Below are 52,421 nucleotides of genomic sequence, written 5' to 3'. Positions count from 1 at the left end.
ACGGCCACCGTGAGCAGCCCGGTGAGCCGGGACGGCACCAGGTTCAGCGCGTCGTCCAGCCGGGCCGCCGGGGTGCCGAAGCGGGCGTACCGGGGCGAGCGGTGGCCGACCATCGCGTCGAGCGTGTTCGCCGCCCGGTAGCCGAGCAGCCCGGGCAGGCCCGCGACCGCACCCCAGACCAGCGGGGCGACCACGGCGTCCGAGGTGTTCTCGGCGACCGATTCGACAGTGGCGCGGGCGAGTTCGGGCTCGTCGAGGGCGGACGGGTCGCGCCCGCACAGGTTGCCCAGGCGGGCCCGTGCGGCGGGCAGGTCGGCCCGGCCCAGCGCGCGTGCCATCACCCGGGACTCGTGCCGCAGCGTGCGCCCACCCAGCACCGTCCAGGTGCCGGCGGCCACCAGCGCGGCCCGGGCCACCGGATGGCGGCGGGTCGCCAGCGCGGCGGCGGTGCCGAGCAGGACCGGCGCGCCGACTGCGAGCGCCGTGAACGCGGTGCCGGCGGCCGGGTCGGGGCGGTAGACCCGCCGTTCCAGCGCACCGGCCGCCGTGCCGAAGCCGGCCACCGGATGCCACCGGCGGGGGTCGCCGAGCAGGGCGTCGAGCGCGTAGCCCGCCACCAGCCCGGTCGCGTTCGCCATGGCGGTCGCCTGTCGCACCCGTCACCACCTCCGGCCGGCCAGCCTAGTCGTACCGCGGGGTGGTGACGCCGACGTCACCACCCCGCGCCCCCGTCGACGAAGGGTCAGGCGGGCACCGGGGTACGCCGCCGGCCACGGCGCCCGGAGGTGGTCCCGGCGGCGCCGCCCGGACCCGTGCCGACCGGCTCGACCTCACCCGGTCCGCCGACACCCGGGGCCGTGACCTCACCCAGCTCGTCGTCCCCGACCGGGACCGGCTCGTCGCCCTCCTCGGGGGACAGCTCCTCGTCCTCGGCCGGCCGGCCCGGGCCGGCGCCGGACGGACCGTCCGCCCGCATGCCCGACGGGCCGCCCGACAGACCGGCGGACGGATCGCCGAACCGGGCGTCCCTGCCGGGAACGGGCTCGCCGGGCCGGGTGTCGAACGGGTCGGGCTCGCCCACCCGCTCGACGGTGCCGACCAGCCCGACCCGGCCGCCTCCGTACTCCGGCGGCGGGAAGTCGTCGTCGAAGGGCCGGTCGTCGAACGTGGCCGGGGCCTGCGCGTCGGGCACCGGCTCGGTCGCCTCGCCGTGCACCCGCTGCTCGGCCTCCGCGTCCTCGACCGTGCTGGTGGCCGCGCGGGGCTGGTTGCGCAGGAAGCGGGCCCGGCCCCGGGACAGGTCGTGCCCGACGGCGACCGCCTCCAGCTCGTAGAGCGTGCGGTGGGTGCCCGCCTCGTCGGTCCAGTCCCGGGTGTAGAGGCGCCCGGCGACGATCACCGGATCACCGACCGCCACCGAGGCGGCCACCCCCTCGGCGAGGCGGCGCCAGCAATTGACGCGTACCCGAAGGCTGTTGCCGTCGACCCAGCGACCGCTGTCGCGGTCGAGCCGGCGGGCGGTCGAGGCGACCTTGAAGTTGGCCACCAGCGTTCCGCTCTGTGTGGTCCGGCGCCACTCCGGCGCGGTCAGCACGTTGCCGACGATCGTCACGTACGTATCGAACATCGCCCCTCCCAGGGATCGACTTGTCCCGGTGAGCGTCGGCCGGTCGCCCCGCCCGGGCCACCCGCCGGCCCGGACCTGTGGATGACGAGCCGCCCTGTGGACAACCACCTGATCAAAGCCCCGATCTGCTAGGCCGACCGGCCCTACGTGCCTGACCTGCGTCGGCGCATGATCGAGACGAGCCGGCAAGCAGGCGTTCCGGAATCGCGCCGGTTGGGTAAGTACTTGATCAACCGAGAGAAAGGGAGCTCCCATGCTTCTCCGAGACGTCCGCGAGGCAGCGCGATGAGCGCCGTGGCGAACCCCGCGACCGTGGCCGAGTGCCTGCGGGTCGGCGCCGGGTTCTCCCAGGGGGACCGCAACTGGATCGCCGAGCAGTTCGCGACCCTGGACGCCCGGCTCGCCGGCTTCCACGCCGACGCCACCGAGCTGGAGGTGTCCGTCAAGGATCGCGAGGCCCGGGGCCAGAAGGTGACCCTGGAGTGCTGGATCGCCGGACGGCAGAAGATCGTCACCACCTCGGCCGAGGAGGATCTGCACGCCGCGCTCAACGACGTCCGGGACGACCTGCGCCGCAAGCTCAACGACGCGAAGACCCGGCAGGAGCCGCGCCACAACAAGCACCTGCGCGCCGTCGACCAGCCCGAGGGCGCCCCGTTGCAGGACGCCGAGCGCGAGGACGCCGAGACCGCCTGAAGTCCGGCACGGCCCGCCCGCACGGTGCAGGCGGGCGGGCCGTGCCGTTTGTTAACAAGGGGCCCTTCCTCTACCGGATGCGTTAACAAGGGCCCCCTCCTTACACCCCTACCGCCGGGTAGCAAGGCGGCGTACCGTCGCGGTCGTGGAACCGGACGTGCTGGGCGCCCCCTACGAGCGGCGGACGATCGACCTGGGTACCGACGACGAGGGGCCGGTGGTCGCGACCCTGGTGCGGCGGCGTGCCGATCGCCCCACCGGCCGCGCCGTGCTCTACGTGCACGGCTTCGTCGACTACTTCTTCCAGACCCACGTGGCCGACTTCTTCGCCGAACGGGGCTGGGACTTCTACGCGCTCGACCTGCGCAAGTACGGCCGCAGCCTGCTCCCGCACCAGACCCCGAACTTCTGCCGCGAGCTGGGTGACTACTTCCCCGAGCTGGACGCCGCCGCGGAGATCATCCGCGCCGAGGAGGGCCACGACACCCTGCTCGCCATGGGCCACTCGACCGGGGGCCTGATCATCTCGCTCTGGGCGCACGACCGCCGCGACGCCGGCCTGGTCGACGGCATCGTGCTCAACAGCCCCTTCTTCGACATCAACGCGCCCTGGATGGTGCGCCGGCCCCTCGCGGCCGCCGTCTCCCGCCTGGGCCGCAGGGCGCCGCAGCGTGTGCTGCCGTTCGGGCTGGGCACGGTGTACGGCGAGAGCCTGCACGCCGACCACCGGGGCGAGTGGCGGTACGACCTGGCCTGGAAGCCGCTCGCCGGGTTCCCGGTCCGGGCCGGCTGGATCAACGCGATCCGCGCCGGTCAGCGCCGACTGCGGGCCGGGCTGGACATCCCGGTGCCGGTGCTGCTCGCCTGCTCCACGCGCAGCTTCCGGGGCACGAAGTGGCACGACAGCGCCACCGGCGCCGACGCCGTGCTCGACGTCGAGCACATGGTGCGCTGGGCGCCCCGCCTCGGCCGGCACATCACGCTCGCCCGCTTCGACGGCGGGCTGCACGACCTCACGCTGTCCAGTCCCGGCGTACGCGAGAAGGTCTTCGCGGAGGTCGGACGGTGGGCGGAGGGATTCCTGCGCGCCGGGCCGACCGAGCCGGAGCCCACGACACCGCCGGCCCCGCGGCGGCCGGCCGACGCGGCCGCCGAGGGCTGAGGCCGGTCCGTCCCGCCGCCGGGACGCCCGGCCCAGTCGGCCGTCCCGCCGCCGGACGGCCGGTTCAGTCGGCGACGACCGCCGTGAGCGCGGCGCGGACCCGGTCGAAGGTGGCGATCGGATGGCCACCGGCCTGCGGCGGCAGCACCACGCCGAGGCAGCGCAACGCCGGTCCGCCGTCCGGCCCGGCCTCGACCGCGAACACCGGCGCGCCCACGTAGCCTGCGGGCAGCTCCGTGGTGACCCGCACCTCGCCGCCGTCCCGGGCGACCCGCTCGACGACCGCCTCCAACGGCCGCGCCCCGCCGTCGCCGACGCCCAGGGCCAGCACGAACGCCGACGCGGGCGCCGCGCCGATCCGGGCGACCGAGTCGGCCGGCGCGGCCACCGCCTCGGTGACATGCTGGGTACGCCAGCGCCAGCCCCGGTCGTCGGCCCAGCCGTGCAGACCGCCGGTCGGCATCGCGGCGAGCCCCAGTTCCGGCAGGTGCAGCCAGTGGTCGGCGAAACCGGGCAGGTCGATCGGCTCGTCCGCCCCTTCGGCCGGGTCGGTGACGCTCGGCCGCAACCCGATCTCGCCGTACGCGCGGTCGGTGAGCGCGTCGGCGGTGAGCAGCCACTCGTGCGCGACCTCGCCGTCGTCGGTGGCGCCGACCAGCTCGCTGTAGAAGAAGGCGGTGCCGAGGACGCCGGGCGGTGTGTCCGGGCCGTCCGAGCCGGTGAGGGGCAGGATGGCCCGTCCGAGGAGCTGACACAGCTCGAAGACGATCTCGTTCTCGGTTTCCTGGTCGAGCAGCATCCGACGAGGGTACGGATCGTGTCCCGCCCGGCCCGCGCCGGACCCGCCGCAACTGTGGTGCCGGTCCGGGCCCCGGCGTGGGACGCTGAGGGGCGGAACGGACGCGCCGACCCGTACCCCCGGACACGCGGGGAGCGGCGGTACCCTCTTGGCGCGACGACCGTCGGCGCGCGCCCGTAGCTCAGCGGATAGAGCAGGGGACTTCTAATCCCAAGGCCGCAGGTTCGAATCCTGCCGGGCGCACCTATATCTGCCAGGAGAAACACCTCTAACCGCTGATCTTCGACCCGCCCCGGACCCACCTCGGCCCCACCGAGTCACCCGTGGCCAGCCGCACGCCGAGCCGGCGTCGCCCGGCGCTGCAGGGTGGCCGGCACCCCGGCGGGGCGGCGATCTTGGCGCACGTTCGGGATGGCAGCCGACCGGGTCGGCCTACGGGGCGTGGGCGCGGGGCGCTGTATCTGTAGCCCGGCAGGCTGCACGAAGATCGAACGCCGGGCCACCGCGTCGCCCTTGGCGTCCAGTTGGTACACATCGAGCCAGCACCACCCGTCGTAAGTGATCCAGTCGAGCACCCGGATGACTCGGCACATGATCGGCTTGATGAACTGCACGCTGGCCGCGCGGGTCACGTGCACCAGCTCGCCGGCCTTCGGTAGCTGCGGGCTCATCGGGGATCACCGGCCAGCCGCCAAGCGAGCAGCCCGCCCCGCGCTGCCGCATAGCGCGGGCACCAGCCGTCCGGGCAACAGCGGTGACAGGGCTTCACGCGGTGGTCAGCGATCACGAACCAGGCCACCTCGACCAGGAACGGCACCTGGCGGCTCTCGATCACGGCTCACCGCCGGGCCAGTGCCCACGGTTGATCGGGATGCGGTGGCGGGCTCGGCAGGGCAGTTCCCCGCCGCAGCGGCACACCCTGCGCCAGCGCTTCCAACTCCAGACCGGTCGGTGCCGGCGGGCCAGCGTCAGCGCGGTGGCCAGCAGGTAGTCGTCATAGCGGATCCGGTTCATCAGCACTCCAGGCGGTCAGGCCACGGTGGACCGTCAGGGCGACGGGATCCACGCCGCCCTGACGGGGCTGACCTTCGTTTGCCGAACCAAGGGCAGCCACAGAGCAAGCTACGTCACTATCTGACGTAGGTAAAGCCACGGCGCGTGATTCTCTTGCATCACTTGCTGACGATGGTTAGGGCATGGTCAGATGGCAGGGCCGAACCAAGGGAACGAAGCCATGCCCTCTGCACCTGCTGAATATCGACGCATTGCCGACGAACTCACCACGAAGATCAAGAGCGGCGAGCTCACGCCGGGGACGAAGCTGCCCAGCACGAGTGAGCTTGCCGACCAGTTCAACGTCAGCCCAGCCACCGCGTACCGCGCCGTCTCGCTCCTGCACGACCGGGACTTGGTCGTGGGGCAGCCGGGACGCGGGGTCTATGTCGCAGGGGAGAAGTAGGCTCGCGTCCATGCGCCCTGCTGTCGCCATCGAGGAGCTCAAGAGGCTGAAAGAGGAAGCTTCCCAGGCCACCTTCTTCGCCCGTCGCGACGGATTCGAGTCATGGAAGGCTCAGACCAGGGCGGTCTTCGTCCGCTCTCTAGGGGCCGACAACCATCTGATCGAGCGCTTCGACAAGATCCGGTATGGACTGAGCGTCTACAGCTCAAGCACTCCCCGATCCTCCTTCGACCAAGCTCGGCAAGGAGGCGTCCGAAGGGGTTGTGAGCTGATTGACGCGGCCATCTGGGAGCTCGGCCTCGTGGGCGGCGACGAGCCGGTGGACGAGCATGCGTACGACCCTGACTTGTGGGCGCACGTGAAGACCCAGGTCGAAGATGGCGAGTGGGAGAAGGTTGCTAGTCAGACGGCCATCTTTGTGGAGAACCGGATCCGCGGCTGGACGGGGAGCCCCACCGACGTCAAGGGCAACAACCTGGTCGGCAAGCAGCTCTACTCGGAGGTGCTCGGGGACGCCAGCGACTACCGGCTCGGCCGGCAGGCCAGCGAGCGGGAGGGGTGGCGGGCGCACGGTGTCGGCTTCGCCCAAGCGCTCAGCAACGTTGACCGGCACCGCATCCAGACCCGGGATGACGCCAAGCGGTACGCCCTCGGCGTGCTCGGCCTCGGGAGCCTGCTGCTGACGCAACTCCGGTACGAGCACAGCGACATCCTCAAGACCGAGTAACCGGACAGAACTCGGGGCCATCTACCAGCAAGGTAGACGGCCCCGAGTCACATGCTCATCAGGCGAGGCGGATGAGCTCCCACGTCACGGCCTGACCGTTGCGCACCACCCTCCGCTCTGCTCGGCGGCTCGTCAGACCGATTCGGGGGCAGAGGGCCACACGGCTACTCAAGCATTGACCTGTAGCGTTCACCAGCGTCGCTGATCGGGCGGTAGTGCTCGTCGGCCGCAGCTGCATGCAGCGCGGCCAAGAGCTCGTCTGCGGGCGGCAGATCGAGTGCTTCCCGGAGGCGACCCCGTTCCATGTCGAGCTGCGGCCAGTCAGCGCGAAGGTCGTGGTCGGCCTGGACCAGCCAGTCCCGCAGCTGGCTGCCGTCATCACCGAACGGTTTCGCGGTCGCGTCGTGGAGGCTGGGCAGCCCGACGACGAGTGCCAGCGCGTCACGCATGGACATGGCGATCAGTCCGCCTTCGCCCTCCGACCCGACGTACACGACTGGTCGTCGACCACCTGAACCGGTCAGCATGAATGCTCCGCCGGAGGCGTCCCCCGCGATCATCTCAAGGAATTCACCGCCAGCTAGGTGAACCGGCTCGACCGGACCGGATGCCGCCCGGGCGACGTCGAAGTCGAACCGCGCCAACAGGGCGACGACCCATGGCGTAGTGCGGATTTGATCCAGCAGAGCGCGATCGGATTGCACGTCGGCGACGCTACCGCCCCGAGTCGACGGGGCAGTATCTCGTCCCGCCCACCATGGTCCGATTGCGAGGGCCCGGCAAGTGCCTCAGCGACAGGCCGTTTCCGTGCGGATCCGGCCGTGGATGCGGACGCAGGGACTACCCTGCCCAGATGGCCGTCTCGTCGTACGTCGCCCGGCTGCGGGCGGTGATCGGCCACGAGTTGATCCAGATGCCGTCGGTCTCGGTCATCGTCGTCGACGACCGCGCGCGGATCCTGCTGGTACGTCACGCCGAGGACGGAAACGGGTGGGCGGTGCCCGGCGGTGCGGTCGATGTCGGAGAATCCCCGGCCCAGGCGGCCGTGCGTGAGATCCGGGAGGAGATCGGCGTTCAGATCAGCCGGCCGCGGCTGCTGGACGTGCTCGGCGGCCCGGACTACGAGGTGGCCTACCCGAACGGCGACCGGGTCGCCTACGTCACCGCGGTCTACCAGGCAACCATCGCCGACGGAGAGCCGATCCCCGACCACGAGGAGATCAGCGAGCTGGACTGGTTCACCCCACCGCAGCTAGCCGATGCCGACCTCAACCGCTTCTCCCGGGCTCTGCTGCGGGCCACCGGCCACCTGGCCGGTTGACGGCGACCGCTCCTCGCCGGCCGCTCCGGCGCCGACGGCCGACGGGAAGGCAGCTTCCCGGTCAGTCCGGTCGGCGGTCGGCGTCCGCCCACTCCGCGTCGTTCCAGAGCGCGGGGACCGCGCCGACCTGCTGGAACCGGATCTGCGGGTCGTCGCTCTGCACGAGACACATGAGACGGCGGCCGATCAGGCTTGCGCGCCGGGAGTGACGCGCCATGGTGTCCAGCACGATCTGGGCGGACCTCGGGCAGTGCGTGGCGAACGTGTCGTAGCCGGTGAACACGAGGACGAGGCCGGCCGCCTCGGGCGACCACCCGTACTCCTGTCTCACGACGTCACGCATGCAGTCGTTCAGGGCATCGAGGTTGTGCCCGTAGTAGCCGGGGAACCCCAGCACGGCCGCCATGTCCCGGTGCATGGCCTCCTCGGTGGTCCAGCCCGAGGCGTCCAGCGGGGTGACCTGGTAGCCGTGGTCGCGCAGCCACCCGGTCGTCCGGTCCAGGATCGACGTGCGCCAGAAGAGGGTCACCGGCGTATTGCTCATGAGGCGGAAGGCCAGATCTCCACTGAGATCGGCCTCCGCGTCGAAGGCAGCCACGACCGGGACAGTACAGCCATCCAGATCTAGTCCTCTGCCGACTGGCGCCCGGCGAATCGGCTCCACCGCCGGGCCTCGGCCGACAACTGCGTGAAGACTGCCTCCTTCGCCGCGCCGTACTGGGCCCGGCTGTGGGGATGCAGCTCGGCTGCACGCCTCTTTGCCGCCTCGTAGCGACGGGCAGCGTCTGGAGTGGCCGCGATGTAGGCGCGAAAGAGCCGGTTCGCCTGCGGCACCAGCGACCTGGCGCCAAAGACGTGCAGGTGGTGACTTCGCTTCCCAGCCGTGTCCTTCGCGAAGAACAAGTGGTCATCGTCGTCGGGGAAGGCCATCGGACGATAGATGTATCCGAGCTGTTCGAGTGGCCGGAGGTCGGCGACGACCACATCTACCTCGGGTACGACCACCAGGATGTCGATGATGGGTTTGGCAGCCAGTCCGGGAACGCTGGTGGAACCGAAATGCTCGATGCTCAGCGCGTCGGGCAGCGCCTCCGACAACAGCCGTTGTTCGACCTTGAATCGCGCGGGCCAGGCCGGGTCGTAGGGCACCACCTCGACTACAGGCGCGTCGTCGCTCACGTCGGCCACCGTAGACCCGACCGTTCGCGAACGAGGGCCGCCGATGGTCTAGGGACGACCGGTCTCGCCGGAAGCGCGCAGTGCGCCGATGACCGCCAGCCCCACGCCGCCGAGAGCGACAGCCATCTCGACGGCCGAGGAAACCTCGAGAGCACTTGCCGCCGGAGCGCTGGTGCTCACCATGATCCCCGTTTGCAGGAAGGCGTCTTCGGCGGGCTCGACCAGGGTCCACCAGGTCGCCCACATGGAGGCGAGAGCCGAGCAGGCTCCCACGGCGACCAGCGTCAGCAGGATCATCCCGGTCGGGAGGAGCCCGCGTCGGTCGCTCCGCCATCCGGACAACGCGAGCACCCCGGCGGTGACGAGCACGGCGAGCAACCCCGGCCACACCGCGGCGAACAGGTCGAGCAGCGGCGGTTCGTCGGGCGTCGACGCCACGCTCAGCCCGCACCAGACGAGCGCGGCCAGCGCCAGGACCGTCGTCACCACACCATGCCGCCCGCCGCGTGCCGGCAGCGCCGACACGGCGACCGCGAGCAGGAGTACGCCGAGAACGAGACCCCACGCGATGAGCCGCTGCCGGTCCATGCCGTCCTGCCAGCGCTCCAGCAGGTACGCCCTCGCCGCCGCCTGGCCCCGTGCCGGCTCTCCCGCGTCCGTCCCCCATCCCCGATGCCAGAGCAGGTTCGCCGCCGCTAGCAGGGCGAGCAGCCCGGCACCGGCGGCGACGCTCCACCTCACCCGGGGCGCGCTGGAGGCCGTGAGCGCGTGGCCGCACAGTGCCGCCAGCGTGACCACGGCCCACAGAAGCGACGCCTCCCGCATGGCTAGCAGTGCGGCTCCGACCGACAGCAGGCCGGCCACGACCGCGGTGACTCGCAGACCCGACGACAAGCGCATGGCGGAGAGAGTGGCACAGCAATCCTGGCCGCGATGACCCGCCGGTTTCGTCGGTGGCCTCGGGCATGATCGCGTACGCCGCCGGGCGGTGGCGGCCGACGAGCGGGATCACCGGGAGGCAGCATGGGCGCATCGGGCTGGAACTACTTCACGGCATACCAGCCGGATGCCCAGGCCGCGTTGGACGAACTGCGCCGGCAGGTCTTCGAGGCCGGCGACTACTGGTGGGCGGTGCCGGGTGGGTTCGGCTCGTCCGCCGCCGACTTCCCGGACCGTCCCCGCAGCGAGGAGGAGCTGTGGGCGGACGAGCGGGTGCAGGAGTCCGGCACCCACTCCATCCTGGACATGACGTGGGTGCTGGCCGATGGCGAGGAGCCCGACTTCGGGACGCTTGCGCCGGTGACCGAGGCGGAGGCGCTCGCACGAGCGGGCGTCGCCAGGCCGACCCGCGCGCACGTCCAGGCGCTCGCACCGCTGGCGGAGCAGCGCTGGTTCGGCCGGTACGCCGTACTGCACGACGACGCGGGCGCCCCGAGTGAGCTCTACTTCTGGGGGTTCTCGGGGGACTGAGAATCAGCGTGCCGTGCCGGCCAGCAGCCACCGCCGGACGGGCACCTCCAGCAGCACCCGGTCCCCGTCCGGCGTGACCGGCTGCCGGATGTCCCATCCCCCGTACTTCTCCGCGAACGCCGCCACGATCGCGGGCGGGAAGTCGGCACGGTGCAGGCGGGCGACGCCCTCCGCGACGACCGGGTGGACGCCGTCCTCCAGGGCGAGCGAGACGCGGGGGTCGGCCGCCACGTTGCGGGCCTTGACGCTGCGCCCCTCGCAGCCGATCCACCAGACATCGTCGGCGTAGACGAACCACACCGGCGTGACGTGCGGGGAGCCGTCACGGCGCAGAGTGCAGAGCCAGACGTTGCGGTCGCGGGCGAGCCGGTCCTCGACGTCCGGCGGAAGCGGTGTGGCGGGAGATGAGGCCATGCGACAAGTGGATCAGGTACGCGCGGACGCGCGCTACCGGCTCACTCGCAGATCCGCCACTCGCCGTCTTCCTTGACCATCGGGAACGACTGCGTCACGTTCGTGCCGACCGCCGGCGTGAAGCGGATGGTCGTCGACCCGCTCACCCGCCCGTTGTTGTTCGACACGTTGAGCCCGATGACGTCGTAGCCGGTGAACTCCGGCTGGGAGGACTGCTGCCGGGTGAAGTCCGCCTCGCTGACCCGGTCGCGCACCGAGGAGCAGAACTGCCGGTACGCGGCGGGATAGTCGCGGCCGACGATCGCCTCGGCGTAGGTCTCCGCTGTGGACCGGGCCGGGCCGGTGACTTCCTGCACGGCCCGGAAGAGGAAGAAGCCGGCGAGCACACCGCCGGAGCAACAGATCGCCAGCACCACGCCGAGCACGATGAACAGCGTTCGCCTGGACTTCTTCGGCGGCACCATGGCCGGCTGGTATGCCATACCCCGCAGGGTAGGCAACGCCGGCAACCGTAAACCGGATGCTGCGGCTCCGCTTCTCGGCGACCATCGATCGATGCCCGCACACCGACCGGCCGAACCGGACGTCAGTCGCTACTACACCGAGGTCTACGCCGAGGCCGACCGGCTGGACGGGTCACCGCAGGGCCGGCTGGAGGCACGGCGTACCCGGGATCTGCTCGCCCGGCTGCTGCCCGCCGCACCTGCGGACGTGCTGGACGTCGGCGGTGGTCCCGGGGCGTACGCGGGTCCGCTCGCCGCGGCCGGCTACCGGGTGCACCTGGTCGACCTGGTGCCCGCGCACGTGGCGGCGGCGCGGTCCGCGTACCCGCTGGTCAACGCGTCGGTGGGGGACGCCCGCGCGTTGCCGTCGCCCGACGCGGCGGCGGACGCGACGCTGCTGCTCGGCCCGCTCTACCATCTGCCGCGGCAGGCCGACCGGGTGGCGGCGCTGCGCGAGGCCGCGCGGGTGACCCGGCCGGGCGGGACGATCGTGGCGGCGGCGATCAGCCGCCACGCCGCGCTGATCGACCTGAGCGTGCAGGGCCGGCTGGACGAGGACATCCGGCAGTCGTTGCGCGCCCAGTACGAGACCGGGGTGAACGATCCGCGCACCGGCTTCACCACCGCGTTCTTCCACCGGCCGGAGGAACTGGCCGCCGACTTCGTCGCGGCCGGACTGCCCACCCCGGAGGTGTACGGGGTGGAGGGTCCGCTGTGGCCGCTGCTGAACGCGCTCGGCACCGGGTCGCACGAGCGGTTGTTCGCCGACGCGGTGACCTGCGCCGAGACGTTCGAGCGGGACGCCGCGATCCTCGGCGCCAGCGCCCATCTGCTCGCCGCCGCGCGCCGCTGACCGCCGGGCCGGACCGCCGCCTGCTTTACGCCGGAGCGAAACACGTCAAGCACCAAGGGTGACCAGTTGCGACAAACCATGTTATTCTTCGGCGTCAATCTATGCCCGCGCGGACCCGGCCGGGTCGCTGCCGGAAGGACATCCCCCCGATGCCGGTCGCTGCCGCCATGCCCCTGTCACGGGCCCCGCTGGCCCGCCCGGCGGGCGACGCGCTCAGCCTGATCTTCACCACCCTGCCGGCGCTGCTGCGGCTCACCTGCGGCCTGGTCGGCGCGGTGGTCGCGCTGGCGGTGCGTACGCCGCCGGTGCGGGTGGCGCTGCTGATCCCCGCGGTCGTCGTGCTGACCGCCTGGTCGCTCTGGTACGCGTTCCGCGCGTTCCGGCACGGCATCGGCGGCGCGCTGGTCGCCGGTGACGTGGCGCTGACCACCGCCGCCGCGCTCGCCGTCCCGTGGCTCGTCGCGCCGGAGGTGCTGCCGGGCGAGGCGAGCTGGATCGCGGTGCTGGCCAGCTCGACTGTCATCAACGCGCAGGCCACCGCCCCGGCCCGCTGGTCCGTGCCGGCCGGCCTGCTGGTCACCGCCGCGTACGTCACCGGCACCACGCTGGCCGGCAACCCGGTCGAGGCCCGGGCGCACGCCGGGACGCTGCTGGTGCAGACCGGCAGCGCGGCGGTGATGACAGCGGTGATGCGCCGCCGGATCGCCCGCGCCGACGCCGCGTTCGCCGACTACCAGCGTCTGTCCCACGAGGCGGTGGTGGCGCGCGCCGCCCGCGAGGCGGAACGGCGGCAGAACCGCGACCTGCACGACACCGTCCTGGGCACACTCACCATGGTCGGCCTGGGCGCCGTACCCGACTCGGCGACGTTGCGCGAGCGGTGCGCGGACGATCTGCGTACCCTCACCGCCCTGGCGGGTGCGCGGACCGCGACCGCGGCCGGCGAGGCCGACCTGGACGAACGTCTGCGCGAGGTGCTGGCGGGGACGCCCGCGCCGGCGGTGACCGCCACGCTTGCGCCGTGCCGGCTGCCGGCGGAGGTCGCCACGGCGCTCGCCGACAGCGCCGCCGCCGCGCTGGCGAACGCGGCGCGGCACGCGCCGGGCGCGGCCACGTCGCTGCGCCTGGCCCGCGAGGGCGGCACCGTCGTGGTCGAGGTGGTCGACGACGGTCCCGGTTTCGACCCGTCCACGGTCCCGGCCCACCGGTACGGGCTGCGCGAGTCGATCCACGGGCGGATGAGCACTGTGGGCGGTCGGGCGTTGGTGACCTCCGCCCCTGGCGCCGGTACCCGGATTCGGCTGGAGTGGTCCGATGGCGAGTGAGTCGGGTACGGCCGTGGCGGCCGGCTCCGCGCTGCGCGCGCTGCCCCGGCCGCGGACGGCGACGCGCTCCGCGTCGGCCACAGCCCCGCCGCAGGCGCACGCGGTGGCCGACGCGTCCGACGGCGGCGCGCGGGTCGCCGCGATCGTCATCGCGGCGGCCTGGCACCTGGCGGTGGCGCTGCCGGCCGTGTGGCAGGCCGGGCCGGGGATGGCCGTCCCGGCCGTGGTGGCGGCGGGCTGGCTGGTGACCGCGCTGGTCGGGGTCGGTGCCGGGGTACGGCTGCTGCGCGGCGGACTGCCGGCGGCCGGACCGCTGGCCGCGGTGCTGCTGATCGTCGACGCGGCGGTGGTCGCCGGGGCCGGCGAGCGGTTCCTGTTCAGCACCGCCAACTGGGTGTGGGGCGGCCTGGCCTGGTTCTTCCTGCTGGTGCTCTGGCAGCGGCCGGTGCGCTGGCTGCTGGTCATGCTCGCCGCGCACGGCACGATCGCGCTGGCGGCGGTGGTGTCGTACGGGGCGACCGCGCCGGCCGACCTGAGCCGCGCCGCGATGTACGTCTACGGCACCTCCACCCTGCCCGTGGCGGTCTTCGTCGGCGCGGCGGCGCTCACCGCGCAGGCCCGGGACCGGGCGGCCACCGCCGCGGCGACGCTCGCCGTGGCGGCGGAGCAGGAGGCGGCCGAGCGGGCCCGCACCGAACGGCAGGCGCGGCTGGCGCTGGTCAGCGGCACCGCCGAGGAGGTGCTGGCCGAACTGGCGGCGGGCGACGCCGACCCGGCCGACCCGGCGGTACGGCGGAGCTCGGTGCTGGCGGCGGCCCGGCTGCGCCGGCTCATCGCCGAGTCGGACGACGTGCCGGACGCGCTGCTGCACGAACTGCGCGCGGCGGCCGACCTGGCCGAGCGCAACGGACTGCCGATCGACCTGGTGTCGGTCGGTACCCTACCGGAGCTGCCGGTGGAGATCCGGCGCGGGCTGGCCGACCCGCTCACCGCGGCGCTCGCCGCCGCCGAGGGCTGGGCGCGGCTCACAGTGGTGGCGGGCCCGGACGAGGTGGTGGTCAGCCTGGTGACACCGGATCACGACGGCCCGGACGAGCCGGCGACCGGCGGGGACGGGCCGGTGGAACACCTGCACGAGCGGGACGGGGAGATCAGATGGACGCAGACCCGCTGGCGGCGGACGTGAACGCCGGGACCCCGATCGGGGTGGCGATCGTGGACGACCATCCGGTGGTGATCGACGGGGTGCGCGCCTGGCTGGCCGGCGAACCGCGGTTGCGGGTGCTGGCCACCGGCGACGACCCGGACGAGGTGCTGCGGGCCGCGCCGGACGCCGAGGTGGTGCTGCTCGACCTGCGCCTGCACGGCCGGATGGTGCTGGACAAGCTGGCCGAGCTGAGCGCGGCCGGGCGCCGGGTGGTGGTCTACTCCGAGCACAGCGACCCGCAGACCATGCTCGCCGCGCTCGATGCCGGGGCGGTCGCGTTCCTGGCCAAGCACGAGGGGCGCGAGCACTGCGTGGCCACCGTGCTGGCGGCGGCGAGCGACCGGCCGTACGTGCCGCCGGCGCTGGCCGGCGCGATGGTCGGTGACGCCCGCCCGGATCGTCCGTCCCTGTCGGACAAGGAGCGCGAGGCGCTGCTGCTGTGGTTCCAGTCGATGTCGAAGGCGTCGGTGGCGCGCCGGATGCAGATCAGTGAGCACACCGTGAAGCAGTACGTCGACCGGGCGCGGATCAAGTACACCCGGGCGGGGCGTCCGGCCGCCACGAAGGCGGCACTGCTCGCCCGGGCGATCGAGGACGGACTCGTCCGACCGGAAGATATCGGCATCTACCGGTCGCAGGCGTCGGCCGACCGGCCGACCCCCTAACAGGTGTCATGACAGTCGCCCCAGGAATCGGGCAGGCTCACCGGTACCGCCAACCGTCATCGGGAGGTCGTACCGTGCCGGAGGACGCCACACCCTTCTTCGTCGGACCGCATCGGTTCGACGCCGACGACGACCCCACCCGTCCCGTGCTCGACCGGCGCTACGAGCTGGTACCCGAGCCCGGCGAACGTCTGCTCGGTCAGCACCGCCTGCGCGTCGCCGGTCACCTGCTCGGCCCGAGCGAGGACGTCCGCTGCTGGTCGCTGCCCGCTCCGGCGACGATCACCGTGACCGAGCGCCGCCTGGCGTACGTCTGCACCGGCTCCGAACTGTCGGTGGTGTCCGGGCGGGACGGCCGGGCGGGCGCCCGGCACCGGCGGCCGGTCCGGCTGTCCCGCCTGGTCAGCGGCCAGATCCGCTGGCAGTGGCCGTCCCGGCTGGAGCTGGCCGAGGTGGGCGACGGCATGGCCGAGCTGCGCATCGTCTGCGACGCGCTGCGCACCATCCGGCAGCCGGCGCTGGCGCTGACCGGCCCGGTCGGTCTGGTCGCCGGGCTGGCCCGGCAGGTACGCCGCTCGGTGGCCGGTTTCCGGCTCGCCAACGCCGAGCTGGTGGACCTGTCCCCGCCGGAACGGGACGCCCTCGCCGTCCGGGTGGCCGCCTCCCCCGGCCCGACGCTGGGCACCGTGACGCTGCCGGGCTCGCTGCCGGTGGAGTTCCTGTCCCGCGACGACTACTACCGTCCGCCGGAGGCCGAGGCGTCGCCGTGGGCGTGGTCCGGCTTCCCCGCCCACGACCAGCCCGGCTCCGCCTGCTGACGCTCCCCGTACGCAATCCGGTGGAGGGCGGGAGGGGCGAGCGTCAGGAGGCGCTGCGGGTGCGGCGCTCGGACCGGTCCAGCTCGACTGCCTCCTCCGGGGTCGGCGCGCTGCCGCCCAGGTGGACCGGCTGCCACCAGGTGTCGTCCGGGCCGGACGGCTTGTCCGGGTACTCGCGCTGGGCCCGGTCGACGAGCGCCGACAGGCGGGTACGCAGGTCGGCGGTCATGACGGTGGCGTCCGGGTAGGCGGACGGGTCCATCGGCTCGCCGACGATGATCGTGATCGGGGTGTGCCGGCGGGTCAGCGTGCGCGGGCGGCCCTTGGTCCACAGCCGCTGGGTGCCCCAGAGCGCGACCGGCAGCAGCGGCACGCCCGCCTCCTGCGACATCCGGGCCGCCCCGTTCTTCAGATCCTTCACGGTGAAGGAGCGGCTGATAGTCGCCTCCGGGAAGACGCCCACCACCTCGCCCCGGCGCAGCGCGCCGACAGCGGCGGCGTACGAGCCGGCGCCGGCGGCCCGGTTGACCGGGATGTGCTTCATGCCGCGCATCAGCGGACCGGAGACGCGGTGCCGGAAGACGCTGTCCTTCGCCATGAACCGGACCAGCCGCTTGGCCGGGTGCGCGCCGTAGCCGCAGAAGATGAAGTCGAGGTAGCTCACGTGGTTGGACGCGAGCACGGCGCCGCCGGCGTGGGGCACGTGCTCGCTGCCGGACACGTCCAGGCGCAGGTCGAGGAGCCGGAACATCGTCTTCGCGGCGGTGATCACAGGTGGGTACACGAGTTCCGACATACCGAAACTTTACCCCGAGTAGGTTACGCGACCGTAGGGCCGATCTGCCCTCGGCAGACCCGGGTTCGCACCGGCCTGGGCGCGGCGACGATGGCGTCATGACCGAACGCGCGGTGCTGCTCTGGATCCACGGCGGAGGCTGGCGTGCCCGCGCCGAGGAGGACGGGGCGGCGCTCGCGTCACTCGGGCTGCGCGTGGTCCCGGCCACGTACCGGTTCTCGCACCAGGCGCGCTGGCCGGCCCAGCTCGACGACGTCCGCGCCGCAGCCCGGGCCGCCCGGGCCGGGGCGGACGGCCTGCCGCTGCTGGTGGGCGGTGACTCGGCCGGCGGGATGCTGGCCCTTCAACTCGGCCTGCGCGGGGTGGACCGGCCCGGCGACGTGGCGGGGGTGCTCGCGTACTGGGCACCCGTCGACCCGCTCGACCCGGAGCAGCGGCGCCGGCGCGCCCCCGGCGACGACCCGTGGACCGACCTGCTGGGTCATCCGCCGGCCACGGGCGATCCGGCCACCACGGACGCGACCGTCGCCACCCACCTCGGCTCCGGCGTGCCGGTGCTGCTGGTGCAGGGGCGCGACGACGTCGCGGTGCCGGCCGCCCAGCCGATCGAGCTGACCGGCCGGCTGCTCGCCGCCGGGCACCCGGCGCATCTGTGGCTCACGCACGGCGGTCACGCGCTCGACCTGGCCCGGCCCGACCTGCTTGCGGCTGCCGCCGCGTTCCTGGACCGCGTCCTGCCCGCCGCCGCGGGCGACTAGGTTCGAGGCATGCCCGACCTCGCCGCGATCGTCATCCACTGCCGCGACCCCTACCTGCTGGCCCCGTTCTGGAGTGCGGTCACCGGGCTGCCGGTGGTCGAGGCGGACCGGGTGAAGCTCGCCGAGGGAACGCTCGCGCCGGCCGAGGCGGTGCTGCTGCGCGATCCGCACCGGCGGCGTCCGGACCTGTGGATCAGCCCCGCCGACATGCTGCCGGAACCCGGCCGGATCCACCTCGACCTGGTCGGCGACGCCGAGGAGCGGGCCGCGGTGCTGGAGGCGGGCGCGACAGTCGTCCGCGAGCTGCCGCGCTGGACCGTGCTGGCCGACCCGGAGGGCAACGAGTTCTGCCTGCTCCCGCCGAACGAGGCACACACCGCGCCGCCACCCGGGCACTGACCCGCCACCCGGGCGCCGGCCCGCTCAGCCGGCCGGTTCGTCGAGGTCGAGCCGGCCCCGGGCGAACGCGTCCACCCGGCCCCAGCGGCCCGGGATGTCCAGCACCTCGATCCGTCCCATGCCCACCGGCAGCCGCGGGTCGACCGCCAGGTGCTTCTCGTGCGGCTCCAGCCCGAGCATGGTGCGCAGCAGCAGCATCGGCGCCCCGGTCGACCAGGCCTGCGGGCTGCACGCGGTCGGGTACTCCACCGGGAACTTGGTCAGCTCGCGCCGGTAGCCGCCGAACGCCTCCGGCAGCCGGCCGTTGAAGTAGGTGGCCGCGTCGAGGATGCCGTTGGCCACCGTGGCGGCCTCCTCGGCGAAGCCGTACCGGCGCAGGCCCCAGGCGACGAACGAGTTGTCGAACGGCCAGATCGTGCCGTTGTGGTAGCCGATCGGGTTGTAGCGGACCTCGCCCTCGGCCAGCGTCCGCACCCCCCAGCCGGACCAGAGCCGGGGGCCGACCAGATGCTCGGCGATCTTCGGCGCCCGCTCGTCGTCCACGATCCCGCTCCACAGCAGGTGGCCGATGTTGGAGCTGAGCACGTCGCACTGGCGCCCGTCCGGGTCCAGCGCGAGCGCGTAGAAGCCGCGGTCGGCGACCCACCAGTCGTTGTTGAAGCGCCGCTTCAGCTCCGCCGCCTCGCGTTCCAGTTGATCGGCGTACGCGGGGTCGCCCCAGAACTCCCGGGCCATCCGGGCGGCCCGCATCTTCGCGTCGTACGCGTACCCCTGCACCTCGCACGTGGCACGCGGGAACGGCGGCAGCGTGCCGTCGGCGTACGAGATGGAGTCCCACGAGTCCTTCCAGCACTGGTTCTCCAGGCCGGTGTCGGTGTTGCGCCGCTCGTACCAGATGTAGCCGTTGCCGAGCAGGTCGGCGTAGTCGTCGATCCACTTCAGCGCGGCCCGGCACTCCAGTTCCATTTCCTTGACCAGCGCGCCGTCTCCGCTCCACCGCTCGTACTCGTCGAGCAGCACCACGAACAGCGGGGTCGCGTCCACCGAGCCGTAGTACGGCGAGTGCGGCTGCTCCTCGAACGCGGCGGTCTCGCCGTACCGCATCTCGTGCAGGATCCGGCCCGGATCCTCGTCCCGGAAGTCGTCGAACCGGGTGCCCTGGAGCGCGCCGAGGATGCGCAGCGTGGTCTTCGACATCTCCGGCGCGAACGGCAGCACCTGGAGGCAGGTGAGGATGCTGTCCCGGCCGAACATGGTCATGAACCAGGGCAGGCCGGCCGCGGGCAGCGTCTGCCCGCCGAGCGACAGCGGCGAGAAGCGCAGCGCCGCGAGGTCGACCAGGCTCCGCCGGTACGTCGCGGCGAGCTTCTCGTGCTCGCTGTTCAGCTTCGGGGCCCGGCTGATCCACTCCTCCAGGTCGTGCTGGAGCGCGAGCCGCTCGGTGCCGTGCGCGCGCAGTCCCATCCGCAGGTCCCGGCCGCCGGGGCCGATGGCGAACGTCTGCACGTCGATGACGGCGTCCCACTGCTCGTTGGGTTCCAGCCGGATGCTCCAGGCGAAGCCGCGCTGGTCGTAGCGGGCGGGCTGGTTGGCGGAGACGAGGGTCTCGCGCCGGAAGTTGCCGCGCCGGTAGCCCAGGCGCAGCCGGTCCGACTCGGCCTCGGCGTAGTGTTCGCCCTTCTTGTTCAGGATCTCGTCCTTGACCTGGAACAGGTCGGCGAAGTCGGACCCGGCGTCCATCCGGATCTCCAGGTCGACCGCCTTCTCGTCGTGGTTGAGAATGGTCAGCGTCTCCCGGAAGCTGCCGCCGACCGCCCGCTCCCGGATGATCGACAGCTTCGCGTCGATGTAGTGCGTGGCCATGCCGGGCACCAGGAAGAACCGGGCCTCGTAGTACTGGAGGTCGTCGAAGGACAACGCGTTGAGCCGCTCGCCGTTGACGGTGAGCACCCACTTCGACAGGTACCGCGTGTCGAGCGAGAACAGGCCGGTCGGCTCGCTCGGTGTGGCCTCGATGTCGCCGGTGTCCTCGCTGACCACGAACGTGTTGCCGTCCAGGATCCGGACGGTGTTGTTCCCGGGCATCAGGCACCCCTCCCGCCGAACGTGTGGTGCGGTCCGCGGGAGCCCGGCGGACCGGGGAAGACCCGCTCGACCTGCAACACGAGCCGCAGGTCGCCGACGACTGTCATGTCACCGCGCAGCAGCGCCGGGATGGTGTTCTCCTCACCGCTGACCAGCTCGGCGAACAGGCGCGGCTCGATGCCGACCACCGCGTCCGCCTCTCCGTCCTCCTGCCGGACCCGCAGCTTGCCGTGATCGATCTCCAGCAGCCAGTGCATGGTGTGCGGGCCCTCGTGCAGGTCGAAGCGGAGCGTTCCGGAGGTCTTGACCAGCAAGGGCTCGAACCCCCGCCGATCCAGGTCCTCGAAGAATCTCGTGGTCATGTCCACCATTTGGGCGACTCCTCCCGCGATCCGCGGTCTACCTGTCGACGCTCCGTGTCCCCACCCGATCCGGGGCCAACCTCGCCCGAACCGGGTGAGGGCGGCGGCACCGTCGCGGCGCGCGACGCCGGCCCCCGAACCGGAAGCCGGCGTCATCGCGGCGGACAGGTCTAGTTGTTGGGGTCGTCGGCGCTGATGTCCGCGAGCACCGACTGGGGTTCCCGCTCCACCGCCAGGTCACCCATGGAGATCAGGCCGACCAGACGGCCGTCGTCGACCACCGGGAGACGGCGGACCGCGTACGTGCGCATCAGGTCGGCTGCGGCCACGGCGTCGTCGTTCGGGTTGACGGTCACCACGTCCTTGCTGGTGATCTGGTTGAGCCGGGTGGCGGTGGGGTCCATGTTCTCGGCCACGCCCCGTACCGTGATGTCCCGGTCCGTCACGATGCCGACCACGTTGTCGCCGTCGGTCACCACCACGTCGCCGATGGCGCTGTCGCGCATCTCCTGTGCCGCGGCGATGAGCGTGTCGTTGCCGTCCATCGTCACCAACCGGGTCGTCATGAACTCTCCGACCGTTGTCATGGTGCTCCCCTCTCGGTGTCAGCACCGCGGTCTACCCGCCGCCGCAGGCGGGGTAACGCGGGCGTCACCGCCGGTGGCGCAGGCGTCGGCGCAGGTCGTAGAAGCCGTTGCTGGACAGCCCGTAGAAGACCGGCAGCAGCAGGAGCACCACGAGCGCCGCCGGCACGCTCAGCAGCACGCCCACCAGACCGGCGATCGCGTACGCGAGGACGCCGAACAGCGCCCGGACGCGTTCGGCCCCGAAGAACCGGGCGGGGACGTGCGGCTCCAGCAGTTCCCGGTGCCGGCTCAGGTAGTGGTAGAGCCAGAGCCAGGCGGACGACAGGAGCACGCCGACCAGCGCGTACGCGGACACCGCGACCTGCTCGTCGAAGACGTTGCCCTCCTCCACGGCGCGGGAGACGAGCGCGGTGACGAACGGCAGCAGCGCGACGCTGAACAGCACGCCGAGGTTCGCCCAGTGCAGTCCCCGGTCGGCGCAGTGGACCCGGTGGAACGTCCCCTTGTGGTTCAGCCAGTTGACCGCCACGTACAGGTAGGACGTGACGTAGGCGAGGTAGACCGGCCACTGGTCGAGCAGCGCGCGCAGCATCCCGCCCGGCTCCGTCTCGGGCACCCGCAGGTCGAGAACCAGCAGCGTGATGACGATGGCGAAGACCGCGTCGCTGAACCCGATCGCCCGGCCCGTGTCCGAACGCACCCCGGCGTCCCCGGTGTCCCCTTCGGCCGTCATGTCGGCACCCCCGCCCTGCCGGCGCGGGTCGGCCGGCGACCCGGCGGGCATACCCACTGTGCGGGCGTCCGTGCCGGGTGACCCGGCACGGACGCCTGCGGGGTCAGCGCTCGGCGGCGACCAGCTCGGCGAGTTGCACGGCGTTCAGCGCCGCGCCCTTGCGCAGGTTGTCGTTGGCGCAGAACAGCGCGAGCCCGTGCTCGACGGTCTCGTCGGCCCGGATCCGGCCCACGTACGTCGGATCCTGGCCGGCCGCCTCCAGCGGCGTCGGCACGTCGCGCAGCGCCACGCCGGGCGCGCCGTCGAGCAGCTCACGGGCCCGGGCCGGGTCGATCGGCCGGGCGAACCGGGCGTTGATCTGCAGCGAGTGACCGGTGAAGACCGGCACGCGCACGCACGTGCCGGAGACCTTCAGCCCGGGGATGTCCAGGATCTTGCGGCTCTCGTTGCGCAGCTTCTGCTCCTCGTCGGTCTCGTCGGAGCCGTCGTCGACGATCGAACCGGCCAGCGGGAGCGCGTTGAAGGCGATCGGGCGGGCGAACGAGCGCGGCGCCGGGAACTCCACCGCCCCGCCGTCGAAGGCGAGCCCGGCGGCGTCCTCGGCCACCTTGCGGACCTGCTCGTCCAGTTCCGCCACCCCGGCCAGGCCGGCGCCGGAGACCGCCTGGTAGGTGGCGACGACGAGGCTGACCAGTCCGGCCTCGTCGTGCAGCGGGCGCAGCACCGGCATGGCGGCCATCGTGGTGCAGTTCGGGTTGGCCACGATGCCCTTCGGGCGGTCCGCGATCGCGTGCGGGTTCACCTCGGCCACCACCAGCGGCACCTGCGGGTCCATCCGAAACGCCGAGGAGTTGTCGATCACCACGGCGCCGGCCTCGGCGACCCGGGGAGCCAGCTCCTTCGCGGTGCCCTTGCCCGCCGAGAAGAGCACGATGTCCAGGCCGCGGTAGTCCGCGGTGGCCGCGTCCTCCACGGTGACCTCGCCGTCGCGCCAGGGCAGCGTGCGCCCGGCCGACCGGGCCGAGGCGAACAGGCGCACCTGCTCCGCCGGGAACTCGCGCTCCGCCAGCACCTGCCGCATGACGCCACCGACCTGACCGGTGGCTCCCACAATGCCGATCCTCATGCCCGCGAGGCTACCCAGACGGGCGGTGCGGGTGGGAAACGTTTCCCACCGCGCGGATGCGGGGCGACGGGAATCACAGACCCGCCGCCCCGCCCGGTCACGTGTGGTCGACCACCTCGCCGAGACCGCTGGCGACCAGCTCGTCCCGGATGACCGCCGCGTCCCCCTCGATCACCATCGTCAGCGACTCGGGGTGCAGGTAGGTCGCGGCCGCCGCGGAGACGTCCTCGACGGTCGCCGCGAGCAGTTGCTCCCGCAGCCGTGCGTGGTAGTCGTCCGGCAGGTCGTGCACGACCAGCGTGCTCAGCGCCGCGGCGATGGCCCGTGGGCTCTGCAACTCGACCGAGAGCTGCCCGGCCCGCCAGGAACGCGCCACCTCCAGCTCGTCCTCGGTGACGCCGGTCAGCTGGGTACGGGAGATCTCGCCCACCGACTCGACGAGCGCCGGCGCGGTCACCGCGGTCTGCACGCCGGAGCTGACCGCGAACCGGCCGAACCGCCGGGACGAGGCGAAGTCCCCCCGGATCCCGTACGTGTAGCCGCGTACCTCCCGGATCAGGTGGTTGAGCCGGGACGTGAACGCGCCGCCGAGCACGGTGCCGGCGAGCGTCATCGGCACGTGGTCGGGGTGGGCGCGGTGCGGGGACGGGTGCCCGAGCCGCAGCGTGGACTGCACCGAGCCGGGCCGGTCGACCAGGATGATCCGCCGCTGCCCGGCCAGCGGCACGTCGATCGGGCCGCCGCGTTCCACCGGGCCCCCGCCGGCACCGGCGAACGCGGTCGCGGCGAGCGCGTCCAGGTCGATCCGCTCCAGGTCACCGGCGACGACGAGCGTGCCGGGGCGGATGAACCACTCCGAGTGGAAGACGGTGACGTCGTCGACCTCCAGCGCGGCCACGCTGTCCGGGTCGCCGTAGAGCGGGCGGCCCCACCGGTGCTGCGCGCCGAACAGCTCGGCCCGCAGCACCGCGTCGGCGCGCGGGCCGGGGTTGGCCCAGTCCATCCGCAGCGCGGTCGCCTCGTCGTCGCGTACGCGCAGCACGTCGGCCGGGTCGAGCCGGGGCGTACGGACCGCCTCGGCCAGCAGTTCCACGGCGGCGGTCAGCCGGTCCACCGGCACCTGCACGCTCACCTGGAACGAGTCCCAGTCGAGCCCGGTCGCCAGTTCGGTGCCGAGCGCCTCGATGGCCAGCGCGTACGCGGTGGCGTCCCGCTGCGCGGTGCCCTCCTCCAGCGCCTTGGCCAGCACCGCGCCGAGCCCCTCCTTGCCGACCGGCTCCCGGCCCGCGCCGCCGTCCAGCAGCAGCACCGCGACGGCGAGGTTCTGCCCGGGCAGGTGCGCGGCGACCACCTGGCCGCCGGCCGCCGTCCGCCGGACCACCTGCGGGAACCGGTAGGCGCGGGCGGCGCCGGGGCCGGGACGGGTGGCGATCAGCGACATCACTTCTCCTCGGGCAGGTAGGTCAGGATCACCCGGTCGCCGGCGCCGAGCAGCTCGGCGGCCTGCTCGGCGATCTGCTCCGCGGTCACCGCGAGCCAGGCCGGCAGCCGGTCGGCGGCGCGGGCCGGGTCGCCGAACTGGGTGGCGTACCGGCCGAGCGTGTCCGCCCGCCCGTCCACCGTGGACATCTGCCGCCACCACATGGTGCTCAGCAGCGCCTTGGCGCGGTCCAGCTCGGCCGCGGTCACCGGCACTGTGGCCAGCTCGTCGACCACGTCGGCCAGCCCGTCGCGCAGCCGCTCGGCGCTCACCCCGGGGCGGGCCGTGGCGGTGGCGATCAGCGGAGCGGGCGCGTGCGCCAGATCCACCCCGTACGCGCCGACCAGGTCCGGCTGGGCGATCCGCTCACCGTCGGCGAGCCGCTGGTAGAGGCGGCTGCCCCGGCCGCTGCCGAGCACGGTGGCCAGCACCGTGGTCACGTCGTACCCCGGGGTGCCGAACGGGTGGGTGCGGTGCGCGACGTAGACGCGGGGGGCGGGCACGTCGGCGGTGACCGTCTCCACCGCCGGGCGGCCGGTGGCCGGCACCGCGCGGCCGTCCGGCGCGGCCGGGATGTCGGCGCGCGCGGCGAGGCCGCCGAAGTACTTGTCGGCGAGCGCGAACACCTCCGCCGCTTCTGTGTCGCCGACCACCGTGAGGACCGCGTTGTTCGGCGCGTAGTAGGTGCTGTGGAACTCCTGGAAGGTGGCCAGGTCGGCGGCGTTCAGGTCGGCCATCGACCCGATCGTCGCGTGGTGGTACGGGTGGCCGGGCGGGTAGAGCAGCGGCAGCAGCCGCAGCCACGCGTCGCCGTACGGCACGTTCTCGTAGCGCTGCCGGCGCTCGTTCTTCACCACCTCGCGCTGGTTGTCCAGCGTCTCCTGGGTCAGCGCCGGCACCAGACCGCCCATCCGGTCGGCCTCCAGCCAGAGCGCCAGTTCCAGGTGCTCGGCCGGGACCGTCTCGAAGTAGTTGGTCCGGTCCGGGTTGGTGGTCGCGTTGAGCGAGCCGCCCGCGCCCTGGATCAGCTTCATGTGCTCGGTCTTCGCCACGTTCACCGAACCCTCGAACATGAGGTGCTCGAAGAGATGGGCGAAGCCGGTCTGTCCCGCCGGCTCGTGGCGTGAGCCCACGTCGTACCAGAGGTTGACCGCCACGGCCGGGGCGGTGCGGTCCTCGCTCACCACCACGCGCAGGCCGTTGTCCAGTCGGGTCGTCTCGATCGGCCAGGGGAAACCGCTGTCGGGCATGAGACGACGCTATCCGATCTCGGAGGCGGAAAGGTGACACGCGCGCCCGAGCATCGTCGGTGCGCGCCGGGGTACCCGTGCGGGCATGGCCGCCACCACACCCTCCGCCGTCGAGCGCGCCGCCGCCGCGCTGGCCCGGATCCGGCACGCCCGGCTGCTGCATCCGGCCGGGCGGACGTTCGCCGGCGAGGCCCGGATCTGGGGTACGCCGGGACCGCCGACCGGCGTTCCGCTGCTCGACCTGCCGGCCCGGTGGCCCGCCACGATCCGCCTGTCCAAGGGCGTGCCGACGCCGGGCGGCTGGCCGGACGTGCTGGGCGTGGCGGTACGGCTGCACCGTGACCCGGAGCCGCCGGTGGACCTGCTGTGGAGTTCCAGCGGCGCCGCGCCGGTGCTGCGGAACCTGCCGCTGCCCCGGCGGCGCTTCACCGGGACGTACACGTCGATCATGCCGTTCCGGGCCGGCGGGCGGCGGCTGTTCCTGGCCGTGCTGGCCGACCCGGAGTCGCCCGACCTGGGTCGCGGCCTGGCCGAGGCGGTCGCGGCGGTCGCGGCCGACGAGCCCCGGCTGGTGCTGGCGGTGGCCTCGGCGGTGGGCCGGTGGCGGCCGTTCGGCGAGGTACGCCTCGACGACGAGCGCGGCGCCGCCGAGGACGCCGCGCTCGCCTTCGACCCGATCGGCAACGTGCCGCCGGGGTTGCGCCTGACCGGCCCGCTGGCCCGGCTGCGGGACGACGGTTACCGGGGTTCCCGCCGGGCCCGGGGCGCCGCGCTCAGTCGGGCGGCTCGACGGGGGTGACGGTCTGCTCGGAGGTGCGGTGCTCCAGCACGGTGTCGGGGGCGGCGTTCTGGTCCGCCTCGCGGATGTCGGACTCGGTGAGGATCGCGTCGGCCTGCGCCTGGGCGTCGTCGCTGCCCGCCGCCGCCTCCTCCGGCAGCAGATGCGCTCGGGATTCGATCCGTTCCTGGTCACTCGGGTCGTGGCTCGTGGTCATGGCGATCACATACCCCGCGTTCCGCACTTCGGAACGACAGCGGGACTTCCGGCGCGCGTCGGGTACGCTGGCCGACGTGACGCGGTCGTATCGATGGTTTAGGCAGCCGGCTGGAGGAGCCGGTGACTCGACCATGAGCTGACGTCACCACCTCTTCGAGCCGGCCGGGCAGGGATTGTTTCCCTGCCCTTTCGTATGCGAGCAGCCGGCTCGATCCCCCGGACCCGGCACGGGGGCACGGTCGGCGGAAGGAATCCCCACCGTGACCACGTCCCAGGACGCCCATCGGGTCATCGACCAGCGCATCGACCGTGTGGTGCCGCTGACCACCCCGGCCCTGCTGCACCACCACCTGCCGCTCGACACCCCGCTGGCCGAGGCCGTCGTGGCGGGCCGGCGTGCCGTCGGCCGGGTGCTGGACCGCGCCGACGACCGGTTGCTCGTCGTCGTCGGCCCCTGCTCCGTGCACGACCCGGCCGCCGCCCTGGAGTACGCGGGCCGGCTGCGCGAGGCCGCCGCCCGGGTCGCCGACGACCTGCTCGTGGTGATGCGTGTCTACTTCGAGAAGCCGCGCTCGACGGTGGGCTGGAAGGGCCTGATCAACGACCCGGCGCTGGACGGCTCCGGCGACGTGAACACGGGCCTGCGTACCGCGCGGGCGCTCCTGCTCGACGTGCTGCGCCTGGGCCTGCCGGTGGGCTGCGAGTTCCTCGACCCGATCACCCCGCAGTACATCGCGGACACGGTGGCCTGGGGCGCGATCGGCGCGCGGACGGTGGAGAGCCAGGTGCACCGGCAGCTCGCCTCCGGGCTGTCCATGCCGATCGGCATGAAGAACCGGCCCGACGGCAGCATCGCCACCGCCGTGGACGCGATCCGGGCGGCCGGGGTGCCGCACGTCTTCCCCGGCATCGACGTCTCCGGCACCCCGGCGATCATGCACACCCGGGGCAACGCGGACGGGCACCTGGTGTTGCGCGGCGGGGGCGGCCGGCCGAACTACGACGCGGAGTCGGTGGCCGGGGCGCTGGAGCTGCTGCGGGCCGCGGGCCTGCCGGAGCGGGTGGTGCTCGACGCCAGCCACGCCAACAGCGGCAAGGACCACCGCAACCAGCCGCTGGTCGCCGCCGACGTGGCCGCGCAGCTCGCCGCCGGCCAGCGCGGGATCGTCGGCATCATGCTGGAGAGCTTCCTGGTGCCGGGCCGGCAGGACCTGGACCCGACCCGGGAGCTGGCGTACGGCCAGTCGGTCACCGACGCCTGCATCGGCTGGGACACCACCGCCGAGGTGCTGGAGCAGCTGGCCCAGGCCGTCCGGGCCCGCCGGGCCACGCTCCCGGCACCGGCCTGAGCGGGATTGGGGCGAGTTTGACCGGTTCGGTGCCGGGTAGGTGGTCGGCGTGACCGATGACGCGCCCGTGACCGAGCAGCCCGACACCAGGCTGCTCGACGACCTGCTCGACGACATCTACCACGGCCAGGAGCGGGTCACCCAGGCGGACATCTACCGCCGCGCGGTGGCCGCCGAACTCCCCGCGGAGCTGCTCACCCGGATCGCCGCGCTCCCCCAGGGCGAGTACGCGGTGGACGAGGCGGCCGATCTGCTGGGCGGCACGGTCGCCTGAGCCCCCGGACGACCGAGAGGACGCGACATGACCGACCGCAACCCCGACCACGAGCACCTGACGGCGCTCGGCCAGCCCCCGGAGGGCGTCGACAGGCTGCCGGAGCCGGACTTCGCCAACGAGCACGACCGCACCGCCGTGGACCGGGACGTCGTCACCGGGGAGGACGAGGACGAGCGGGAGCCGGAGGCGTCGCGCGGCTGGGCCGGCGAGGACCACGGCACCACCCCCACCTGACGGTGGGCGACACGGGAAAGGGGGGCCGGCGCGCGCCGGCCCCCTTTCGTGTCCACGGGGTCAGGACTCGTGGCGACCGCCCTCGGCCGCCTGCTGGGCGACCGCGTACCCCATCTGGAGGAAGTCGGAGGCGGCCACCGCGGTCAGCGCCGTGGCGACCAGCCGGGTCAGCCGGGGTGCCAGCACCAGGCCGCCGGTGAGCCCGGTGGCGACCCAGACCGCCAGGCAGAAGGGGCAGCTCACCAGCTCGCCGAGCGCGTGCCGGGTCGGGCTGCCCTCGTCGCGGACCTGCTCCATCACCTCGCCACTGCCGATCGGGTGGTCGTAGCGGGTGAACGGCGCCCGCAGCGGGCTGGTGATCGCGTCCTTGGACAGCAGCCGGCTGAGCTTGTGCGTGGCGATCGAGAGCAGCACCACGTCCGCGGGCGAGGGCCGCTCGGGCACCGGCCGGCCGGTCGCCCGGACCAGGCCGACGAGCGCGGCTGTCACACCGGCGTACGTGCCCATCGCCTTCAGGTAGCCCTCCAGCGGCCGATGCTCGTGCGGCGCGTACGCCTGGCGCAGGCGCGCCACCTTCTGCTTCAGGCCACTCCCGGTCAACCCGGCCTCCTCGTGCTCGTCGTGCGGGCCGGGCTCAACCGGCGGTCAGGTTGTCGGCCACCTCGCGGTCGAGGTTGGCCAGGATCTCGTCGGCCAGGTCGTGGTCCGGCCCGGCCAGGTCGAGCCGCACCCGGGCGCCGCCCGCGCCGGTCGGCTCCACGTCGATCTCGGCGGACCAGTCCACGGCGCACCACCGGGCCCGCATGGCGTCGGCGTCGACGACCTCCACCCGGCAGGCGCCGGAGCCGCGCAGTCGCTCGGGCAGCCAGGCCGAGGAGCGGTCCGGATCGGTCGCGGTGTTGAACACCACCTCCGGCGGCGCGGACATGCCGCGCTCGGCGTGGCCGGCCATCAGGCGTCCCGCAGCCGGCTCGGGTCGACCTCCCGGCCGGGGTGCCGGGCCAGGTACTCCGTCTCCAGTTCGGCGGTGCGCCGCAGGTGGTTGGCGAGCGCCGATTCGGTGGCGTGCCGCAGCGTGTCCAGCCGGGTGCGGTGCAGGCTCTGCATCTCCCGGACCAGGTCCTCGTCGCCCAGCTCCGCCGGGTCCACCCCGAGCTGCTCGCCGTCCGCGTCGACGGTGCGGGCGTGGTCGCCGTCCCATTCCGCGACCCGCTGTTCCGGGCTCGCGTCCCGGCGTACCGATTCGGTCATCGTCGCCCCCTCGTCTCGTTCGGGTTGCACCTGTTCGGATGCCCAGCGGGCGTGCCACCAAACCCCGCCCGGACTACGACGCCGTGTCGGAGAAGCCCGGCGGCCCCGGTACTCTCGTGGGCATGGAACGGCTCTGGACACCGGCGTGGATCGTCCGCCACGTGGCCATGGTCGTGCTGGCGGCGGGTTGCCTCGGGATGGGCTGGTGGCAGGTCACCCGCGCCGCCGGGGGAAACGCGATCAGCTTCGGTTACGCGATCGAGTGGCCGGTCTTCGCCGGTTTCGTGATCTTCGTCTGGTGGCGTGAGGTCCGCCAGACGCTGCGCGCAACCGGCCCGGCGGCGTCGGCCGACCCGGACGAGTCGGGGCCGCCGGCCGATCCCGCGCCGTCGGTGACCACCGGCGCCGCGCCGGTCGCCGCCACCCCGGTGGTACGCCGGCCGGTGCGCGTCGTGCGGGTGCCGGCCGCACCGGCCGACGGGGCGGACGACGCCGAGCTGGCCGCGTACAACCGCTACCTATCCTGGTTGAACGCCAATCCGGGCGCCCGGCCCGGCGACTATCCCGGCTGAGGCCGGTACGGAAGGACGGACGACGGTGGGCGGAGCCCTTACCCGGTACCGCGTGATCGCCTGGATCGTGGGCGTGGCGCTGGTGGTGCTGGTCCTGATCGGCATGCCGCTGAAGTACGGCTTCGACAACCCGAGCGTGGTGGCCGTGGTCGGCGTGGCGCACGGCTGGCTGTACATGCTCTATCTGGCGCTCTCCTTCGACCTGTCCCGCCGGGCGAACTGGCCGCTGAAGCGGATGCTGCTGGTGATGCTCGCCGGCACCGTGCCGTTCGTCTCGTTCTACGCCGAGCGGCGGGTGAGCCACTGGGTGGCCGCCGAGAGCCGCCCGCGTACGCCGGAGCCGGTCGCGGGCTGACCGCCGCTCACCGGGCCGGCCGCCACGGCTCGGCCGCCGGCGGATCGGCCCAGCCGCCCAGGCGCGCCGCCTCCCGGGCCCGCGCCAGTGCGCGGGCGACCTGGCCGAACTGCCGCTCGTCGTCGCTGCTGAACAGCAGCACCTCGGTGCCCCGCACCCGTCCCCACAGCTCGTGCGCCGGGGGCCGCACCCGGTCGCCGATCAGCACGAGCAGCAGCGGCACCAGCCCGACCGCGCCGAGCATGAGGTACGCCCCGGCGGTGAGCCGGTGCAGGCCGCCGGTGAAGCCGAGCAGCAGGCCGACCGCGGCGATCATCGCGGCGGACACGGCGACGGCCCGGATCGCGAGCCGGTCGTGCGGCCCGCGGTCGGTCCGGAGCTGGGTGATCTCGGCCACCGGCCAGCTGTTACGGCCGACGGTGAAGCGCTCGGCGGTGACGACGATGCCGGGCCGGGCGTAGAGCAGCCTGGGTGCGGCCGGTCGCGGCGAGCGGGGCGGCTGGGTGGCGGAGCGGTCGGTCTGCACGGCGGCCTCCCGGGAGCAGGGATCCCGTGGTGGGATTTCCCGTCCGGGCTTCATTGTGTTGGCCTCGCGCCACCTGACCTCGGGGTTTCGGCGGTCGCGGGGGTCACCGGCCCGGCCGCGCCCGCCGGAAACAGAGAACGATTTCCGCCTTTGTCGTGACTTTGCCTGGCGTTGCCTGGCGACATCCGCCCAGAACGACGAATCGGGCTAATCGCCTCATCCACCCACCGGCTCCCCCTCATCACTTTCCGCCACTTTGCCAACTTTCGACCCTGCTTGAACTCCCGGCTACTGCGATCACGGGTTAGGTTGTCCAGGTCGGCCCGGTCGACAGCCATCCACCCGGATGGCCCCGGGCCGGTGTCGCCGGGTCGCTGATGCGCCCGGCGACCGGTGGGAGAGGAGCTTTCCGCTCTTGTCGTCCTTACGGATGCTGCTCCGCTCGCTGGCGGTGGCCGGCCTCTCGGCCGCGCTGCTCGCCCCGGCGCAGGTGGCCCGGGCCGAGCCCACCCCCGCCGAGCTGACGAAGCAGATCGAGAAGTCCTCGACTGAGCTGGAGCGAATCGTCGAGTCCTACAACAAGCTCAACGAGGACATCAAGGCCAACAAGGCCACCGCGGCCAAGTTGGAGGCCCGGATCGGGCCGTTGCAGGAACAGGCCGAACGCAGCCGCGCCGACGTGGGCGTGCTGGCCGCGACGGCGTACAAGACCGGTGGCATGCGTACCGCGGCGGCCCTGCTGGACCCGGGCGGCCAGGCCACGCTGCCGGAGCGGCTGGGCACGCTCGACCAGCTCACCCGCCAGCGGCAGCGCACCATCAACAGCTTCACGGCCGACCAGCAGCGGCTGATCGACCAGAAGACCCGGCTGGACGTCACGCTCGCCCGGGAGGCGGCGCAGGCCAAGCAGCTCAAGTCCGCGAAGACGCGGATCGAGGCGGACCTGTCCGACCTCTACGAGATGCGGCGCAAGGCGTACGGGCGGGCCAACGAGGCGCCCGGCAACCCCAGTTCGGCGGGCAAGCCGCCGGCCGTCTCCGGTGACGCCGGCACTGTGGTGCGGTTCGCCTACGGCGCCGTCGGCAAGCCCTACGGCTACGGCCAGGACGGCCCCGGCAGCTACGACTGCTCCGGCCTGACGCTTGCGGCGTGGCGGACGGTCGGCAAGTCGCTGCCGCACAGCGCGGCCCGGCAGTGGAGCGCCACCACCCGGATCAGCCGTAGCGAGCTGCAACCCGGTGACCTGGTGTTCTACTCCGGGCTCGGGCACGTGGCGCTCTACGTCGGCAACGGCCAGATCATCGACGCGCCCAGCGCCGGGCGCAACGTCAGCAAGCGCGGCATGAACATCATGTCGATCGCCGGCTACGGCCGGGTCTGAGCACCGCGAAGACGGCGAACGGCCGGCGTCCCCCTGTCGGACGCCGGCCGTTCGCCGTTCATTGTTACCAGGTCAGGCCGCCTGGAGCCCTTCCGCGCGAGCCAGCTCACGCAGCCGGCCCAGTGCCTGGATCTCCAGCTGCCGGATGCGCTCGCGGGACAGCGAGAACCGCGACGCGACCTCGGTCAGCGAGTGCTCCCGCCCGTCCTCCAGGCCGTACCGGGCCCGCATGATGCCGGCGGAACGGTCGTCGAGGTGGTTGAGCAGACCCTCGATCCGCTGCCGCTCCAGGCCGGTGAGCACGATCTCCTCCGGCGACGGCGCGTCGCTGTCGGCGACCAGGTCGCCGAGGTTGGTGTCGCCGTCGTCGCCCACCGGGGTGTCCAGCGAGACGGTGTCCTGCGACCAGCGGACCAGTTCGTTGACCCGCTCGACGGTCACGCCGAGCGCGGTCGCGATCTGCTCCGGCTCCGGGTCGCCGCCCAGCTCACGGGTGAGCTGCCGGGCCACGTTGCGCATCCGGTTGACGTCCTCGACCAGGTGCACGGGCAGCCGTACGGTCCGCTCCTGCTGGGCGATCGCCCGGCTGATGGCCTGGCGGATCCACCAGGTCGCGTAGGTGGAGAACTTGAAGCCCCGCTCGTAGTCGAACTTCTCGACCGCCCGGACCAGGCCGGTGTTGCCCTCCTGGATCAGGTCCAGCATGGGCATGCCGGAGCGCACGTAGCGCCGGGCGATCGACACGACCAGTCGCAGGTTCGCGCGGATGAACAGGTCCTTCGCGCGCTCACCCTCGACGACCAGCCGCTCCAGGTCCTCCCGGTCGACGCCGTCGGGGATCCGATCCACGTCGAGCAGGTGCTCGGCGTAGAGACCCGCCTCGATCGCCTTGGAGAGGTCGACCTCCCGGGCGGCGTCGAGCAGCGGCGTCCGGGAGATCTCGTGCAGGTAGACGCCGACCAGGTCCCGCTCCTCGGCGACCTCGTCGGTACGCATGCCGATGTTCTTGTCCACGATTGCCACGGTCCCCTCGCTCGCGCCGGTTGCCCGGTTCCTTGCCATCCCCACGTTCACCAGCCCTCCCCGTAACCTCCGCCGTGCCCGTAGGTGCTGACACCTACACAACAGATGTGACGCGTCGGGGATTCCATGTCGTGAGTCGAAACTGTCACGAATGCCTGAGTAGTAGCTGAGAGCCCGGTCCATGTTTCCTGTTACCGGCCCGGTTCGGGCGGCTCGCGGGCGCCGTTTTCGGCACACACCGGAGCTGCGAAATCGCCGTTCGCCCATGGAATGGCACCATTGCCTGTTCCATGAACGCAGCGAGCCGCGTCACCGAGTCGTTGCGATCCTGGTCACTGCGAGATACGCGTCTGCGGACCGGTCGGTTCAGCCATGCTCAAGGATTACCCTCCGCCTCGTTGAACAATCCGTGCGGGAGGAGTCGTCCCCTCCCCGCACGTGATACGCGTCGCACCCGCCGGGCGGATGCGCCGGGCGGGTGGATCGGGCGGGACGGGCCGGCCCGCGGCGGGGGCCGGAACGCTCAGGAGGCGAGCAGTTCGAGCGCGCCGCGTACCTGATGGGCGGACCGGGCCAGCGCGGCCCGCGCGGCCGGCACCTCGGCGCCGGAGACGAGCGCGACGAGCGCGGTCTTGAGGTCGCCGTCGGCCTCCCGCAGGGCGACCCGGCACACCTCCTCGGCGCAGCCGGTGGCCTCCATGAGAATCGAGATCATGCGGCCGCGCAGTTTGGCGTTGGTGGCCACCATGTCGATCATCAGGTTCGAGTAGACCCGGCCCAGACGCACCATCACGGCCGTGGAGAACGTGTTGAGCACCAGCTTCTGCGCCGTGCCGGCCTTCATCCGGGTGGACCCGGTGACCACCTCCGGTCCGGTGTCCACCCCGATGAAGACGTCCACCGACGCGGCGGCCTCGGCCTCCGGATTCGCGCAGAGCAGCACCGTACCGGCCCCCTGCGCCCGGGACGCGGCGAGCGCCCCGAGGACGTACGGGGTGCGCCCGCTGGCCGCCAGGCCCACCACGAGGTCGCCGGGGCGTACACACTCGGCGGCCTCGGCGGCGCCGCCGCGCTCGTCGTCCTCGGCGTCCTCGACGGCGCGCCACATGGCGTCCGGGCCGCCCGCCAGGTGCGAGCAGAACCAGTGCCGGGGCGAGTTGAACGTGGGCGCCAGCTCGGCCGCGTCCAGCACGCCGAGGCGACCGGAGGTGCCGGCGCCGAAGTAGTGCACCCGGTGCCCGTCGCGCAGCGCGGCCACGGCCAGGTCGACCGTCTCGGCGATCTCGTCCAGCACGGCGGCGACCGCGGCCGGCACCCGCCGGTCCGCCTCGTTGATGACGGTGAGCACGTCCCGGGTGGACATCAGGTCGAGGTCGACGCTGTGCGGGTTGCGCCGCTCGGTCGGCGCACCGACGCGCACCACCGGTCGCACCGCCGCCACGCCGTCCCGCTCCACCCGACCCGCCGTCATCCCCGCCTCCGCCCGGGGCCGACCCGGTGCGACTGGACCGCCTCGGCGGTGGCCTCCAGGGCCTTCTTGGTCCGGGCCCGGCTGCGGGCGGCAACCCCGACGAAGAGGCAGTCGACCACTGTGAGCTGGGCCAGCCGGCTGGCGGTCGCGCCGGAGCGGTACGTCGTCTCCCGGGCGGCAGTGGTGAGCACGTGGTCCGCGACCTCGGTGATCGGCGAGCGCGGGAAGTTGGTCAGCGCCACCGTGGTGGCGCCACGCGCCCGCGCCTGCTCCAGCACCTCGATGACGTCGGACGTGGTGCCGGTGTGCGAGATGCCGACCGCCACGTCGCCCCGGCCCAGCAGGGCGGCGGAGGTGAGCGCGGTGTGCACGTCCGGGAAGTAGAACGCGATGCGGCCGATGCGGTGCAGCTTCTGCTGGAAGTCGGAGGCGACGAAGCCGCTGGCGCCCGCGCCGTAGACGTCGATCCGGCCGGCCGCGCCGATCGCCTCGACCACCTGCTCGCAGACCGCCGGGTCGAGCTGCTCGGCGGTCTCCTCCACGGCCCGGGCGTCGTTGAACGCGATCGTGGCGATGATCTGGGCGAGGTCCGCGCCCGGCGGGATGTCACCGCCGACCACCCGCGCGTCCGGCGGCTCGACCCGGCGGGCGGCCTCGGCGGCGAGCCGGATCCGCAACTGGGGGTAGCCGTCCATGCCGACCGAGCGGCAGAAGCGGATCACTGTCGCCTCGGACGTCTCGGCGGCGGTGGCGAGGTCGGTGATCGTACGCCGGGCCGCGTCCGCCGGATCGGCGACGACCAGCCGGGCCACCCGCTGTTCGGCCGGGGACAGCGAGGGCAGCAGGCCGCTGATGTGGACGATCAGTCCACCGGGCTCGTGACTCGCAGAAATCTTCGAACTCTTCGCCACGGATGAAACTTACTTTCACGAGGCGTGAGCGTCAACCATGACACCGCGTATCGGGAAATTTACCGTCTTCCGTGCCCGCCCCCGGGGCCAAGGATCCCATTGTCGCAGCCCCACCGCCTCATCCGCTCCGGTCGAGTCACTCCTGCCGCCCGACGTGCCGGTCCGCCGTCGCGCGGCAGGGCCTGCCTGGTCGGCCTCGACCGGACGGGCCGGACGGCCCGTCCGGGTCACCGGTCGGTCGGCCAGACGGTTGGCTAGCGTGTGTCCATGACGGAACGCACGGTGCTGGTGACCGGAGGCACGGGTGGACTCGGCGGCGCGGTCACCGCCGCCTTCCTCGACGCCGGCTGGCGGGTGGTCGTACCCCAGCGGCAGCCCGGGACGGACGACGGCCCGGTCCGGGTCGTGGCCGACCTGCTGACGCCCGAGGGGGCCGCGCGGGCGGTCGAGGCGGCGACCGCCGAGCCGGCCGCGCCGCTGCGCGCGGTGGTCAACCTCGTCGGCGGGTACGCGGCGGACGGTCTGGTGCACGAGACCCCGGTCGAGGAGTTCGAGCGGATGCTGTGGCTCAACCTGCGCCCGACGTACCTGGTCACCCACGCGGCGCTGCCGCACCTCATGGCGTCCGGCGACGGCGCGGTGGTCTGCGTCTCCGCCCGGGCGGCGGTCTCGCCGTTCCCCGGCGCCTCCGGCTACGCCGCCGCCAAGGCCGCGGTACGGGCGTTCGCCGAGACGGTGGCGGTCGAGTACCGGCAGCGTGGCGTGCGGTGCAACACGGTGCTGCCGAGCGTCATCGACACGCCGGCCAACCGCGCCGCCCAGCCCGACGCCGACCACGGGCGCTGGGTGCCGCCGGCCGAGATCGCCGAGGTGATCCGTTTCCTGGCCTCCCCCGAGTCCGCGCCCACCAGCGGCGCGAGCATCCCGGTCTACGGGCGGGCCTGAACCGGCACCGGCCCGTCCCGCCCGGCACCACCGGCCGGGCGGCGCGGGCCGGCCGGAGCCGGGCCGGGACCGGCGGACGGGTCGTCGGGCAGCCACTCGCTCAGGTGCGCCCGGATCCGGCGGGCCACCTCCTCCGGCGGGCCGTTGCCGTCCACCACCACGAAGCTGCCGTACTCCGGCAGCCCCCGGTAGGCGGCGGCCGCGGCGGTCAGCCACTCCATCGTCTCGTGGTCGGTGCCGCGCCGCTCGATCCGGCGGTACGCCTCGGCGGGGTCGACGGTGAGCAGGAACGTCACCCGGGGCGCCGGGAAGATCCGGTACCCGGCCCGGGCCAGCCGCTCCCACCGCTGCCCGCCGTGCGCCCGGATGCTGGCGTACTGGCAGGCGGACCACCTGTCCATCACCGCCGTGCGGCCGGTCACCAGGCAGCTGATCAGCGCGAGCGCGATCGCCAGCCACCGCAGCACCGACTCGACCACCAGCAGGCCGTCGCGCCCGACGAGCCGTTGCGCGTCCGGACGGCCGACCCGCTGGGCGATGCGGCCGAGCCAGCGGCGTCCACCGGCGTTGCGGTGGTACGTGGCGGGACGGCCGGCGGCGGTGAGCGCCTCGGCGAGCCGGTGGGCCTGGGTGGTCTTACCTGAGCCGTCGATCCCGATCAGGGCGACGGCGCGCAGTCGGGCCCTGCCCCGCCGCGTCCGCAGTGAGCTGGCCACCCTCCCGAGGTTATCCGACCGGTGCTCACACGAGCCCGTATGTCGCTTTCCTGCCCTGACGGGGCGATCGCGCCGCAACAGGTGTGACCGGAGCGCCCGCCGGGTACGCATCGTGATCCCACCACCCACATCACGACGAGGGAGCCGCAGATGGCCGAGCGCGGGGACGAGACCCTGGTGCACACACTGAAGAAGGTCGCCGCCGTGCTCAAACAGTCCGAGATCCCGTTCGCGCTCGGTGGCAGCTTCGCGGTGTACGCGCACGGCGGCCACTCCAGCGACCACGATGTGGACTTCCTGCTCCGCGAGGCGGACGTCGACCGGGCGCTGGAGGCGCTCGTCGAGGCCGGCTTCACCGCCGAGCGCCCGCCGGAGGACTGGCTGGTCAAGGTCTACGACGAGGACCGGATGGTGGACCTGATCCACCGGCCGGTGGAGACGCCGGTCAGCGAGGAGACGTTCACCGACACGATCGTGCGCCCGGTCGACGCGATCCACATGCCGGTGCTCTCGGCCAGCCAGCTCATGGTGCACAAGCTGCTCAGCTTCTCCCAGCACTACTGCGACTTCGCCCGCGCCCTGCCGCTGGCCCGTTCACTGCGGGAACAGATCGACTGGGAACGGGTACGGAAGGAGACGCAGCACTCGCCGTACGCGGAGGCGTTCCTGGTGCTGCTCGAACGGCTGGACGTGCTGCCCGGCGGCGCGCCCGGCGGAAGGGAGACCCGGTGACCGGACTGTCCGGCGACGTTCCCCCCGACGAGTACGTCGAGGCGGAGATCCAGAGCATGCTGGCCGAGGACCCGACCGTGGCCGAGCAGGGCATCACCGTGGTGCGGCGGGAGAACGGGCTGGTGCTCTACGGCGAGGTGGAGAGCCCGCACCGGCGGGAGGAGATCCTGCGGCGGGTGGCCGAGCGCTTCCCGGACACGCCCGTGACCAGCGACATCGGGGTGATCCGTACGCAGGCGCCCACCCAGGTCGAGGAGTTGCCGTGAGGGAGGTTCGATGGTGATCCGGATCGCCGCCGTGGGCGACGTGCATCTGGACGAGGACGTGGTGGGCCGGTTCCGCCCGGCGCTGGAGGAGCTGCCCGGCTGCGCCGACGCGCTGCTGCTCGCCGGTGACCTGACCCGGCACGGCACCGAGGCCGAGGCGCGGTGCGTCGCCCGGGAGTTCGGCGACCTCGGTGTACCGGTGATCACCGTGCTCGGCAACCACGACCACCAGTGCGACGAGGTGCCGCAGGTGGTGAAGGTGCTGGAGGACGCCGGGATCACGGTGCTGGAGGGCACCGGCACCGTGGTGGACACCCCCGGCGGACGGCTCGGGGTGGCCGGCGTGAAGGGGTTCGGCGGCGGGTTCGCCGGGCGGTGCGCCAGCGACTTCGGCGAGCCGGAGATGAAGGCGTTCGTGCGGACCACCCGGGAGAGCGCCGACGCGCTCGCCGGCGCGCTGCTCTCGCTCGAGTGCGACGCGCTCGTCGCACTCACCCACTACTCCCCCGTGCCGGACACGCTCGCCGGCGAGCCGCTGGAGATCTACCCGTTCCTCGGCTGCTACCAGCTCGGCCAGGCGATCGACTCCGCACCCACCGTGCTGGCGCTGCACGGGCACGCCCACCACGGCACCGAGCGCGGCACCACACCGGGCGGGGTACGGGTCCGCAACGTGGCCCACCCGGTGATCAAACAGGCGTACAGCGTCTTCCACCTGGGCGGTGATCAGCTCGACTGACCGGGAGGTTTCCGGTACGGGGTGCCCGGGTATTCAGCCGGCATGGAGCTGATTCTCTGGATTCTCGCAGTCGTACTGGTGGTCGCCGGAATTCTCGCCCTGTTCCGCCGGCAGATCCTCTGGGGCATCGTCCTCATCGTCGTCGGCCTGCTGGTCGGCCCGGGTGGCGTCAGCATCTTCAACACGTAACCGCGGTTCTCGTATCCGCCGGGGTCGCCGGGCCCGGGCGTTCCGTCCTGCCGGACCGGAACGCCCGGGCCGGGTGACCCCGGCTTCTCCGCGTCCGGGCGTTTGCTTCTCCGCGTCCGGGCGTTTGCCGGGCCGGTCGAGCGGAAACATCCCGCCCATGGAGACGTCGCAGAGTGTCACCCGGCGCACCACCGGCGCTCGCACGTGGTGGGCGCTGCTCGGCTTCGGCGCCGCCACCTTCGCCGCCGCCGCGATCGGCGGGCTGGGCGTCCAGGGCACCTCCGCCGAGTACCAGAGCCTGGAGCAGCCCGCCTGGGCGCCGCCGTCGTGGCTGTTCGGCCCGGTCTGGACCGTGCTCTACGCGCTCATCGCGGTCGCCGGCTGGCTGGTCTGGCGCCGGGCCGGTTTCGGTCCTGCGGTCTGGGCCTGGGTGGTCCAGCTCGTGCTCAACGCGATCTGGACCCCGCTGTTCTTCGGCGCCGGGGCGTACGGGCTGGCGTTCGCCGAGATCGTGCTGATGTGGCTGGCGATCGGTGTGACGGTGGCCCTGTTCCGGCGCGTCTCCCGGCCGGCCACGCTGCTGATGCTGCCGTACTGGGCCTGGGTGACGTTCGCGTCCGCGCTGAACTTCGCGGTGTGGCGGCTGAACTCCTGACCGGTACGGGCGCGGGGGCCGCTCACCCCCGCGCCCGCCGGGTTCAGCAGCGGGGTACGCCCGGGATGTAGCCGTCGTACCCGGTGTAGACGTAGGCGTCGGAGATGAACCGACCGGAGCCGATCCGGTCCCAGATCGAGCTGGTGCCGTACGTGCCGCTGACGCTGGTGCCGCTGGTCTGGCACTGGATGGTCACCTTCGCCCCGTCGGCCACCGTGCCGACCGAGCTGTACCCGGTGCCGGGGCCGGAGCGGACCGTCAGCGGGGAGCCGGCCGTGTTGACGGTGCCCTCGCCGGTGTTCGTCCCGCCGCAGCCGTTGTCGCTGGTGTAGGTCTTGGTGCCCCAGTAGAGCGCCTGGACCCCGTTGAACTTGATCTTCACGGAGCTGCCGTCGATGCGCTGCTCGTAGTGCAGGTGCGGGCCGGTGGAGCCGCCGGTCGTGCCGACGTAGCCGATCACCCGGCCGTAGCCGACGGTCTGACCGACGGAGACGTTGAAGGCGTTCAGGTGGGCGTAGTAGGTGGTGTGACCGCCACCGTGGTTGATCCGGACGTACTTGCCGTAGCTGGTGTCGCCGAGGTTGGTCACCACGTCGACGGTGCCGGGCGCGCTGGCCACCACCGGGTCGCCCAGGTCGTCGGTGCGGTTGAAGTCGATCGCGTTGGCCGGGCTGTGGTTGGTCCGGGTCTGACCGGACCAGGACTGGTTGCACGGGAACGGGACCTTGAAGGTCGGCGCGGCCATCGCCGGCGCGGCCGGCACGAGGGTCGCCGCCAGGACCGCCGCGCTCGCCCCGAGGGCGAGCCATCGCTTACGCATCCACTGCCTCCAATGTTGAAAGTCTTCAATGTGATGCGGACATCCTGACAGAAAGTTCCGTTCCCCGGAAGATTCGTGGGAGCGCACCCAGAACCGGTGGTCAGGGTTTCGGGATTGTTACCGGGCCGTGTCCGGCCAGGGGTGGACCCGACACGATGCAAGCGCTTACATGTGAGGACGACCATCGGACCGGCGCGGGTTCGATCCCCCCCACGCGCCGGCAAGGAAGGAGATCGGCATGGCGTTTGCCAGATCGCGCCAGGCGCTCGCGGTCGCCGGCGTCCTGGGGCTGGCGCTCGGCGTCGCCGCCTGCGGCACCGGCAACGACAAGAAGAGCAGCAACGCGGGCTCGGCCGAGTGCGGCGCATATGAGAAGTACGAGGGTCACGACGGCAAGAAGGTGACCATCTACTCCTCGATCCGTGACATCGAGGACGAGCGCCTCCAGCAGTCCTGGAAGGAGTTCGAGGACTGCACCGGCATCGAGATCGACCACGAGGGCTCCGGCGAGTTCGAGGCCCAGCTCCCGGTCCGGGTCGACGGCGGCAACGCCCCCGACCTCGCCTTCATCCCGCAGCCCGGCCTGCTGAAGCGGTTCGTCGACTCGGGCAAGCTCAAGCCGGTCGGCGCCGACACCAAGGCGATGGCCGAGCAGAACTACTCCGCCGACTGGCTGAAGTACAGCACCGTCAACGGCCAGCTCTACGGCGCCCCGCTCGGCTCGAACGTGAAGTCCTTCGTGTGGTACTCGCCGAAGACCTTCAAGGAGAAGGGCTGGACCGTCCCCACCACGTGGGACGAGCTGATCAAGCTCTCCGACCAGATCGCGGCCAGCGGCACCAAGCCGTGGTGCGCCGGCATCGAGTCCGGTGACGCCACCGGCTGGCCGGCCACCGACTGGATCGAGGACGTGCTGCTGCGTACCGGCGGCCCGGACGTCTACGACAAGTGGACCACCCACGAGATCCCGTTCAACGACCCGCAGGTGGCCGACGCGCTCAACCGGGCCGGCACCATCCTGAAGAACGAGAAGTACGTCAACGGCGGCTTCGGCGGCGTGAAGAGCATCGCCACCACCTCGTTCCAGGAGGGCGGCACGCCCATCACCGCCGGCAAGTGCGCGCTGCACCGCCAGGCGTCCTTCTACGCCAACCAGTGGCCCGAGGGCACCAAGGTGGCCGAGGACGGCGACGTCTTCGCGTTCTACTTCCCGGCCATCGACCCGTCGAAGGGCAAGCCGGTTCTGGGTGGCGGCGAGTTCGTCGCTGCGTTCGCCGACCGTCCCGAGGTCCAGGCGGTGCAGACCTACCTGGCCTCCGGCGAGTACGCCAACAGCCGCGCCAAGATCGGTGACTGGGTCTCCGCGAACAAGAAGCTGGACCTGAACAACGTCCCGAACCCGGTGGACAAGCTCTCCGTGGGCATCCTCCAGGACGAGAAGACGGTCTTCCGCTTCGACGGCTCGGACCTGATGCCGGCCGCGGTCGGCGCCGGCACCTTCTGGAAGGGCATGGTGGCCTGGATCAACGGCAAGGACACCAACGCCGTCCTGACCGACATCGAGGGCAGCTGGAAGTGATCTAGCAGGTGGCCCGGTCCGGTTTCCCGGACCGGGCCACCTCTGCTAGCCGAACCCTTGAGGGAGGGTCGATGGAGTTCGACTTCGCGGCGGAGCAGCCGAAGTTCCTCATGCTGATGTACGGGCTGATCGCCTTCGTCGCGGTGGTGGGCGGGCTGCTCCTGCTCCTCGACGTGGTGCCGTCGTTCTTCGCCCGGCGCCGGGAGGCGCAGCTGGTCGCGGCCTCGGCCAGCGGCGCGCCGCTGCCCCGCCGGCGCAAGCAGCGCGAGGGCGTTTTCGCGTTCTTCTTCCTGTTGCCGACGCTGCTGCTGCTCGCCGTCGGGCTGGTGGTCCCGGCCGTCCGCACCACGCTGCTCTCCTTCATGGACTCCGGCAGCAGCGGCTGGGTGGGCCTGGACAACTACCGCTGGATGTTCGCCGAGGACTCGATCGTCCGGGTTTTGATCAACACGCTGATCTGGGTGCTCCTGGTGCCGCTGGTGGCCACCGGGTTCGGCCTGCTCTACGCGGTCCTGGTGGACAAGGCCCGGTTCGAGGCCGTCGCCAAGTCCCTGATCTTCCTGCCGATGGCGATCTCGTTCGTCGGCGCCTCCATCATCTGGAAGTTCGTCTACGCCTACCGGGGCGAGGGCGACCAGATCGGCCTGCTCAACCAGATCGTGGTGAGCCTGGGCGGCGAGCCGAGGCAGTGGCTGCTGGACTCGCCGCTGAACACGTTCCTGCTCATCGTGATCATGGTGTGGATCCAGGCCGGCTTCGCGATGGTGGTGCTCTCCGCCGCGATCAAGGCCATTCCGGCCGACATCGTCGAGGCGGCCCGGCTGGACGGCACCACCCCGTGGCAGATGTTCTGGCGGATCACCATGCCGAGCATCCGGCCGGCGCTGATCGTCGTGGTGGTGACGCTGTCCATCGCGACGCTCAAGGTCTTCGACATCGTCCGGACCGCCACGAACGGCAACTACGACACGAACGTGATCGCGACCGAGATGTACAACCAGGCGTTCCGCTACCAGGAGAACGGGCAGGGCTCGGCGCTGGCGGTGTTCCTGTTCGTCCTGGTGATCCCGATCGTGATCTACCAGATCCGCAACCTGCGCAAGCAGCGGGAGGGCTGAGATGACCACCGCAACGCCCACCGTCGGAGTCGGCGCCCAGGCCGGCGGGCCGACCACCCGGGGCGCCCGGGTGCGCAAGCGCCTGAACAGCCGCACCGCCACGCTCGTGTCGATCGTGATCGCGGTGCTCTGGACGATCCCGACCTTCGGCCTGTTCATCTCCTCGCTCCGGCCGGAGAACGAGATCAAGACCACCGGGTGGTGGACGTTCTTCACCAACCCGCAGATCACGCTGGAGAACTACCAGGAGGTGCTGTTCAGCCGCGGCTCGTCCGGGCAGCTGGCCAGCTACTTCATCAACTCACTGGCGATCACCATCCCCTCGGTGCTCTTCCCCCTGGCCTTCGCGTCGCTCGCCGCGTACGCGCTGGCGTGGATGAACTTCAAGGGGCGGGACTGGGTCTACATCGGGATCTTCGCGCTCCAGATCGTGCCGTTGCAGATGGCCCTGGTGCCGCTGCTGCGGTTCTTCTCCACCGGCGTGACCATCGCCGGGGTGCAGATCCTTCCGGCATGGGATCTGGTCGACGAGCAGAAGTTCGCCCAGGTGTGGTTCGCGCACACCTGCTTCGCGCTTCCGTTCGCCGTGTTCCTGCTGCACAACTTCATCTCGCAGCTCCCCGGCGACCTGATGGAGGCGGCCCGGGTCGACGGGGCCACCCACCCGAAGATCTTCCGCACCATCGTGCTGCCGCTGATCATGCCCGCGCTGGCGGCGTTCGGCATCTTCCAGTTCCTCTGGGTCTGGAACGACCTCCTGGTCGCGCTGATCTTCGCCGGTGGCGGCGACGAGACCGCCCCGATGACCGTCCGGCTCGCGGAGCTGGCCGGCACAAGGGGCAACGAGTGGCAGCGGCTGACGGCCGGCGCGTTCGTGTCGATCGTCGTACCGCTGATCGTGTTCCTGTCCCTCCAGCGCTTCTTCGTGCGAGGTCTGCTCGCCGGCAGCGTCAAGGGTTGATCCGGCGCCCCGCCGCCGGCACGGCCGGCGGCGGGGCCCGGGTCACAACGGGGAGCTCACGATGACCAAGATTGACGACGTCGCCCGTCTGGCCGGGGTCTCCACGGCCACCGTCTCCCGGGCGCTGCGGGGCCTGCCGACGGTCTCGGCCGCGACCCGCCGCCGGGTGCTCGCCGCTGCCGAACAACTCCAGTACGCGGTGTCGCCCAGCGCGAGCCGGCTGGCCGGCGGCCGGACCGGCACGGTGGCGGTGGTGGTGCCCCGGATCACCAGGTGGTTCTTCGGCACCGTGGTCGAGGCGGTCGAGGAGTTCCTCCAGGACAGCGGCTACGACCTGCTGCTCTACAACCTCGGTGGCCGGGAGCGGACCAGGCAGCGGGTGCTGCGCACGGCGAGCCTGCACAAGCGCGTGGACGCGATCATCCTGGTCGCCACCCCGCTGCGCGCGGCCGACGTGCACGCGCTGACGAAGCTGGATCTGCCGGGCGTGACGATCAGCTCCGGCAGCGAGGTGCCCGGGTGGCCCTGCGTCCGGATCGACGACGTGGCCGCCGCCCGGACCGCCACCCGCCACCTGCTCGACCTCGGCCACACCCGGATCGCGCACATCTCCGGCGACCCGGACGACGAACTGGCCTTCACCACCCACCTGGACCGGCGGCGCGGCTACCAGGAGGCGCTGCGGGCCGCCGGGCTGCGGCCCGACCCGAGCCTCGACGTCGAGTCGCGGTTCACCATCGACGGGGGCACCCGGGCCACGGCCGAGCTGCTGGCCCGGGGCGAGCCGCCGACCGCCATCTTCGCCGCCTGCGACGAGATGGCGATGGGCGCGATCACCGCGCTGCGCGACGCCGGGCTGCGGGTGCCGCAGGACGTGAGCGTGATGGGCATCGACGACCACGACCTGGCCGGCGTGCTCGGGCTTTCGACAATCGCCCAGCCCGCCGCCGACCAGGGGCTGCTCGCCGCCCGCATCCTGCTCGACCCGCTCGGCGTACGGGCCACCGAGCCGTACCCCGGCCTGGTGCCGGCGCCGCGCGGCGCCGGCACCGGCGACGGGACACCACCCCCGGTGATCCTGCCCACTCGCCTGGTGGTGCGCGAATCGACCGCGCCGCCCCGGGCACACTGAACGAACTCGCTCGTCACCGCACCACCCAGACAGGAGTAAGGCGCTGAACACCGACGCGACGCAGCAGGCCCCGGGCACCGGCTGGTGGACCGAGGCGGTCATCTACCAGGTCTACCCGCGCTCGTTCGCCGACTCCGACGGCGACGGGATCGGCGACCTGCCGGGCATCACGTCCCGGCTGGACCACCTCGCCGAGCTGGGAGTCGACGCGGTCTGGCTGTCCCCGTTCTACCCGTCCCCGCAGGCCGACGCCGGGTACGACGTGTCCGACTACCGCGACGTCGACCCGCTGTTCGGCACGCTCGCCGACGCCGACAAGCTGATCGCCGAGGCGAAGGCCCGCGGGCTGCGGGTGATCGTCGACCTGGTGCCCAACCACACGTCGTCCGCGCACCGCTGGTTCGAAGCGGCGGTGGCGGCCGCGCCGGGCAGCCCGGAGCGGCAGCGCTACGTCATCCGCGACGGCAAGGGACCGGACGGCGCCGAGCCGCCGAACGACTGGGTGAGCGTGTTCGGCGGCCCCGCCTGGACCCGGCTGCCCGACGGGCAGTGGTACCTGCACCTGTTCGACTCCGGCCAGCCGGACCTCAACTGGGACAACCCGGAGGTACGCGAGGAGTTCCTCGACGTGCTGCGCTTCTGGCTGGACCGGGGCGTGGACGGCTTCCGGGTGGACGTGGCGCACGGCCTGATCAAGCAGGCCGACCTCGCCGACTGGCAGGAGCCGCAGGAGATCCTCTCCGGCAGCGAGGTGGACAAGCCGCGCCCGCCGATGTGGGACCAGGACGGCGTGCACGAGATCTACCGGGAGTGGCGGCGGGTGCTCGACTCGTACCCCGGTGAGCGGATCCTCGTCGCCGAGGCGTGGGTGGAGCCGGCCGAGCGGCTGGCCAGGTACGTGCGCCCGGACGAGATGCACCAGGCGTTCAACTTCGAGTACCTGCTGGCCGCGTGGACCGCGCCGGCCCAGTATGCGGTGATCACCCGCTCGCTGGAGGCCACCGACTCCGTCGGCGCGCCCACCACCTGGGTGCTGTCCAACCACGACGTGGTCCGGCACGCCTCCCGGCTCGGGCTCGGCACCGGCGGCGGCCGGGCCAACGGCGTCGGCGTGGACGACCCGCAGCCGGACGCCGCGCTGGGGCTGCGCCGGGCCCGGGCGGCGAGCCTGCTGATGCTCGCGCTGCCCGGCTCCGCCTACCTCTACCAGGGTGAGGAACTGGGGCTGCCGGAGCACACCACGCTGCCCGACGAGGCCCGGCAGGACCCGACCTGGAAGCGCAGCGGCCACACCGAGCGCGGCCGGGACGGCTGCCGGGTGCCGATCCCGTGGGAGGCCGACGCCCCGTCGTACGGCTTCGGGCCGACCGACGCGAGCTGGCTGCCCCAGCCGCCGGTGTGGGCCGAGTACGCGCTGGACCGGCAGCGCGGCGTGCCCGGCTCGACGTACGAGCTGTACCGGACCGCGCTGCGGCTGCGCCGCGAGCACGCGCTGGCCCGGGGCCCGCTGCGGTTCCTGACCTCCGGCGACGAGGTGCTCACGTTCACCAACGGCGGCCTCACCGTGCTGACCAACTTCGGCGCCGGCCCGGTGCCGCTGCCGGCCGGCGCCCAGGTGCTGGTGTCGAGCGCGCCGCTGGACGGCGACGCCGTACCGGCCGACGCCACGGTCTGGTTCCGGGTGTAAGGAAGGGCCCCTTATTAACGCCTCCGGTAGAGGAAGGGCCCCTTCTTAACACTCACTGTTAAGAAGGGGCCCCTCCTTCCAGGCGGTCGGCCCGGGCGTGCAGCAGGTCGTGCACCTGCGCGATGTCCCGGGGCGAGGTACGGGCGGCCAGCCAGTACATGATCCCGGTCGGGATGAAGAAGAGCTGGAACGCCGCCAGCCCGACCGCGTAGTTCAGCGGCGGCGGGAAGGCCGCCCGCAGCCCGGCGAAGGCCACTCCGACCAGCCCGTTGCCCGCCGCCCGGCCCACGCCGTTGACCAGGTTGCCGAGGCTGTAGACGGTGCCCCGGTGCTCGGGCGGGTTGACGTCGGCGATCAGGGCGAACCAGTTCGGCGAGTTCGCCGACGTCAGCGCCAGCGCCACCACGGCGGTGAGCAGGCTCAGCCCCACCGACGGCTCGGTCAGCACGCTGGACAGCACGGCCGTCACCACCGCGCCGGAGCCGGCGCCGTCGGGCACGTCGATGCGGATCGGCACGAAGAACAGGACCAGGTAGAACGGCAGCGCCGCGAGGATGCCGACGGCCGCGACCATGGCCCGGCCGCTGGGCGTACGCCGCTGCAGCGCGTCGCCCACCAGACCGCCCACGATGGACAGCACACCGCCGAGCTGGAACAGGGTGGCGAAGACGCTGCCCACCACCACGGCCGTGGCGGGTGAGTAGCCCTGCGCCTCGGCCCGCTGGCTGAACAGCACCGGCAGCCAGACCAGCGAGCCGAACGCGGCCTGGGCGGTGAGCCCCTGCAGGATCAGCCAGCGGTTGGTCCGGCGGGCCAGGATCCGGGGCAGGTCGGCGCGGCTGATCCGGTAGTCGTACTCGTTCCCGGCGTCGATCGCCCCGGCCAGCTCCGGTTCGCTCTGCCCGCGCCGGATGTCGTAGGTGAACAGGTACGCCACTGTGGCGGCCAGGCCCACGCCGGTCAGCAGCAGGAACGGCCGCCGCCAGTCGGTCGCGCCGAGCACGCCGCCGAGCAGCGTCCCGGCCAGCGTGCCGACGCCCTGGGACAGCCCCCAGAAGCTCATCACCAGGCCGCGACGGCGCGGTGAGATCAGGTCGGTGACCACTGAGAAGCCGACCGAGCCCACCGCGCCGAGCCCGACCGCGCCGACGAACTGCGCGGTCAGGAACGTCGCGTACCCCCCGGCGAGCGCGCTGCCGGCGGTGCCGGCGGCCCAGAGCAGCGTGCCGACCATGAGCAGCGGCTTGCGGTTGGTGCGGTCCCCCACGTACGCCCAGCCCACCGCCGCCACCGCGCTGACCAGGAAGCTGACGGCGGTGACCAGGCCGAGCATCCGCTGCGGTACGTCGAGCGCGGCGGAGATCGGCCCGTACAGCGGGGGCACCAGGCCGATCGCCACGTTGTCCAGCGAGGCGAGCACCACGAAGACCACGACGCTGTAGAGCCGGTGTGCGGCGTTCCCGCGCCGGGAGGTCCTCGTGCCCTTCATGCAGGGCAGCCAATCAGGTGCGGGCCGGATCCGGGACACCGCCCCCGGCCGACGCGCCTGTTAAGAAGGGGCCCCTCCTCTACCGCAGGCGTTAAGAAGGGGCCCTTCCTTACCCCCGGGCGTGGGCGTAGCGCTCGCGGATGGCGGGCACCGCGTCGCCCGTGTACTCCTCGGTGTCGCCGACGGACCAGGCGGGCGGGGTGTCGCCACCGAGCGCCACCCAGGCGGCCTGCCGGGCGGCGCCGTCGGCCACGTACTCACCCGGCGGCGGCACCACCACCGGGCGGCCGAAGACCTGCGGCGCGATCCGGCGTACCGCCGCGGACCGGGCGCCGCCGCCGACCAGGATGATCCGGTCGGCGCGGGCGCCCTGCGCGATCAGCGCGTCCAGGCCGTCGGCCAGCCCGCAGAGCATGCCCTCGACGGCGGCCCGGGCCAGGTGCGCCGGGGTCGACGTGCCCAGCGTCAGGCCCTTCAGCTCGCCGGTGGCGTGCGGCCGGTCCGGCGTCCGCTCCCCCTCCAGGTACGGCACCAGCACCAGCCCGTCCGCGCCGGGCGGGGCGGACAGGGCCAGCTCGCCGAGCGTGTCGAGGTCGACGCCGAGCAGCGTCGCGGCGGCGTCCAGCACCCGGGCCGCGTTGAGCGTGCACACGAGTGGCAGGAACCGGCCGGTGGCGTCGGCGAACCCGGCCACCGCGCCACTGGAGTCGGCGGCCGGCGTGTCCGCCACCGCGAACACGGTGCCGGAGGTGCCGATCGATACGACCACGTCGCCCGGACCGGCCCCGGCGCCGAGCGCCGCCGCGGCGTTGTCCCCGGTGCCCGGCCCGAGCAGCACCGGACCGGCCGCACCGGTTCCCGGGTTCCCGGACGCCGCGCCGCCCAGCGCCGCCGGGTCGAGGTGCCCGGCCACCTCGGCCGGGCCGAGCACGACCGGCACCTTCGGGCGCCGGCCGAAGGCCCGTTCCAGCAGGTCCAGCCGGTACTCGCCGGTGCGCGGCGACCAGTAGCCGGTGCCGCTGGCGTCGCCCCGGTCGGTGCGCAGCGCGTCCAGGCCGGGAGCGCCCGCCAGCCGCCAGGTGAGCCAGTCGTGCGGCAGGCAGACGGCGGCGACCCGGTCGGCGTTGTCCGGCTCGTGCCGGGCCAGCCAGCGCAGCTTCGTCGCGGTGAAGCTGGCCACCGGCACCGCACCGGTCGCCTCGGCCCAGAACCGGCGGCCGGTCTCCCCGCCGCCGGCCTCCTCGACCAGTTCCCGGGCCGCGTCGGCGGAACGGGTGTCGTTCCACAGCAGCGCCGGGCGGACCACCTCACCGGAGGTGTCCAGGCAGACCATGCCGTGCTGCTGGCCGCCGACCGAGACGGCTGCCACGTCGGCCAGGCCACCGGCCTCGGCCACCGCCGCCCGCAGGGCCTCCCACCAGGCGTACGGGTCGACCTCGGTGCCGGGCGGGTGCGGCGCGCGGCCCTGCCGGACCAGCGCGCCGGTCTCCGCGTCCCGGACGACCACCTTGCAGGACTGGGTCGACGAGTCGACCCCCGCGACGAGCGGCATGGCGGCCCGCCTCAGCGCGCGCCGAGCACGTGCTCGACGGCGAGCTGGTTGAGCCGGACGAAGCCGAAGCCCTTCGCCCCGGCGGCCTCCGGGTCGAACTCCTCGAACGCGGTCCGGTCGGCCAGCAGCTCGCGGTAGCCCTCACCGGGGTTGAGCGTCGGGGTGGCCAGCTCGGCCACCCGGGCGGCGGCGAGCGCCTCGACCACCTCCGGGTCGGCGCGGAACGCCGCGGCCCGCTCCTTGAGCAGCAGGTACGTCCGCATGTTCGCCTCGGCGGAGGCCCACACGCCGGTCATGTCCTCGGTGCGGGACGGCTTGTAGTCGAAGTGGCGCGGGCCGTCGTAGGCCGGGCCGCCGTTCGGGCCGCCGTGCTCCAGCAGGTCGACCAGGGCGAACGCGTTGAGCAGGTCGCCGTGGCCGAAGACCAGGTCCTGGTCGTACTTGATGCCGCGCTGCCCGTTGAGGTCGATGTGGAACAGCTTGCCCTGCCAGAGCGCCTGGGCGATGCCGTGGGCGAAGTTCAGCCCGGCCATCTGCTCGTGCCCGACCTCCGGGTTGAGCCCGACCATCTCCGGGCGGGCCAGCGTGGAGATGAAGCCGAGCGCGTGGCCGACGGTGGGCAGCAGGATGTCGCCCCGGGGCTCGTTCGGCTTGGGCTCCAGCGCGAAACGCAGGTCGTAGCCGTTGTCGACGACGTACTCGCAGAGCAGGTCGACCGCCTCGCGGTAGCGGTCCAGCGCCGCCTGGACGTCCTTGGCCACGTCGTACTCGGCGCCCTCCCGGCCGCCCCACATGACGAACGTCTTCGCGCCCATCTCGGCCGCCAGGTCGACGTTGCGCAGCACCTTGCGCAGCGCGTACCGGCGCACGTCGCGGTCGTTGCTGGTGAAGCCGCCGTCCTTGAACACCGGGTGGTTGAACAGGTTGGTGGTGACCATCGGCACGACCAGGCCGGTCTCGTCGAGGGCCTTGCGGAAGCGGCTCAGCCGGGCGTCGCGGGTGGCGGCGTCCGCGCCGAACGGGATCAGGTCGTCGTCGTGGAAGGTGATGCCGTACGCGCCCAGCTCGGCGAGCCGGTGCACCGCCTCGACGGCGTCCAGTTCGGGGCGGGTGGCGTCGCCGAACGGGTCACGGGCCGGCCAGCCCACCGTCCAGAGGCCGAAGGAGAACTTGTCCGCGGGGGTGGGGCGGGGTGCCATGGCAGACCTCCAGGTGGTGGTGTCGTCCGAGATTTGTTCAGCGGTTGAATTAAATGGCGGCGATGTGGCAGTGTCAAGCGGTGACAAGCACCCGCACCGCCGGGGCGGTCCGGCAGGGCAGCCTGCGCGAGTTGAACCTCGCGGTGGTGCTCCGGCGGATCGCCGCCGCCGACCGGCCGCCCTCGCGCGCCGGGATCGCCGCCGACACCGGCCTCACCCGTGCCACCGTCTCCGCCGTCGTGGACGACCTGATCGCCGGCCGGCTGGTCGCCGAGGCGGAGCCGGAACCGCGTACCGGTGCGGGCCGCCCGGCCCGGGGCCTGGTGCTCGCCTCCGACGGCCCGGCCGGGCTCGGCCTGGAGGTGAACGTCGACTACCTGGCGGCCTGCGTCGTCGACCTCACCGGCAGGGTCCGGCACCACCTGGTCCGCCGCGCCGACCTGCGCCCGGTCTCCCCCGCCGACGCGCTCGCGCGGCTCGCCGCGCTGGCCGCC

At 72.7% G+C, this 52,421-nt stretch carries 64 protein-coding genes and 1 tRNA gene (2 of these 65 only partly in view); 33 read left to right on the top strand and 32 right to left on the bottom strand.

Annotated elements, in window-relative coordinates:
* Together ABIH81_RS14280 and ssb are read right to left on the bottom strand one after the other, a co-directional pair.
* Positions 1-638 carry the 5' portion of a cobalamin biosynthesis protein gene (locus tag ABIH81_RS14280; RefSeq protein ID WP_349881101.1) on the bottom strand. Its footprint begins 397 nt before the window's first position, so the window shows 638 of its 1,035 coding nt (coding positions 1-638); its start codon is at positions 636-638; its stop codon lies beyond the left edge, outside the window.
* A 104-nt stretch (positions 639-742) separates the two neighbouring features.
* Positions 743-1,627, bottom strand: coding sequence for a single-stranded DNA-binding protein (gene ssb, locus ABIH81_RS14275; RefSeq protein WP_349880726.1), 885 nt, complete (start codon positions 1,625-1,627; stop codon positions 743-745).
* 285 nt (positions 1,628-1,912) lie between these two features.
* Here ssb and ABIH81_RS14270 point away from each other — a divergent pair, with 285 nt between their 5' ends.
* Entirely contained in the window at positions 1,913-2,323 is a 411-nt protein-coding gene (locus tag ABIH81_RS14270) for an HPF/RaiA family ribosome-associated protein (RefSeq protein WP_349880725.1), read from the top strand.
* Between the two features lie 145 nt (positions 2,324-2,468).
* Positions 2,469-3,485 carry an alpha/beta hydrolase gene (locus tag ABIH81_RS14265; protein ID WP_349880723.1) on the top strand — a complete coding sequence of 339 codons (1,017 nt, stop codon included), beginning with the start codon at positions 2,469-2,471 and terminating at the stop codon, positions 3,483-3,485.
* Between the two features lie 64 nt (positions 3,486-3,549).
* Here ABIH81_RS14265 and ABIH81_RS14260 read toward each other — a convergent pair whose 3' ends face one another.
* Positions 3,550-4,284 (bottom strand): hypothetical protein, encoded by a 735-nt coding sequence (locus ABIH81_RS14260; RefSeq protein ID WP_349880722.1) that lies wholly within the window; start codon positions 4,282-4,284, stop codon positions 3,550-3,552.
* A gap of 170 nt (positions 4,285-4,454) precedes the next feature.
* Between ABIH81_RS14260 and ABIH81_RS14255 the strand changes: the two genes are divergently transcribed.
* Positions 4,455-4,527, top strand: a tRNA-Arg gene (locus ABIH81_RS14255).
* 74 nt (positions 4,528-4,601) lie between these two features.
* On the opposite strand, the gene ABIH81_RS14250 is transcribed toward ABIH81_RS14255, so the two are convergent.
* Both ABIH81_RS14250 and ABIH81_RS14245 read right to left on the bottom strand, forming a co-directional pair.
* On the bottom strand, positions 4,602-4,955 hold the full coding sequence (locus ABIH81_RS14250; protein ID WP_349880721.1) for a hypothetical protein: 354 nt from the start codon (positions 4,953-4,955) through the stop codon (positions 4,602-4,604).
* A 160-nt stretch (positions 4,956-5,115) separates the two neighbouring features.
* Positions 5,116-5,298 carry a hypothetical protein gene (locus ABIH81_RS14245; RefSeq protein ID WP_349880720.1) on the bottom strand — a complete coding sequence of 61 codons (183 nt, stop codon included), beginning with the start codon at positions 5,296-5,298 and terminating at the stop codon, positions 5,116-5,118.
* A gap of 220 nt (positions 5,299-5,518) precedes the next feature.
* On the opposite strand from ABIH81_RS14245, the gene ABIH81_RS14240 reads away from it, so the two are divergent.
* Positions 5,519-5,743 carry a winged helix-turn-helix domain-containing protein gene (locus ABIH81_RS14240; protein WP_067314750.1) on the top strand — a complete coding sequence of 75 codons (225 nt, stop codon included), beginning with the start codon at positions 5,519-5,521 and terminating at the stop codon, positions 5,741-5,743.
* Positions 5,744-5,753: 10 nt separating this feature from the next.
* On the top strand, positions 5,754-6,470 hold the full coding sequence (locus ABIH81_RS14235; protein ID WP_349880719.1) for a TIGR02391 family protein: 717 nt from the start codon (positions 5,754-5,756) through the stop codon (positions 6,468-6,470).
* A gap of 164 nt (positions 6,471-6,634) precedes the next feature.
* Here ABIH81_RS14235 and ABIH81_RS14230 read toward each other — a convergent pair whose 3' ends face one another.
* Positions 6,635-7,174, bottom strand: a complete 540-nt coding sequence (locus tag ABIH81_RS14230; RefSeq protein WP_349880717.1) for a hypothetical protein — start codon at positions 7,172-7,174, stop codon at positions 6,635-6,637.
* Positions 7,175-7,323: 149 nt separating this feature from the next.
* Between ABIH81_RS14230 and ABIH81_RS14225 the strand changes: the two genes are divergently transcribed.
* Positions 7,324-7,791: an NUDIX domain-containing protein gene (locus tag ABIH81_RS14225; protein ID WP_349880716.1), complete on the top strand. Its 468-nt coding sequence runs from the start codon at positions 7,324-7,326 to the stop codon at positions 7,789-7,791.
* A gap of 61 nt (positions 7,792-7,852) precedes the next feature.
* Here the strand turns inward: ABIH81_RS14225 and ABIH81_RS14220 are convergent, their stop codons facing one another.
* Genes ABIH81_RS14220 through ABIH81_RS14210 form a run of 3 tightly spaced genes read right to left on the bottom strand, consistent with a single transcriptional unit; the run spans position 7,853 to position 9,870 of the window.
* Positions 7,853-8,389 (bottom strand): barstar family protein, encoded by a 537-nt coding sequence (locus ABIH81_RS14220; RefSeq protein WP_349880715.1) that lies wholly within the window; start codon positions 8,387-8,389, stop codon positions 7,853-7,855.
* A gap of 26 nt (positions 8,390-8,415) precedes the next feature.
* The gene (locus ABIH81_RS14215; RefSeq protein WP_349880714.1) at positions 8,416-8,970 is read right to left on the bottom strand and encodes a GrpB family protein; all 555 of its coding nucleotides are present in this window, start codon (positions 8,968-8,970) and stop codon (positions 8,416-8,418) included.
* A gap of 48 nt (positions 8,971-9,018) precedes the next feature.
* Positions 9,019-9,870 carry an aminopeptidase gene (locus ABIH81_RS14210; protein WP_349880713.1) on the bottom strand — a complete coding sequence of 284 codons (852 nt, stop codon included), beginning with the start codon at positions 9,868-9,870 and terminating at the stop codon, positions 9,019-9,021.
* A gap of 123 nt (positions 9,871-9,993) precedes the next feature.
* On the opposite strand from ABIH81_RS14210, the gene ABIH81_RS14205 reads away from it, so the two are divergent.
* Positions 9,994-10,440 carry a hypothetical protein gene (locus tag ABIH81_RS14205; protein ID WP_349880712.1) on the top strand — a complete coding sequence of 149 codons (447 nt, stop codon included), beginning with the start codon at positions 9,994-9,996 and terminating at the stop codon, positions 10,438-10,440.
* 3 nt (positions 10,441-10,443) lie between these two features.
* Here the strand turns inward: ABIH81_RS14205 and ABIH81_RS14200 are convergent, their stop codons facing one another.
* Together ABIH81_RS14200 and ABIH81_RS14195 are read right to left on the bottom strand one after the other, a co-directional pair.
* Entirely contained in the window at positions 10,444-10,854 is a 411-nt protein-coding gene (locus ABIH81_RS14200; protein WP_349880711.1) for a TIGR03618 family F420-dependent PPOX class oxidoreductase, read from the bottom strand.
* A 41-nt stretch (positions 10,855-10,895) separates the two neighbouring features.
* Positions 10,896-11,336 (bottom strand): hypothetical protein, encoded by a 441-nt coding sequence (locus ABIH81_RS14195; protein ID WP_349880710.1) that lies wholly within the window; start codon positions 11,334-11,336, stop codon positions 10,896-10,898.
* A 73-nt stretch (positions 11,337-11,409) separates the two neighbouring features.
* Between ABIH81_RS14195 and ABIH81_RS14190 the strand changes: the two genes are divergently transcribed.
* From ABIH81_RS14190 to ABIH81_RS14170, 5 genes are all read left to right on the top strand, one after another.
* Positions 11,410-12,210, top strand: a complete 801-nt coding sequence (locus ABIH81_RS14190) for a class I SAM-dependent methyltransferase (RefSeq protein WP_349880708.1) — start codon at positions 11,410-11,412, stop codon at positions 12,208-12,210.
* A gap of 149 nt (positions 12,211-12,359) precedes the next feature.
* A complete protein-coding gene (locus tag ABIH81_RS14185; RefSeq protein ID WP_349880707.1) occupies positions 12,360-13,535 on the top strand; it encodes an ATP-binding protein in 1,176 nt (391 codons plus the stop codon).
* Entirely contained in the window at positions 13,525-14,721 is a 1,197-nt protein-coding gene (locus ABIH81_RS14180) for a hypothetical protein (protein WP_349880705.1), read from the top strand. The genes ABIH81_RS14185 and ABIH81_RS14180 overlap by 11 nt, the downstream gene beginning before the upstream one ends.
* Complete coding sequence (locus tag ABIH81_RS14175; RefSeq protein ID WP_013288128.1) at positions 14,691-15,407, top strand: response regulator transcription factor; 717 nt, start codon at positions 14,691-14,693, stop codon at positions 15,405-15,407. Before ABIH81_RS14180 ends, ABIH81_RS14175 begins: the two co-directional genes overlap by 31 nt.
* 74 nt (positions 15,408-15,481) lie before the next feature.
* Positions 15,482-16,225: a hypothetical protein gene (locus ABIH81_RS14170; protein ID WP_349880703.1), complete on the top strand. Its 744-nt coding sequence runs from the start codon at positions 15,482-15,484 to the stop codon at positions 16,223-16,225.
* A gap of 43 nt (positions 16,226-16,268) precedes the next feature.
* On the opposite strand, the gene ABIH81_RS14165 is transcribed toward ABIH81_RS14170, so the two are convergent.
* Complete coding sequence (locus ABIH81_RS14165) at positions 16,269-17,021, bottom strand: lysophospholipid acyltransferase family protein (protein WP_349880702.1); 753 nt, start codon at positions 17,019-17,021, stop codon at positions 16,269-16,271.
* Positions 17,022-17,119: 98 nt separating this feature from the next.
* Between ABIH81_RS14165 and ABIH81_RS14160 the strand changes: the two genes are divergently transcribed.
* Entirely contained in the window at positions 17,120-17,779 is a 660-nt protein-coding gene (locus ABIH81_RS14160) for an alpha/beta hydrolase (RefSeq protein WP_349880701.1), read from the top strand.
* Positions 17,780-17,788: 9 nt separating this feature from the next.
* A complete protein-coding gene (locus ABIH81_RS14155; RefSeq protein WP_349880699.1) occupies positions 17,789-18,178 on the top strand; it encodes a VOC family protein in 390 nt (129 codons plus the stop codon).
* Between the two features lie 24 nt (positions 18,179-18,202).
* Here the strand turns inward: ABIH81_RS14155 and ABIH81_RS14150 are convergent, their stop codons facing one another.
* From ABIH81_RS14150 to ABIH81_RS14120, 7 genes are all read right to left on the bottom strand, one after another.
* On the bottom strand, positions 18,203-20,263 hold the full coding sequence (locus ABIH81_RS14150; RefSeq protein ID WP_349880698.1) for a glycogen debranching N-terminal domain-containing protein: 2,061 nt from the start codon (positions 20,261-20,263) through the stop codon (positions 18,203-18,205).
* Complete coding sequence (locus ABIH81_RS14145) at positions 20,263-20,634, bottom strand: SCP2 sterol-binding domain-containing protein (protein ID WP_349880696.1); 372 nt, start codon at positions 20,632-20,634, stop codon at positions 20,263-20,265. The genes ABIH81_RS14150 and ABIH81_RS14145 overlap by 1 nt, the downstream gene beginning before the upstream one ends.
* 161 nt (positions 20,635-20,795) lie before the next feature.
* Positions 20,796-21,212: a CBS domain-containing protein gene (locus ABIH81_RS14140; RefSeq protein ID WP_349880695.1), complete on the bottom strand. Its 417-nt coding sequence runs from the start codon at positions 21,210-21,212 to the stop codon at positions 20,796-20,798.
* A gap of 64 nt (positions 21,213-21,276) precedes the next feature.
* Positions 21,277-21,945: a TMEM175 family protein gene (locus ABIH81_RS14135; protein WP_349880694.1), complete on the bottom strand. Its 669-nt coding sequence runs from the start codon at positions 21,943-21,945 to the stop codon at positions 21,277-21,279.
* A 103-nt stretch (positions 21,946-22,048) separates the two neighbouring features.
* Entirely contained in the window at positions 22,049-23,071 is a 1,023-nt protein-coding gene (locus tag ABIH81_RS14130) for an aspartate-semialdehyde dehydrogenase (protein ID WP_349880693.1), read from the bottom strand.
* A 97-nt stretch (positions 23,072-23,168) separates the two neighbouring features.
* On the bottom strand, positions 23,169-24,512 hold the full coding sequence (locus ABIH81_RS14125) for a pitrilysin family protein (RefSeq protein WP_349880692.1): 1,344 nt from the start codon (positions 24,510-24,512) through the stop codon (positions 23,169-23,171).
* Positions 24,512-25,801, bottom strand: coding sequence for a pitrilysin family protein (locus ABIH81_RS14120; protein ID WP_349880691.1), 1,290 nt, complete (start codon positions 25,799-25,801; stop codon positions 24,512-24,514). The genes ABIH81_RS14125 and ABIH81_RS14120 overlap by 1 nt, the downstream gene beginning before the upstream one ends.
* Before the next feature lie 85 nt (positions 25,802-25,886).
* Here ABIH81_RS14120 and ABIH81_RS14115 point away from each other — a divergent pair, with 85 nt between their 5' ends.
* On the top strand, positions 25,887-26,600 hold the full coding sequence (locus ABIH81_RS14115; RefSeq protein WP_349880689.1) for a phosphodiesterase: 714 nt from the start codon (positions 25,887-25,889) through the stop codon (positions 26,598-26,600).
* On the opposite strand, the gene ABIH81_RS14110 is transcribed toward ABIH81_RS14115, so the two are convergent.
* Positions 26,575-26,796, bottom strand: a complete 222-nt coding sequence (locus ABIH81_RS14110) for a hypothetical protein (RefSeq protein ID WP_091423325.1) — start codon at positions 26,794-26,796, stop codon at positions 26,575-26,577. The genes ABIH81_RS14115 and ABIH81_RS14110 overlap by 26 nt on opposite strands.
* 253 nt (positions 26,797-27,049) lie before the next feature.
* Between ABIH81_RS14110 and ABIH81_RS14105 the strand changes: the two genes are divergently transcribed.
* From ABIH81_RS14105 to ABIH81_RS14095, 3 genes are read left to right on the top strand one after another with little or no spacing between them, the layout of a single operon-like run.
* Entirely contained in the window at positions 27,050-28,147 is a 1,098-nt protein-coding gene (locus tag ABIH81_RS14105; protein ID WP_349881100.1) for a 3-deoxy-7-phosphoheptulonate synthase, read from the top strand.
* Between the two features lie 49 nt (positions 28,148-28,196).
* Positions 28,197-28,421, top strand: coding sequence for a hypothetical protein (locus ABIH81_RS14100; RefSeq protein WP_349880687.1), 225 nt, complete (start codon positions 28,197-28,199; stop codon positions 28,419-28,421).
* A 27-nt stretch (positions 28,422-28,448) separates the two neighbouring features.
* Positions 28,449-28,658 carry a hypothetical protein gene (locus tag ABIH81_RS14095; RefSeq protein ID WP_349880685.1) on the top strand — a complete coding sequence of 70 codons (210 nt, stop codon included), beginning with the start codon at positions 28,449-28,451 and terminating at the stop codon, positions 28,656-28,658.
* Between the two features lie 60 nt (positions 28,659-28,718).
* On the opposite strand, the gene ABIH81_RS14090 is transcribed toward ABIH81_RS14095, so the two are convergent.
* From ABIH81_RS14090 to ABIH81_RS14080, 3 genes are read right to left on the bottom strand one after another with little or no spacing between them, the layout of a single operon-like run.
* Positions 28,719-29,258 (bottom strand): DUF1360 domain-containing protein, encoded by a 540-nt coding sequence (locus tag ABIH81_RS14090; protein WP_349880683.1) that lies wholly within the window; start codon positions 29,256-29,258, stop codon positions 28,719-28,721.
* Between the two features lie 34 nt (positions 29,259-29,292).
* A complete protein-coding gene (locus tag ABIH81_RS14085) occupies positions 29,293-29,610 on the bottom strand; it encodes a hypothetical protein (protein WP_349880681.1) in 318 nt (105 codons plus the stop codon).
* Positions 29,610-29,909, bottom strand: a complete 300-nt coding sequence (locus ABIH81_RS14080) for a DUF6158 family protein (protein WP_349880679.1) — start codon at positions 29,907-29,909, stop codon at positions 29,610-29,612. The genes ABIH81_RS14085 and ABIH81_RS14080 overlap by 1 nt, the downstream gene beginning before the upstream one ends.
* 122 nt (positions 29,910-30,031) lie before the next feature.
* Here ABIH81_RS14080 and ABIH81_RS14075 point away from each other — a divergent pair, with 122 nt between their 5' ends.
* Together ABIH81_RS14075 and ABIH81_RS14070 are read left to right on the top strand one after the other, a co-directional pair.
* Positions 30,032-30,481, top strand: coding sequence for a hypothetical protein (locus ABIH81_RS14075; protein ID WP_349880677.1), 450 nt, complete (start codon positions 30,032-30,034; stop codon positions 30,479-30,481).
* 25 nt (positions 30,482-30,506) lie between these two features.
* Complete coding sequence (locus ABIH81_RS14070) at positions 30,507-30,836, top strand: DUF3817 domain-containing protein (RefSeq protein WP_349880676.1); 330 nt, start codon at positions 30,507-30,509, stop codon at positions 30,834-30,836.
* A gap of 7 nt (positions 30,837-30,843) precedes the next feature.
* Here the strand turns inward: ABIH81_RS14070 and ABIH81_RS14065 are convergent, their stop codons facing one another.
* Positions 30,844-31,362: a DUF6232 family protein gene (locus ABIH81_RS14065; protein WP_349880675.1), complete on the bottom strand. Its 519-nt coding sequence runs from the start codon at positions 31,360-31,362 to the stop codon at positions 30,844-30,846.
* A gap of 415 nt (positions 31,363-31,777) precedes the next feature.
* Between ABIH81_RS14065 and ABIH81_RS14060 the strand changes: the two genes are divergently transcribed.
* The gene (locus ABIH81_RS14060) at positions 31,778-32,743 is read left to right on the top strand and encodes an NlpC/P60 family protein (protein WP_349880674.1); all 966 of its coding nucleotides are present in this window, start codon (positions 31,778-31,780) and stop codon (positions 32,741-32,743) included.
* A 72-nt stretch (positions 32,744-32,815) separates the two neighbouring features.
* Here the strand turns inward: ABIH81_RS14060 and ABIH81_RS14055 are convergent, their stop codons facing one another.
* The 3 genes from ABIH81_RS14055 to ABIH81_RS14045 all read right to left on the bottom strand — a co-directional run bounded on the left by ABIH81_RS14055 (position 32,816) and on the right by ABIH81_RS14045 (position 36,148).
* Positions 32,816-33,805 (bottom strand): sigma-70 family RNA polymerase sigma factor, encoded by a 990-nt coding sequence (locus ABIH81_RS14055; RefSeq protein ID WP_349881099.1) that lies wholly within the window; start codon positions 33,803-33,805, stop codon positions 32,816-32,818.
* A 484-nt stretch (positions 33,806-34,289) separates the two neighbouring features.
* Complete coding sequence (gene murQ / locus ABIH81_RS14050; RefSeq protein WP_128136672.1) at positions 34,290-35,237, bottom strand: N-acetylmuramic acid 6-phosphate etherase; 948 nt, start codon at positions 35,235-35,237, stop codon at positions 34,290-34,292.
* On the bottom strand, positions 35,234-36,148 hold the full coding sequence (locus tag ABIH81_RS14045; protein WP_128136673.1) for a MurR/RpiR family transcriptional regulator: 915 nt from the start codon (positions 36,146-36,148) through the stop codon (positions 35,234-35,236). Before ABIH81_RS14045 ends, murQ begins: the two co-directional genes overlap by 4 nt.
* Before the next feature lie 267 nt (positions 36,149-36,415).
* Between ABIH81_RS14045 and ABIH81_RS14040 the strand changes: the two genes are divergently transcribed.
* On the top strand, positions 36,416-37,093 hold the full coding sequence (locus tag ABIH81_RS14040; RefSeq protein ID WP_349880673.1) for an SDR family NAD(P)-dependent oxidoreductase: 678 nt from the start codon (positions 36,416-36,418) through the stop codon (positions 37,091-37,093).
* Here the strand turns inward: ABIH81_RS14040 and ABIH81_RS14035 are convergent.
* A complete protein-coding gene (locus ABIH81_RS14035) occupies positions 37,078-37,809 on the bottom strand; it encodes a dTMP kinase (protein ID WP_349880671.1) in 732 nt (243 codons plus the stop codon). The two genes, ABIH81_RS14040 and ABIH81_RS14035, sit on opposite strands and share 16 nt — an antisense overlap.
* A gap of 150 nt (positions 37,810-37,959) precedes the next feature.
* Between ABIH81_RS14035 and ABIH81_RS14030 the strand changes: the two genes are divergently transcribed.
* From ABIH81_RS14030 to ABIH81_RS14010, 5 genes are all read left to right on the top strand, one after another.
* Positions 37,960-38,541 carry a nucleotidyltransferase gene (locus ABIH81_RS14030; RefSeq protein ID WP_349880670.1) on the top strand — a complete coding sequence of 194 codons (582 nt, stop codon included), beginning with the start codon at positions 37,960-37,962 and terminating at the stop codon, positions 38,539-38,541.
* 56 nt (positions 38,542-38,597) lie between these two features.
* Complete coding sequence (locus tag ABIH81_RS14025; protein WP_225853111.1) at positions 38,598-38,807, top strand: hypothetical protein; 210 nt, start codon at positions 38,598-38,600, stop codon at positions 38,805-38,807.
* Between the two features lie 10 nt (positions 38,808-38,817).
* A complete protein-coding gene (locus ABIH81_RS14020) occupies positions 38,818-39,546 on the top strand; it encodes a metallophosphoesterase (RefSeq protein WP_349880668.1) in 729 nt (242 codons plus the stop codon).
* Between the two features lie 42 nt (positions 39,547-39,588).
* Positions 39,589-39,735 carry a GPGG-motif small membrane protein gene (locus ABIH81_RS14015; protein ID WP_013288160.1) on the top strand — a complete coding sequence of 49 codons (147 nt, stop codon included), beginning with the start codon at positions 39,589-39,591 and terminating at the stop codon, positions 39,733-39,735.
* 157 nt (positions 39,736-39,892) lie between these two features.
* Positions 39,893-40,390 carry a TspO/MBR family protein gene (locus ABIH81_RS14010; RefSeq protein WP_349880667.1) on the top strand — a complete coding sequence of 166 codons (498 nt, stop codon included), beginning with the start codon at positions 39,893-39,895 and terminating at the stop codon, positions 40,388-40,390.
* A 43-nt stretch (positions 40,391-40,433) separates the two neighbouring features.
* Here the strand turns inward: ABIH81_RS14010 and ABIH81_RS14005 are convergent, their stop codons facing one another.
* On the bottom strand, positions 40,434-41,210 hold the full coding sequence (locus ABIH81_RS14005; protein ID WP_302905086.1) for a peptidoglycan DD-metalloendopeptidase family protein: 777 nt from the start codon (positions 41,208-41,210) through the stop codon (positions 40,434-40,436).
* Between the two features lie 238 nt (positions 41,211-41,448).
* On the opposite strand from ABIH81_RS14005, the gene ABIH81_RS14000 reads away from it, so the two are divergent.
* The 5 genes from ABIH81_RS14000 (at position 41,449) to ABIH81_RS13980 (ending at position 47,687) form a co-directional block, all read left to right on the top strand.
* The gene (locus ABIH81_RS14000) at positions 41,449-42,789 is read left to right on the top strand and encodes an ABC transporter substrate-binding protein (RefSeq protein ID WP_349880666.1); all 1,341 of its coding nucleotides are present in this window, start codon (positions 41,449-41,451) and stop codon (positions 42,787-42,789) included.
* Between the two features lie 71 nt (positions 42,790-42,860).
* Positions 42,861-43,907 carry a sugar ABC transporter permease gene (locus ABIH81_RS13995; RefSeq protein ID WP_349880664.1) on the top strand — a complete coding sequence of 349 codons (1,047 nt, stop codon included), beginning with the start codon at positions 42,861-42,863 and terminating at the stop codon, positions 43,905-43,907.
* 1 nt (position 43,908) lies between these two features.
* Positions 43,909-44,868, top strand: a complete 960-nt coding sequence (locus tag ABIH81_RS13990) for a carbohydrate ABC transporter permease (protein ID WP_349880662.1) — start codon at positions 43,909-43,911, stop codon at positions 44,866-44,868.
* Between the two features lie 61 nt (positions 44,869-44,929).
* Positions 44,930-46,000, top strand: a complete 1,071-nt coding sequence (locus ABIH81_RS13985; RefSeq protein ID WP_349880660.1) for a LacI family DNA-binding transcriptional regulator — start codon at positions 44,930-44,932, stop codon at positions 45,998-46,000.
* A gap of 43 nt (positions 46,001-46,043) precedes the next feature.
* Positions 46,044-47,687 carry a glycoside hydrolase family 13 protein gene (locus ABIH81_RS13980; protein WP_349881098.1) on the top strand — a complete coding sequence of 548 codons (1,644 nt, stop codon included), beginning with the start codon at positions 46,044-46,046 and terminating at the stop codon, positions 47,685-47,687.
* A gap of 58 nt (positions 47,688-47,745) precedes the next feature.
* Here the strand turns inward: ABIH81_RS13980 and ABIH81_RS13975 are convergent, their stop codons facing one another.
* The 3 genes from ABIH81_RS13975 to xylA form a co-directional block, all read right to left on the bottom strand.
* The gene (locus tag ABIH81_RS13975; protein WP_349880658.1) at positions 47,746-49,176 is read right to left on the bottom strand and encodes an MFS transporter; all 1,431 of its coding nucleotides are present in this window, start codon (positions 49,174-49,176) and stop codon (positions 47,746-47,748) included.
* 109 nt (positions 49,177-49,285) lie between these two features.
* Positions 49,286-50,728 (bottom strand): xylulokinase, encoded by a 1,443-nt coding sequence (xylB, locus tag ABIH81_RS13970; RefSeq protein ID WP_349880657.1) that lies wholly within the window; start codon positions 50,726-50,728, stop codon positions 49,286-49,288.
* An 11-nt stretch (positions 50,729-50,739) separates the two neighbouring features.
* Positions 50,740-51,927, bottom strand: a complete 1,188-nt coding sequence (gene xylA, locus ABIH81_RS13965; protein ID WP_349880656.1) for a xylose isomerase — start codon at positions 51,925-51,927, stop codon at positions 50,740-50,742.
* A 53-nt stretch (positions 51,928-51,980) separates the two neighbouring features.
* Here xylA and ABIH81_RS13960 point away from each other — a divergent pair, with 53 nt between their 5' ends.
* Positions 51,981-52,421: the 5' end (the start) of an ROK family protein gene (locus ABIH81_RS13960; RefSeq protein ID WP_349880653.1), read on the top strand. The gene runs 819 nt beyond the window's last position; the window shows 441 of its 1,260 coding nt (coding positions 1-441); the start codon lies at positions 51,981-51,983; its stop codon lies off the right edge, out of view.

This window comes from Micromonospora sp. HUAS YX12 (genome assembly GCF_040215685.1).
GTDB lineage: Bacteria > Actinomycetota > Actinomycetes > Mycobacteriales > Micromonosporaceae > Micromonospora > Micromonospora tulbaghiae.
Note: the sequence above shows the minus strand (reverse complement) of the source record. Positions and strands in the feature narration are given on the sequence as shown.

Excerpts from the sequence above, each read along its gene's own strand:
- ABIH81_RS13985 (WP_349880660.1), top strand. The coding sequence starts at position 44,930 with ATGACCAAGATTGACGACGTCGCCCGTCTGGCCGGGGTCTCCACGGCC.
- ABIH81_RS14240 (WP_067314750.1), top strand. The coding sequence starts at position 5,519 with ATGCCCTCTGCACCTGCTGAATATCGACGCATTGCCGACGAACTCACC.
- ABIH81_RS14205 (WP_349880712.1), top strand. The coding sequence starts at position 9,994 with ATGGGCGCATCGGGCTGGAACTACTTCACGGCATACCAGCCGGATGCC.
- ABIH81_RS14245 (WP_349880720.1), bottom strand. The coding sequence starts at position 5,298 with ATGAACCGGATCCGCTATGACGACTACCTGCTGGCCACCGCGCTGACG.
- ABIH81_RS14005 (WP_302905086.1), bottom strand. The coding sequence starts at position 41,210 with ATGCGTAAGCGATGGCTCGCCCTCGGGGCGAGCGCGGCGGTCCTGGCG.
- ABIH81_RS14210 (WP_349880713.1), bottom strand. The coding sequence starts at position 9,870 with ATGCGCTTGTCGTCGGGTCTGCGAGTCACCGCGGTCGTGGCCGGCCTG.
- ABIH81_RS14180 (WP_349880705.1), top strand. The coding sequence starts at position 13,525 with ATGGCGAGTGAGTCGGGTACGGCCGTGGCGGCCGGCTCCGCGCTGCGC.
- ABIH81_RS14160 (WP_349880701.1), top strand. The coding sequence starts at position 17,120 with ATGACCGAACGCGCGGTGCTGCTCTGGATCCACGGCGGAGGCTGGCGT.
- ABIH81_RS14125 (WP_349880692.1), bottom strand. The coding sequence starts at position 24,512 with ATGTCGCTGATCGCCACCCGTCCCGGCCCCGGCGCCGCCCGCGCCTAC.
- murQ (WP_128136672.1), bottom strand. The coding sequence starts at position 35,237 with ATGACGGCGGGTCGGGTGGAGCGGGACGGCGTGGCGGCGGTGCGACCG.
- ABIH81_RS14165 (WP_349880702.1), bottom strand. The coding sequence starts at position 17,021 with ATGTCGGAACTCGTGTACCCACCTGTGATCACCGCCGCGAAGACGATG.
- ABIH81_RS14075 (WP_349880677.1), top strand. The coding sequence starts at position 30,032 with ATGGAACGGCTCTGGACACCGGCGTGGATCGTCCGCCACGTGGCCATG.
- ABIH81_RS14195 (WP_349880710.1), bottom strand. The coding sequence starts at position 11,336 with ATGGCATACCAGCCGGCCATGGTGCCGCCGAAGAAGTCCAGGCGAACG.
- ABIH81_RS14140 (WP_349880695.1), bottom strand. The coding sequence starts at position 21,212 with ATGACAACGGTCGGAGAGTTCATGACGACCCGGTTGGTGACGATGGAC.
- xylB (WP_349880657.1), bottom strand. The coding sequence starts at position 50,728 with ATGCCGCTCGTCGCGGGGGTCGACTCGTCGACCCAGTCCTGCAAGGTG.
- ABIH81_RS14235 (WP_349880719.1), top strand. The coding sequence starts at position 5,754 with ATGCGCCCTGCTGTCGCCATCGAGGAGCTCAAGAGGCTGAAAGAGGAA.
- ABIH81_RS14080 (WP_349880679.1), bottom strand. The coding sequence starts at position 29,909 with ATGACCGAATCGGTACGCCGGGACGCGAGCCCGGAACAGCGGGTCGCG.
- ABIH81_RS14200 (WP_349880711.1), bottom strand. The coding sequence starts at position 10,854 with ATGGCCTCATCTCCCGCCACACCGCTTCCGCCGGACGTCGAGGACCGG.
- ABIH81_RS14115 (WP_349880689.1), top strand. The coding sequence starts at position 25,887 with ATGGCCGCCACCACACCCTCCGCCGTCGAGCGCGCCGCCGCCGCGCTG.
- ABIH81_RS13990 (WP_349880662.1), top strand. The coding sequence starts at position 43,909 with ATGACCACCGCAACGCCCACCGTCGGAGTCGGCGCCCAGGCCGGCGGG.
- ABIH81_RS14110 (WP_091423325.1), bottom strand. The coding sequence starts at position 26,796 with ATGACCACGAGCCACGACCCGAGTGACCAGGAACGGATCGAATCCCGA.
- ABIH81_RS14040 (WP_349880673.1), top strand. The coding sequence starts at position 36,416 with ATGACGGAACGCACGGTGCTGGTGACCGGAGGCACGGGTGGACTCGGC.
- ABIH81_RS14010 (WP_349880667.1), top strand. The coding sequence starts at position 39,893 with ATGGAGACGTCGCAGAGTGTCACCCGGCGCACCACCGGCGCTCGCACG.
- ABIH81_RS13995 (WP_349880664.1), top strand. The coding sequence starts at position 42,861 with ATGGAGTTCGACTTCGCGGCGGAGCAGCCGAAGTTCCTCATGCTGATG.
- ABIH81_RS14155 (WP_349880699.1), top strand. The coding sequence starts at position 17,789 with ATGCCCGACCTCGCCGCGATCGTCATCCACTGCCGCGACCCCTACCTG.
- ABIH81_RS14085 (WP_349880681.1), bottom strand. The coding sequence starts at position 29,610 with ATGGCCGGCCACGCCGAGCGCGGCATGTCCGCGCCGCCGGAGGTGGTG.
- ABIH81_RS14025 (WP_225853111.1), top strand. The coding sequence starts at position 38,598 with ATGCTGGCCGAGGACCCGACCGTGGCCGAGCAGGGCATCACCGTGGTG.
- ABIH81_RS14260 (WP_349880722.1), bottom strand. The coding sequence starts at position 4,284 with ATGCTGCTCGACCAGGAAACCGAGAACGAGATCGTCTTCGAGCTGTGT.
- ABIH81_RS14055 (WP_349881099.1), bottom strand. The coding sequence starts at position 33,805 with ATGGCAAGGAACCGGGCAACCGGCGCGAGCGAGGGGACCGTGGCAATC.
- ABIH81_RS14225 (WP_349880716.1), top strand. The coding sequence starts at position 7,324 with ATGGCCGTCTCGTCGTACGTCGCCCGGCTGCGGGCGGTGATCGGCCAC.
- ABIH81_RS14185 (WP_349880707.1), top strand. The coding sequence starts at position 12,360 with ATGCCGGTCGCTGCCGCCATGCCCCTGTCACGGGCCCCGCTGGCCCGC.
- ABIH81_RS14120 (WP_349880691.1), bottom strand. The coding sequence starts at position 25,801 with ATGCCCGACAGCGGTTTCCCCTGGCCGATCGAGACGACCCGACTGGAC.
- ABIH81_RS14000 (WP_349880666.1), top strand. The coding sequence starts at position 41,449 with ATGGCGTTTGCCAGATCGCGCCAGGCGCTCGCGGTCGCCGGCGTCCTG.
- xylA (WP_349880656.1), bottom strand. The coding sequence starts at position 51,927 with ATGGCACCCCGCCCCACCCCCGCGGACAAGTTCTCCTTCGGCCTCTGG.
- ABIH81_RS14150 (WP_349880698.1), bottom strand. The coding sequence starts at position 20,263 with ATGCCCGGGAACAACACCGTCCGGATCCTGGACGGCAACACGTTCGTG.
- ABIH81_RS14250 (WP_349880721.1), bottom strand. The coding sequence starts at position 4,955 with ATGAGCCCGCAGCTACCGAAGGCCGGCGAGCTGGTGCACGTGACCCGC.
- ABIH81_RS14175 (WP_013288128.1), top strand. The coding sequence starts at position 14,691 with ATGGACGCAGACCCGCTGGCGGCGGACGTGAACGCCGGGACCCCGATC.
- ABIH81_RS14095 (WP_349880685.1), top strand. The coding sequence starts at position 28,449 with ATGACCGACCGCAACCCCGACCACGAGCACCTGACGGCGCTCGGCCAG.
- ABIH81_RS14020 (WP_349880668.1), top strand. The coding sequence starts at position 38,818 with ATGGTGATCCGGATCGCCGCCGTGGGCGACGTGCATCTGGACGAGGAC.
- ABIH81_RS14130 (WP_349880693.1), bottom strand. The coding sequence starts at position 23,071 with ATGAGGATCGGCATTGTGGGAGCCACCGGTCAGGTCGGTGGCGTCATG.
- ABIH81_RS14030 (WP_349880670.1), top strand. The coding sequence starts at position 37,960 with ATGGCCGAGCGCGGGGACGAGACCCTGGTGCACACACTGAAGAAGGTC.
- ABIH81_RS14135 (WP_349880694.1), bottom strand. The coding sequence starts at position 21,945 with ATGACGGCCGAAGGGGACACCGGGGACGCCGGGGTGCGTTCGGACACG.
- ABIH81_RS14190 (WP_349880708.1), top strand. The coding sequence starts at position 11,410 with ATGCCCGCACACCGACCGGCCGAACCGGACGTCAGTCGCTACTACACC.
- ABIH81_RS14270 (WP_349880725.1), top strand. The coding sequence starts at position 1,913 with ATGAGCGCCGTGGCGAACCCCGCGACCGTGGCCGAGTGCCTGCGGGTC.
- ABIH81_RS14145 (WP_349880696.1), bottom strand. The coding sequence starts at position 20,634 with ATGGTGGACATGACCACGAGATTCTTCGAGGACCTGGATCGGCGGGGG.
- ssb (WP_349880726.1), bottom strand. The coding sequence starts at position 1,627 with ATGTTCGATACGTACGTGACGATCGTCGGCAACGTGCTGACCGCGCCG.
- ABIH81_RS14015 (WP_013288160.1), top strand. The coding sequence starts at position 39,589 with ATGGAGCTGATTCTCTGGATTCTCGCAGTCGTACTGGTGGTCGCCGGA.
- ABIH81_RS13975 (WP_349880658.1), bottom strand. The coding sequence starts at position 49,176 with ATGAAGGGCACGAGGACCTCCCGGCGCGGGAACGCCGCACACCGGCTC.